Genomic DNA, 52,735 nt, shown 5'->3' with positions numbered 1-52,735 from the left:
CACATGATTGAACACGCTTTAAACCTAAAATATCTATATTAAATCCACATTCTTCGAATATTTTTCGTGGAAATTTTCCATTTTTATTTTCCATAATAAATAATCTTTTAAATTCATCAGTATATGTAATTCCTTTACAACTAACCTTTTTTACAAATTTATTTTCAGATAGTATCGCTATTTCATTTTCAGTAAATATTTTTTTACTCATTACAGTTCTCCTAATATCAATTATTCTTTATTTAATTATACACAAAAGTACCCTACGGGATAGACTTTTTTTAGAGTGTCTATTCTATAGGGTACATTTTAGTTAGCTTAGGTTTTATTTTTATATTCACCTATAACTCTAAATTTATTGTATCTTTTGTTCAAAAGTTCATCTCTGTCTAAATCCATTAAATTATTAAATTCTTTAATTAGGTTATTTTTTATTATATTAGACATAACTTTTACATTCTTACTTGCATCTCTGTCAGGTTCGTATAATATTTTATCTATTAAACTATAACTTTTTAAATCCTCAGATGTTATTTTCATAATATTTGCAGCTTCTTTCGCTTTAGTAGAATCTCTCCATAATATACTAGCAAAACCTTCTGGTGATAAAAGAGAGTATACTGCATTTTCTAGCATCCATATCTTATCACTTACAGAAAGAGCTAGTGCTCCACCACTTCCCCCTTCTCCTATAACTATAGAAATTATAGGAACTTCTAAAGAAATCATATTTATTAGATTTTTAGCTATAGCTTCCCCTTGACCTCTTTGTTCTGCTTCCACGCCGCAGTATGCTCCTGGGGTATCTATAAAGCAAACTATAGGTCTATTAAACTTTTCTGCCTGTTTCATAAGACGCAGTGCTTTTCTGTATCCTTCTGGATTAGGCATACCAAAGTTTCTTTCTATATTTTCATTTAAATCTCTTCCCTTTTGTTGAGCAATTATAGTTACTGGTACACCATCTAAAATCCCTATTCCTCCAACTATACAAGAGTCATTTCCATAATATCTATCTCCATGAAATTCCATAAAGTTTTCAAATATATTATCTATATAATCTAGGGAAGTTGGTCTTTTTTCATTTCTAGCCATACTTAACTTTCCCCATGCATCTAACTTATTTTTTAATGTGTTTACTTTGTTTACTGTAATATCCTTATAAGATTTAAACTCACACTTTTCTCTGTGAAGTTTTAAAATCATTGATAATGTATCTTTTAAATTTTTTCTATTCACAATTTTATCTATAAAACCATGTTTCATTAAAAATTCTGCTGTTTGAAATCCCTTAGGAAGCTTTTTATTTATTGTTTGTTCTATTACTCTTTTTCCTGCAAATCCTATTAAAGCACCAGGTTCTGATAAAATTATATCTCCTAACATGGCAAAACTTGCTGTAACCCCTCCTGTAGTAGGATCTGTAAGAACTGTTATATATAAAAGTCCTGCTTGGGATAGCTTAGATAATGCAGCACTTATTTTAGCCATTTGCATTAACGAAAACATTCCTTCCTGCATACGTGCTCCACCTGACGCTGTAAATATAACCAATGGGAGTCTATTTTCTATAGACTTCTCTATGGATCTAGTAATTTTCTCCCCAACAACTGATCCCATACTCCCCATAAAGAATCTGCTGTCCATAATACATATTACCGTTTTTTCTCCTTTTATACTACCTACTCCTGTAATTACAGCTTCATTTAGATCTGTTTTCTCTTGTGCCTTTTCAATTTTATCATTATATCCTTTAAAATTAAGTGGATTAACAGAACATAAATTTTTATCCATTTCCGCCCAAGTACCTTCATCAATTATCTGTTTTACTCTATCATAGGCAGATATTCTAAAATGATTTTTACAAAAACCACAAATACTATGATTTTTCCTTAAATCTTTGCTATATATAATTTGACCACACTTTTCACATTTACTCCACATACAATCGGGTATAAGAGGTTTTTCTAATGTTGTGTCTTTTTCATTAAGATTATGAGAACTAACAGTTATGTATTTAGTTTTCTTAAATAATCTTTTAAACATATAATCACATCCTATTTATGGCCTCTACCTATAAATCCTGTATCATAATCACCAGATATAAATTTCTCATTATTCAATATACCCATATGGTAATCTATATTGGTTTTTATACCATCTATTAAAAACTCTCCTAAAGCTCTTTTCATTTTATTTATAGCTTCTTGCCTATCTCTACCATGAACTATTAATTTTGCTATCATAGAATCATAAGTAGGTGGAATAGTATATCCATCATATATATTACTATCTACTCTAACTCCTAATCCTCCTGGTACAAATAATCCACTTATCCTACCAGGACAAGGCATAAAATTATTTAAAGTATCTTCTGCATTAATTCTACACTCAATAGAGTGTCCTTGTATTTTTATATCTTTCTGAGAAAAACTTAATTTCATTCCAGCTGCAATTTTTATTTGCTCTTTTATTAAATCTACTCCAGTAATAAACTCTGTTATAGGATGCTCCACCTGAATCCTTGTATTCATTTCCATGAAATAAAAATTATTACTCTTATCCAATAGAAATTCAATGGTTCCAGCATTCTTATATCCTACATACTTAGCTGCTCTTACTGCAGCATCTCCCATTTTTTCTCTTAGTTCCTGTGTTATTACCGTACATGGAGCTTCTTCTAAAATTTTTTGATTTCTTCTTTGTATAGAACAATCCCGTTCTCCTAAATACACTATATTTCCATAGTTATCTCCTAATATTTGTATTTCTACATGCTTTGGACATTCAATATATTTTTCCATATACATACTGTCATCTCCAAAAGCCGAAAGTGCTTCCTTTTTCGCTGTATCTATAGCTTCTATAAGCTCTTCATTCTCTTTAACTATTCGGATTCCCCTTCCTCCTCCACCAGCTGAAGCTTTTATTATAACTGGATATCCTATCTTTTCTGCTAATTCTAAAGCCTCTTCACTTCTCTCTATTGGCTTTTTTGATCCTGACACAACAGCTACTCCTGCTTCCTCCATAATTCTTCTGGCATTAGACTTATTACCCATTTTCTCTATTATTTCTGAGTCAGGTCCTATAAATACTATATTGCATTCTCTACACATATTAGCAAATTTACTATTTTCAGATAGAAACCCAAAGCCTGGATGTATAGCTTCTGCACCAGTTAAAACTGTAGCACTTAATATATTTTTTATATTTAAATAACTATCTTTTGAAGAAGCTGGTCCTATACATATAGCTTCATCTGCCATCTCAACATGAAGACTTTCCCTATCCATTTCAGAATATACAGCTACAGTTTCTATCCCCATTTCTCTACATGCTCTTATAATTCGTACCGCTATTTCTCCTCTATTGGCTATTAATATTTTTTTAAACATTTCCTCATCACCCTATCATAAACATGATTTCTGCTTCTGCTACCACTTTTTCATTCACCTTAGCTATACCTTTGCCTATACCTGCTGAACCTCTTAACTTAATCATTTCCACTTCTAATTTTAAAGTATCCCCTGGGATAACTTTCTTTCTAAATTTAGCTTTATTTATTCCAGCAAAGTATGGTATTTTACCTTTAAATTCGTCTAAACTTAATACTGCTATAGCTCCCGCTTGAGCTAATGCCTCTATAATTAATACTCCTGGCATTACTGGTTCGTGGGGAAAGTGTCCTCTAAAGAATCCTTCATTAAATGTTACATTTTTATATGCTACAATTTTTTTCCCAGGTTCTACTGTTTCTACTTTATCAATTAAAAGCATAGGATATCTATGGGGTAATATTTGTAATATATCTTTTATACATAAATTTTCCATATAGCAACACCTTTCTTAAAATATAACTATATTATTAATTTGAAAATATTTTAAATAGATCCATTCCATACTCTACTAATTGACCATCCTTTGCCAATACTTTTTCTATAGTACCATCTACATCACTTTTTATTTCATTCATAAGCTTCATAGCTTCTATTATGCATAAAACATCACCTTTTTTTACCTTATCACCAACCTTTACAAAAGCCTCTTTATCTGGTGATGGTGATTTATAAAAAGTCCCTACAATAGGAGATGTAACACTAGTAAGGTTCTCATCATAACATTCTTCTTTATCCGTATTTTTATTTTCTATCTCTACTCCATTTTCTTTTCTTATACTGTTATTACATAATTCTGTGTCATTCAAAATTACTTTAGTATCTTCTTTTTCTAACTTTATATATATATCTTTCTCTTTTATTTCTAAAAGCTTTATTGTTGACCCACTCATTATTTTTATTAATTCACCAATATTCTTTAAATCCATAATTAATCACTCCACTTTTTAAATAGGATTATTGCATTATGCCCTCCAAATCCTAAAGAATTAGACATAGCATATTTTATTTCTTGGTATCTACCTTTATTAGGCACATAGTCTAAATCACATTCTTCATCTTTTATCTTGTATCCTATAGTTGGCGGTACAAAACCTTCACATATAGATTTTACAGAAGTAATAGCCTCCACTGCTCCTGCTGCTCCTAATAAATGTCCTGTCATGGATTTTATAGAGCTTATTGGTATATTTATAGCATATTCTCCAAAGACATCTTTAATTGCTTCTGTTTCAAATTTATCGTTATATTCTGTACCTGTACCATGAGCATTTATATAGGATATTTCCCTAGGAGATATCTTTGCTTCATCTATTGCTAACCTAATTGCTCTAGATGCTCCTTCTCCTCCTGGTGCCGGTGATGTTATATGATAAGCATCACAGGTTGCTCCATATCCAACCATTTCAGCATATATTTTAGCTCCTCTTTTTTGAGCATGTTCTAAAGATTCTAAAATTAATATTCCTGATCCTTCTCCCATTACAAATCCATTTCTCTCTTTGTCAAAAGGTATAGATGCTCTTGTAGGATCTTCACTTTTACTTAATGCAGTAAGGGATGTAAATCCAGCCATAGCTAAAGGAGTTATAGATGCTTCCGTTCCTCCAGCAATCATTACATCAGAAGTTCCATTTTGTATCATTCTATAAGCTTCTCCAATAGAGTTTGTTCCTGTAGCACAAGCTGTTACTACTGTTGTGCATATTCCTTTTGCCCCATATCTTATAGCAATATTTCCTGCTGCCATATTACTTATTATCATAGGTATAAATAATGGATGAACTCTATTAGGTCCCTTTTCCATTAAAGTTTTATATTGTTTTTCTATAGTCTCTATGCCACCTATACCTGAACCAACTACTACTCCAAACTTATCTTTATCTATATTATCTAAATTTAAATTAGCATCTTTTATTGCTTCTTCTGCTGCTACTACGGCAAATTGACAATATTTATCCATTCTTTTTAATTCTCTTTTTTCTATTACATCTGAAGGCTCAAAATCTTTTACTTCTGCCGCTAATTTTACTTTAAATCCTTCTGTATTAAAATTCTTTATAAAATCTATACCGCAAGTTCCAAGCTTTATATTATTCCAAAAAGTATTTACATCATTACCTAAAGGTGTTACTGCACCCATGCCTGTAATTACTACTCTTTTCATTTTTAACATACCAACCTTCCTGAATTAATTTAAATAACCATTCCCCCGTCTACATTTATAACTTGCCCTGTAATATAGGATGAACTATCTGATGCTAAAAAAGCTACTAATTCTGCTACATCTTCGGCTTTCCCAACTCTTTTAAGAGGAATATTAGATATAACATTTTCTTTTACCTTGTCTGACAATGCATTTGTCATATCAGTTTCTATAAAACCTGGTGCAATAGCATTTACATTTATAGATCTTGAGGCTAATTCTTTAGCTAAAGATTTAGTAAATCCAATCACTCCTGCTTTAGCTGCGGCATAATTGCATTGACCTACATTTCCTGCTACTCCTACTACAGATGATATGTTTATTATTTTCCCATATCTTCTTTTTATCATTGTTGGAATACAATGTTTTACGCAATTGAAAGTTCCTTTTAAATTTGTTTCTATAACTTTATCAAATTCTTCTTCTTTCATTCTTAGAATAAGATTATCTGCTGTTATTCCAGCATTGTTAACTAAAATATCTATTCCATTAAATTTATCTAATGCTGCTTTTATTATCTTTTCACATTCTTTGTAATTACTTATATCTCCTTGCACTGCAATTACATTTATATTTAAATCTTCTAATTCTCTTATGGTATTTTTCAAAGCATCCGTATTATTTCTATAATTTAAAACTATAGATGCGCCTAACTTACCTAATTTTATAGCTATAGATTTACCGATTCCTCTACTTCCACCTGTAATAATTGCTGTTTTATTTTCTAAAGTCTTATAAGATATCATATTTTCTTCACCCCATATCTAATTTATTTAAGGTTTTATCAAGTGATTTTATATCTTCTATGTTATATGCACTAATTTTTCTATCTATCTTTTTCAAGAAAGTCGTTAATGTTTTTCCTGGCCCTATTTCAATAAAAGTATTCACTCCATCTTTTATCATTTCTCTCATAGATTGTTCCCACTTCACACTATGCATAACTTGACTTTTTAGAGTATCTTTTATTTTATCTAATTCCATAAAATCTGCTGTAACGTTAGTTATAACTGGGATATTACCTTTTTGAAACTGTATATTATTTAACTCTTTTTCCAAATTATCAGCCGCTTTCTTTAATAATGAACTGTGAAAAGGCCCACTAACTTTTAACATTGCAACTTTTAAAGCTCCTTTTTCTTGACACATTTCACAAGCAATCCTTAGAGCATTTATTTCACCAGAAATAACAATTTGTCCTGGACAATTAAAATTTGCTGGTTCTACTATGCCTATATGAGAAACTTCATGACATACTTTATATATTTCTTCTTCCTTTAAGCCTATTATAGCTGCCATTCCTCCTGTACCTTTTGGAACAGCCTCTTCCATAAACTTGCCCCTTTTTCTCACTAATTTAACTCCATCTTCAAAACTTAACATACCACTGTATATAAGAGCTGAGTACTCTCCAAGACTTAATCCTGCTGCTATTTCAGCTTTTATTCCTCTTTTTTTTATTAATTTCGATATAGCTATACTTACAGTTAATATTGCAGGTTGAGTAAACTCTGTTTTATTTAACTTTTCATCTGGTCCTTTAAAACATAGATCCGTTACATTAAAATCTAAGAGTTCTTCTGCTCTATTAAAAATATCTCTACATTCTTTAAAATTATCGTATAATTCCTTACCCATACCTACATATTGAGATCCTTGCCCAGGAAATAAAAAGGCAATTTTATTACTCATAAAAATTCTCCAATCTTTTTATTACTTCTTTAAAATCAAACATCTCTTTAATTATTTCCTTACAACTTTGCTCTTTAGATATTAACCCAGCTATTTGTCCTGCCATTAACGAACCTGTTTGTATATCTCCTTCTTTTACTGCCTTTATTAATGCTCCCTTTGTTATCTTTTCAAATTCCTCCATAGGTGCATTTTCCTTTTCTAAAATTTGATATTTTCTAGTTAATCTATTTCTTAAAACCCTTACAGGATGACCTGTATTTCTGCCAGTAACAACAGTATCAATATCTTTAGCTTTTAATACTTTTTCTTTATAATTTCTGTGTATATTACATTCCTTAGCTACCAAAAATCTAGTTCCTACTTGTACTGCTATAGCCCCTAGTGCAAATGTTGCTAACACACCTCTTTTATCTCCAATGCCACCTGCAGCAATTACAGGTATATTTACAGCATCTACAACTTGTGGAAGTAACGCCATTGTAGTAAGTTCACCTATGTGTCCTCCTGCTTCACATCCTTCAACTATTAAAGCATCTGCTCCAGCTCTTTCCATCCTTTTAGCTAAAGCAACAGATGCTACAACTGGGATAACCTTTACTCCACTTTTTTTCCACATGTCTATATACTTACCTGGATTTCCTGCCCCTGTTGTAACCACTTTTATATTCTCTTCACAAATCAATTTAGCTAATTCCTCTGCATTATCACTTAAAAGCATTATATTTACACCAAAAGGTTTGTTTGTTAGTTCTTTAGTTTTTCTTATTTCTTCCTTAACTATATCCACTGGTTGATTACCAGAAGCAATGATACCTAACCCTCCTGCATTAGACACAGCTGAAGCTAAGGAACTATTTGCAATCCATGCCATAGCTCCTTGGATGATAGGATAATCTAATCCTATCATGTTACAAAAAGCATTTTCTTTCATTCTACTCCTCCTATTTTTCAACTTTTTCTTCTACAAATTTAACTGCATCTCCAATTGTTTTTATAGCTTCAGCATCTTCCATTTGAATATCAAATTCTTCTTCTATTTCTATAACTATTTGAAATAAATCCAAAGAATCTACTCCTAATTCTTCAAAAGATGTCTCTGTACTTAACTCCTCTACATCCATTCCTAATTGTTCTCCTATAATTTGTAATACCTTATCAATAATCATTTTTATTACCTCCTAAAATTTATATCCACTTAATTAATGAAGCTGCCCAAGTTAATCCTGCTCCAAAGCCTACTAAGATAACATTATCTCCCTTTTTTAATAATCCTTTTTCATCTACTTCTGCTAATGCAATAGGAATACTTGCAGCTGATGTGTTTCCATAGTGATTAATATTTATATAAAATTTATTTTCATCTATGCCTAATTTCTTGGCTACATGTTCAATTATTCTCAAATTAGCTTGATGAGGAATTATATAATTTATATCTTTTAATTCTAAATTACTATCCTTTAAAACTTTCTCTATACCTTTTATCATTACTTTTACTGCAAATTTAAAAATTTCCTTACCATCCATTTCTATAAATTTATTTTCTAAATCTTCTTCTTTCGAATTTAACAATTCTTTTAATTCATCACTATTAACAGTTAAACTAGATGACTTGCATTTTAAAAGATCAGCCCCTCTTCCATCAGAACCTAGATACACATTCATTATTCCCTTTTCATTACTTTCTGTGAGTATAGCCGCTCCCGACCCATCTCCAAATAATATGCAAGTATTTCTATCCTTCCAATCTACTAATTTAGATAATGTTTCAACTCCTATAACTAAAACCTTTTTAGCTACTCCATTTCTTATAAATTGAGATGCTATGCTAATTCCATAGGTAAAACCTGAACAAGCTGCTGATATATCAAATGCAAAAGCATTATAAGCTTTAATATTCCTTTGTATAATACAAGCAGTAGAAGGTGTAAAATAATCTGGAGTTATGGTAGCTACTATAATTAAGTCTAATTCCTCAGGAGATATTCCCCCCTTTCTTAGGGCATCTAAAGCTGCTTTAGTTCCTAAATCAGATGTATTTTCTCCTTTTGTAATCCTTCTTTTTTCTATACCTGTTCTAGTTTTTATCCAGTTATCGTTTGTATCTATTATTTTAGATAAATCATGGTTTGATATTGATATTGGTGGTAGATATTTTCCAGTGGATAATATTCTTACCTCTTTATTTTTCATAGCTAATACTCCTTTTAATCTTTTTCAAGATGATACTTCTCTTTAAAAAAGTTATTTAATTTTTCTAAAGAAGCTATAAGTATTTCTTCTTCTTCATCTGTTAAACCAGATATTGTTTCTTTTATCATATCTAAATGAAATTTATCATGAATTCTATATGCAAGTTTTCCTCTTTTAGTAAGTTGTATATAGACAATTCTTCTATCTTTTTCTGATTTACTTCTCTCTACATATCCTTTTTTTACAAGATTATTTATAGCTGTAGTCAATGTACCAACAGTTATATTTAATTTATTTGCTACCTCTGACATAGTTTTTTGTGTGTACATTCCAATAGCTTCTATTGTATGCATTTCTGTAACAGATAAGTCTCTAAACTCTCCAGACTGAAGGGCATTTTGTTCGATTGTAAGTATATCATTAAAAGTATCCACTAATAATTCGTTTAAAACATTCATAGATTTACTCACACTTATTCACCTCCATTATTAGCTCTTTAATTAACTCTTTTACTGGTTTTATTTTATCTATTTTATATCCATTGCTACCTGAAAATATTATTCCTTCCTCAATGTTTCCATTTACTGAATTTATTAATGCTTTTGATATACAGTATTGAGTAGTTTTGGGATTGCATCTTTTTAAACAATTAAAACATTTATGTACTTCTTCTTTAACCTTAGACACATTATTAGAAAACTTATTCTTAATTACTCTTCCTGGAAGTCCTACAGGACTTTTAATAATATCAATATCTTCTTTTTTGCTATTTAAAAAGGCTTGCTTATAGTTTAAGTCTGCATCACATTCATCAGTAGCTATAAATCTTGTTCCCATTTGTACCGCATCTGCTCCTAGTTTTAAATATTTAGTAATATCCTTACCATCATATATTCCACCTGCCACAGCTAAAGATATTTTTTTATTATACTTTTTCTCAAATTCTATTAAGATCTTTTTAACATCTTTATATAAATCTTCTAAGAATATTTTCTTATTTAATTCACTTACCTCAAATCCTAAGTGTCCTCCAGCTTCTGGTCCTTCCACAACTACTAAATCTGGTACATAAGAATATCTTCTTTCCCATAACTTAAATATAACGTTAGCTGCTTTTCCTGAAGATACTATAGGTACAACTTTAGTTGCTTTATTCTTTACAAATTGGGGTAAGTTCGTTGGTAGTCCTGCTCCAGATATAATTAAGTCAACTCCTTCTTCTATTGATGTTCTTACCATTTCCTCATAGTTATTCATAGCTACCATTAAATTTACACCTAAAATACCACCATTACTCATTTCTTTAGCTCTTCTTATTTCTTTTTTTAATGCTCTTAAATTAGCTTCTTTTGTGTTAAATTCAAAGTCACTTTCTTTAAATCCTATTTGAACACCAGACATAACTCCTACTCCACCTTCTCTTGCCACAGCAGAAGCCAACCCCGACAAAGATACTCCTATTCCCATTCCTCCTTGAATAATTGGGATTCTACATTTTAAATTTCCTATTTGTAAAGGAGATATTTTCATATTATTCCTCCCAGATAATTTTTGATAATCAAAGTATATATTCTAAAAAAAAATTTGTCAACAATATACTTATATATTCTTATATTTTCTTTATGCTATAATGTATATGTAACGTAATAAAAATTATAATATATAAGGGAGGTCTAACTTTTGGGTACTTTTTTATTTAAAAATAAAGCTTCTAATTATACTCCCGTTAGCAACATTTTTATAGATAAATATATGCCTAAAGCCCGTGGAGAATTTGTAAAAGTATACCTTTTAGGATTAAAATATTGTGTTTCAGGAGAGCTTGGAGTAAGTTCATCTATTATGGCTAGTGCCCTTCATCTATTAGAAACCGATGTTCTAAATGCATGGAGCTATTGGAATGATGAAGGTATAATAAAAATGATTCCTGTAGATAACATGGGGAACTTTTCTATAGAGTTTATTGATTTGTCAAATTCAGTAAACTCTGATGACCAAAATATTGATTTATTAAAAGAATTAGATAATAATTCTACAAAAGATATGTTATTAGATATAGAAAAACTCATTAGTCGTCCTCTATCCACTAAAGAAGTTACTATGTACATAAGTTGGATAAAGGATTTTAAATTTGAACCTGAAATAATTTTACTTCTTATTCAATATTGTATATCTAAAGGAAAAACAGATTATAGATATATAGAAGCTATCGCTATTTCTTGGCATGATTCCAATATAAGAACTATAGAAGAAGCACAAAATTTTATAAGACATCATGAAGATAAGTGGATTAATATAAGAAAAATATTAAATTATATCGGTATAAAAGATGGAGAAGTAATGAAACCTCAAGAAGAGATGCTTACTAAGTGGTTGAATATATATAACTTTCCTCTAGAAGTTATCTTTAAAGCTTGTGATATATGTTTTCATAGAATAAATAAAGCAGACTTTAAATATATTGATGGTATTCTAAATAGTTGGAATAAAGATGGCATAAAAACTATAAATGACGTATTAGTAAAAGATAATAAGAAATCTATTAAAAAAGCTAACAATTTTAAGGCTAAAATGGATAGTTTCAATAGCTACGAACAAAGGGATTATGACTTTGATGCATTAGAGAAAAAACTATTAGGATGGGATAATAAATGATAAAAAGCTATCAAGAACAAGTTATGAAGACCTATGAGGAAATGCGTGATATGGAAGCTAATTCCTTATCTAAAAGAAAAAATGAAATTTCTAAAAGAGTTCCTCGTATAATGGAAATAGATAATGAAATAGCTAAACTTTCTTTAGAATTGTCATTAAATATATTAAAAAGCAAACAAAATAATTTGGACAATTATATGTCCAATATAAAAAATAGAATTACAGACTTAAGAGTAAAAAAATCTGAACTCTTAGTAGCAAATGGATACACTGCTGATTATTTAGATATGCATTATAATTGCCCTAAATGTCAAGACACTGGTTTTAATAAAACTAGTAGATGCTCTTGCTATAAATCAGTTTTAACTAAAGTATTATATAAAAATTCTGAGCTAAGACATATATTAGAACAAAATAACTTTGATCATTTTAACTTTGATTATTTTTCCAACTATAGAAGTCCTAAAGAACCTCAAAGTCCAAAAGAAAATATACAAAGTATAATGAGTATAGCTTGGAACTTTATTCAGAACTTTGATTCTTCTACTGAAAACTTATTGTTTTTTGGAAACTCAGGTACCGGAAAAAGTTTTTTAGCTCATTGTATAGCCAAAGAACTCATAGATAATGGATATATGGTTGTTTATAAAACTGCTGTAGAGTTAATAAATGAGCTTAGAGAAATTAGATTTAATCCAAATCAGAACTTGGAAAATATACTTATAAACTGTGATCTTCTCATAATAGATGATTTAGGTACAGAACCATTAACTGAATTCTCCAAAGTAGAATTTTTTAATTTACTAAATAGAAAATTATTAAAAAGAAAAAAAATGATAGTTTCTACCAATTTTTCTATAGAAGGATTATTAAAAACTTATTCGGAAAGAATTTCTTCTAGACTTTTAGGAAACTTTACACTATGTAAATTCTTTGGTGAAGATATAAGAGTTAAGATAAACTTAGAAAGAAAAGGAACAACTTAATATTACAAAAAATTCATAGGCTGATAAAATCAGCCTATGAATTTTTCTATTCAGTATTATTTCAGACATAAAAAAAACATACATTTTATGTATGTTTTGATTTACTAATTGGAGCTGGCAATAGGACTTGAACCTACAACCTGCTGATTACAAGTCAGCTGCTCTGCCAATTGAGCCATGCCAGCATATAATTGGCGACCCAGAAGGGACTCGAACCCTCGACCTCCGGCGTGACAGGCCGGCACTCTAAACCAACTGAGCCACTGGGCCAATATTATGGTGGGCACAACAGGGCTCGAACCTGTGACCCCCTGCTTGTAAGGCAGGTGCTCTCCCAGCTGAGCTATGCGCCCATAATATTTTGTGGTGACCCCTACGGGATTCGAACCCATGTTACCACCGTGAAAGGGTGGTGTCTTAACCACTTGACCAAGGGGCCATGTTTTTATTTCTTGTTTCCGATCGGCTTGCCGACCTGACATAAACTATAATACAAGATATTCGATAAAGTGTCAACACTTTTTTTAAACTTTTTTTTATTTTTTATTTAAAACTGCAAAAAAACCAATAAAATCAATGCTTTTGCAGTTTTAAATATTTTAGCTTTCTCTGAATCCATTATACCCTATGGCTTCCATTATTAATAAAGCAGTATCTTCAATAGCCCTATTTGTTACATCTATAATTTTACACCTTAATCTTCTCATTATTTTATCTGCGTATTCTAATTCTTCTAAAACTCTTTCTCCATTTGCATATTGTATCTCAGAAGAAAGCTGATTAAATTTATTCATTCTATGCTTTCTTATTTCTATTAATCTTATAGGATCTATAGTAAGTCCCACTAATTTTGTTCTATCGACTTCAAATAATTCTTCTGGTATTGGAATCTCTGGCATAATAGGAACATTTAATGCTTTGATACCTTTATTAGCTAAATACATACATAATGGTGTTTTAGACGTTCTTGATAGACCTATAAGTATAACATCAGCATGTTTTATCCCATTATAATCTTTACTATCATCATATCTCATAGCAAATTCCATTGCTTCTATCTTTTTATAATATCTATCATCCATATTCCACACTGCCCCTGGCTCGTAGGTTGGAGTGGTCTTTAGAACTCTGGAGGCTGTACTTATACAAGGACCTAAAACATTTACTATCCTTATACCTCTTTCTATACATCTCTCTACTAAAAATTCCCTTATATCTACTAATACTACAGTACTTATAAGCATACTATTTTCAGGATCTTTTATACTATTTATAAAATCATCTACTGCTTCAAAAGTTCTAATATAGGTTACTCTTTTTACATCTACTCTTTCTTTAAACTGTCTAGCTGTTGCCTTAGATACTTGTTCCGCTGTTTCACCTATAGAGTCTGATACAGCATATATAGTTAACACATTAATCTACCTCTTTCTTTTGTAATATGCAATTTCTGTCAAAACACAGCCTCTTATTGCTAAAATATTATTCCCCTTACAAAATTCTAATATATCCTCACTTTCAGCTCCTGGTTGTATTAAAATTTTATTAATGCCATTTTTATATGCCTCTTTAACTATCTCTATACCCGTCTTTGGATTAATACATAAATCTATAACATCTATTTCTTCTTTAATTTCAGATATAGACTTATAAATATTTTCACTCTTACTAGACGGATTTAAAGTGTATACATTGAAATTCTCATTTTTTAACGTTTGTTCTATCCTATATGCATATTTCGACTCATTTTCAACATCTCCTGCTACTAACCAATTTTTATATTCTAATAATTTTTGTGCATTCATAATAAATACCTCCAAATATAAATTTATTTAGTTATATTATTGGCTAATTTATTTTATATTATATATTGTATACTTTTTAATGTATAATAGTTATAGTTTATTTTTATATAAAATAAAAAGGGAGAGATTCATATTGTATCACGATATATTAATCCTTGGTGGAGGTGCCTCTGGTATTATGACTTCTATAATTGCTAAAGACAGAGGCTTAGATGTTGCCATAATAGAAGGAAATAATAGAATAGGCAAAAAGATTTTATCTACAGGAAATGGTAGATGTAATATAACTAATAACAAAATAGAGGATTCACGATATTTTAGTTCAAATAAAAATTTTTACTCAAAAGTTTTAAATGAATTTTCTTATGATAACTTTATAGAGTTTTTATACTCCTTAGGTCTTCCTCTTATAGAGTTAGAGAATGGCAAGTTATACCCTATGTCTTTACAATCCTCTTCTGTATTAGATGTACTTAGATTAGCTTTATCTGAGAGAAATATCCCTATATATTTAGATCAAAAAATAAATAGTGTATACCGTAAAAAAGATAAATTTATATTAAAAGATATTAATAATAATATTTTAAAGTGTAATAAATTAGTTCTAAGTTGTGGAGGTAAATCTGCTGCTAATACTGGCTCAGATGGCTCAGGGTTTTCCTTGGCTAAATCTTTAGGTCACAGTATAATACATCCAACTCCTGGATTAGTTCAATTAAAATTGAAGCATCCACGTCTTAAAGCTTTATCAGGAATTAAATTCAATGGGAACTGTAAATTATACTCAAATAAGTCACTATTGAGAGAAGAATTTGGAGAGATATTATTTACTAACTATGGTATATCTGGTCCTCCTATATTACAGATAAGTAGTTTAGCTTCTAGGTGTTTATGTAATAAAGAAGATGTATCAATAGTTGTTGATATGTTTCCTAATATAGTAAAAAAGGCTCTTCAGGATTTCTTGGAAAACCACATTGGAATGTTTAGTTATAGAAGTATACATGATTCTTTGGTAGGAATATTAAACAAAAAACTAATTCCTATAATTTTAAAGGAGTGCGGAATAGAAGATATACATAAACCTGCTTTTGAATTACAATGGAATGAAAAAAATGATCTATTAAATGTACTTAAAAATTGGGAGTTTGTGGTTTACGATACTAATGGTTTTCCTAATTCTCAAGTAACCTGCGGAGGCGTTGATACACTGCAAGTTAATGATAATACATTAGAATCTAAATTGGTTCCTAATCTATATTTTACAGGTGAAATATTAGATGTACATGGTGATTGTGGAGGTTTTAATTTACAATGGGCTTGGAGTAGCGGATATGCTGTTGGCAAAAATATATAAAATAAAGAAGCTGATTAATTTTCAGCTTCTTTATTTTTTTGCCAAGTAGTTTCTGCTATATTTAACTCATTATTATTTTTATCCGCTATACTGTGTCTACATATTGCCATATCATCTTTATTTTCTATTTCACATAAAACTCTAACCATATCTCCATAAACTGTTTCTTTTTTATAAGTCATATTTAAATTCTTCAAACTATAATTTAATACTATTTCTAAAGGTACTGTTTCTATTATCCAAGATATATACTTTGAATTATTTACATGACCATTTGTATCTATATCACTATATCTTACATTAAATATTTTCTCATTATCTACTTTTTTAAGCTCATTTATTTTAGATATTTCTATATCTTCACATTCTACATCTTCTACACCATAAAATTTAAAAAGTTCTAGAGGTATTTTCTTTAATCTTCTTTTATCTGTATCTATTAATAACCATTGAGATAAAGCCTCAATTATTTTTTCTCCTTTGCTGTTTATTACTTCAAAATCTCTATATGCATAAAACTTTTTAAAACATTTTGGACTAGTTTTTATTTTTACAATATCACCGTATACTGGGAATTCCTTTATATTTATATCCCATTTATATATTACCCAGGCTATTTTATTTTCTTCCATATATTTAAGTCCCACATTCATATCTTCTGATTGCTTTGTTGCAATATCTCCAAGATAATTTATTATACTAGTTATTAACGCTCTCTTTTTATAATCTACTTCATAATAATGTATTTCATAATCTTTTTCCATCTTACTCAAATTAACATCCCCTTATGTAAATAATTAAACACTTTAAATATTATTATGATTTAATTTGAAAGTTTTTTCAATAATAAAAAACCTGTAAGATTTGACTCCTACAGGTTTTGAAATTATTTATTTAAAGCTTCTATAAGTTTATCTAAATCTAATCCATGAACCATAGCTGCTTGTTCTACTGTTTCTGATTGAGCTGATGGACAAAACACACATCCCATACCAAAGTTTGCAAGTATTTCTGCTGCTTCTGGTTTAGATTTTATTATTTCGCCAATAGTCATATCTTTAGTAATCATATATAATCCTACCCTTCTCATTAGTTTTTCTAATGTTTATTAATTTAGTGTAATTTATTAATTTAATTATAATTAATACCAATTCATATTTCAAGTATATATTTATATTTAATATGTGCATCTTAAATTTAAAATATTCTTCATAATTTTGTATCTATATCTCTAGCAACAACTACTCCTGTTACCGATGCTTGCATTAATCCTCTAGTTATTCCTGCTCCATCACCTATTGTGTAAAGATTTTTTATACTAGTTTCAAATTTATCATTTGTATGGAATTTACTAGAATAAAATTTAACTTCTACTCCATATAATAATGTGTTTTTACTATATAAACCTGGTGCTATTTTATCAAATGCTTCTAAAGCTTCCACAATGGAAACCAGGTGTCTATCTGGTAATACAAAACTTAAATCTCCTGGTACTGCTGACTTTAATGTAGGTATGGTAGTAGACTTTTCTAACCTGGAATAATCTGTTCTCCTACCATTTAAAAGATCTCCTAATCTTTGTACCATAATTCCTCCACCAGTTAACATATTTCCTAGTTTAGCTATATATTTTCCGTAATCTATAGGTTGATTAAATGGTTCTGTAAAGGTAGTAGATACTAGCACTGCAAAGTTAGTATTATCTGTTCTTAAACTTTTATCTGAATAGCTATGTCCATTTACAACTGCTATATCTCCATCGTAATGCTCTTCTGACACAACTCCTCCTGGATTCATACAAAAAGTCCTTACTTTATTTTCAAAGGTATCTGAATAATAAACTAACTTTGCTTCATATAAGTCTTTTGTTAAATGATCCATTATTGAATTTGGTACTTCTACCCTTACTCCTATATCAACAGCATTATTTGTTGTTTTTAATTCTAAGCTTTTAGCCTCTTCTGAAAGCCATTCAGCTCCTCCTCTACCAGGAGCTGCTATTACATAATCTGACTTTATAATTTTTTTCCCTTCATTTTGACTGTTAATCTTAACACCTTTTACTTTTCCTTTTTCAACTAATATATTTTTTACTTCCGTTAATTCACTAAATTCTGTATTAGTTTTATCTATTAAATAATGATACATGTCTTTTAAAACTCTATAAGCTGATTCTGTACCTAAATGTCTTACTGGACATTCTATAAGTCTTATATTATGCCTACTAGCTTCATATTTTATTTTATCAACTTTTTCATTATTTAATCCATAAACTGTTTCATTGGCTCGAAATTTTAAATAAATATTATCACAATAATCAATGAATTCTCTACATATTTCTTCTGGGTAGTATTCTAATATTCTACCTCCTACTTCTGGACTTAAGGATAGCTTTCCATCTGAAAATGCTCCTGCTCCAGACCACCCAAAGGTTATTCCACATGGGTTGCAATTTACACATTTTCCAGTAGTCCTTGCAGGACAATTTCTCTTTTCTATACTTCTCCCTTTATCTAATATTAAAACACTAATTTCTGGTCTTAATTTACTAATTTCAAAAGCTGTAAAAATACCTGCTGGCCCTGCCCCAATTATAATTACATCATATTTATTTTTCACTTAATCTCCTCCAATAATATCTTATTAAATGGTTATATATCGGTTAATACTTTTTTTAAAACCATATGTATAAATTATTTATTGATTGCATTTATCTCCAGCCTTTTACTTTGTATATAACTTATGCTATTATTAATTATAAATTTGTTTAATTTAAAAACTTATTATAAATTATATATATTTTTGTAGGAGAGATACTTATGAACATACCTAATATGTTAACATTATTTAGAATGTTTCTAATCCCCATATTTATAATTATATTTTTTTCAAATGCTGAAAATAACCTATTTTATTCTATATGTGTATTTTTATTAGCAGGAATTACAGATATACTGGATGGATATATGGCTCGAAAATATAATCTAATTACCAAATGGGGGATTGTACTAGACCCTTTAGCAGATAAACTTATGCTGTTAACTGTTTTATTCTGCTTAAGTAAAGCTAATATAATTCCTATGTGGGTATTAATAATTATCTCTTTAAAAGAATTGCTTATGATTATAGTCGGTGGAATTCTATATAATAAAAACTTTGTAATTCCATCTAATAAATTTGGAAAAGTATCTACTCTTATGTTCTATATATCAATATTCTTACTTATCTTTAGTAAAAAATTAGGTAGATATTTGCTTAATTTATCTGTTATTATGGCTATAATTACTTTCTTAAATTATTTATTAATATACATAAAAAAGAAGAGTAATATTAAAGAGCACGGTATCTAATAATACTATGCTCTTTTTTCTATTAATCTTCCCATAAATCCTTAGTAAGTTCTTCTATTTCCTTCTTTAGTTTTTCAGTTTTATTATAATCTATGGATATATCTAATTTTATTAAAAGTGCATCTCCTTCTTTAGCCTCTTTAGGCACTTCTAATTTAGGTAAATTTAGCATAGATCCATCCTCTAATTCAACTACTGCATATTCTTCTTCAAATCTATCTATTACCCCATTTAACATACTACATAACCTCCTTATTGTAAACTCTAATCCATAGCTATTAAATCAAGTTTTATAACATTATCCATTGCAGATATTTCTTCTAATAATCTATTAAATTCTATATTTAGTTGCGAAATATCAAAAGTTATATTTACATTAGCTGTATTATGTATTGGTATTTCTTGATTTATAGTTAATATATTTCCTTTATATAATGCTATTTTATCTAAGATTTTAGATAAAGTACCTGGTCTATGATTTAAGGTTACTGAAATAATTACCTTTTGGTTGCTTGAAAGCTCCGATACATTGAAAACATAATCTTTATATTTATAGTATGTACTCCTACTAATTCCTACTACTTTTACTGCTTCAGTAATTTCTTTTATTTTACCAGCCTTCATAAGTTCTTTAGCTTCTATAACTTTTTCAAATACATCTGGTAATACACTAGTATTTATCATTAAATACTTGTCTTTCATAAAATCACTCCCTATGTACATTATTCTAGTACATGTGTATTTATATGCTATACTAATATATGATTATAATACATATATCATATTTTTTAAATACATTTTTCAAAATTCCTTTTTAATCTTTTACAAATAATAAAAAGAGACTCTTTAAAATTCTAAGAGTCCCTATTATAATCTTATTGAATTACTACTAATGTATTTCTTGGAATATTATTATACATCCATTTTATATCCTCATCCTTAAGTCGTACACATCCATGAGAAGCTTGTGTTCCTAATTTATTATATTCACTTTGTATAATACTTCCATCTAAATTATGAAGTACACTATGGAATAAATAATCATAATTAAATCTTATGAAATTATAGCAAATATATCCATGTTCTTGTCCAAAACTTGCTCCTCTTCCTCCTATTAAAAATCTACCTTTAATAGTAGGTGTACCTCTCATTCCTGTAGAACAAATAAAAGATTTTATAAGCCTATTATTTTCATATATATATACTTTTTGATTAGCTAGACTTACTAATATACTATATGTATTATTAGGAATAACTTTCTTAACATAATTTGATTTTATATACCCATTAATTGTATTTAAGCTATCATAATCCGTAGCTTGTACCTTATAGAAATCTCCACTTCTACCTAATACCTTAATTTCTTGAGTACTTCCATATATATGACCAGCTATATCAGTATTAAGGCTTGGACCTTTTCTCACCCTAATTTTAGTAATCTCACTATCATTACCAACATATAAAGGTTCTATCTTAGGTGCTGGAGGATATTTAGAGCTAGGCTGTGTTGGTTTCTTAGGAGGAGTTGGTTTTTTTAGTACGCTGAATTCTATTACTTCTGAAGTATCATAATCTCCTAAATTATCAGATTTACTTCCTTTATCCCATGCCTTTTTTACTCTAACAGCTATTTTATAGTTTCCTGCTGATAACTTTCCTGTATTTATTTTATAAGTATCTTCAGATTTTAATTCATCTGTATATCCTTTGCTTAAATCTGTCCATCTTCCATTATTTGAAGAATGCATTAATACCTTGTATTGAACTAATCCATGATATGAATTTGTCTTAACTGAGATATCTTTAGATGCTCCTTCATACATTTTTGTTTTATTATCAAAAGATATAGATACATCTGGTTCACCATTCTTTAAACATGTAAATTCCTTTGACTTATAATCATCATATGCTATTTCATAGTCTCCCATTTGTGCCTTATATTTTCCTTCTGAAGCGGGGGTTTTAGCAAATATAACTAATTCGTAGTCGCCTACCTCAACATTAAATAAATTTACCTGAAAAACTTCATTTCCATTTCTATTTAAAGTATATCCTGATGTTACATCTTGCCATGAATCTTTGTCCTTAGAGTGTAGCAATGCTCTATAATTTAGTTTATTATTGTAATTTGAATTAACTTCAAATTGTACAATTCTATTATTATATATAGGATTGTAATTAGATTTTATTTCTACACTATTTAATAAGGTGCTTTTATCTAAGGGAAATTTTTCTTCTTTTTTATCAGAAGTATTCTCTACTTTATTTATTTCGTTTGTGTTATTTACATCTTTAATAGTTTCAGCATTTACCTTGCAATTGCTGTTAAATAAAAATGTGAATAGCATTAAAGAAATATATAATACTTTTTTAAAATTAATTGATTTAGTCATCTGTCCACCTCTCACTTTTATTAATTATATATTTATAGATGGTACGAATATGTAATATTTTACCATACTACTATAAGAACATTATAACATAAAGTCAGTGAATTAATCCACTGACTTTATATTATTCTTGGTGTATAATATCCAATCTTGCAAATTTGCTATATTGTCCTAACCAGGCTAATTTAACTGTTCCTGTAGGACCATTTCTTTGTTTAGATATTATACATTCAGCTACGTTTTTTTCTTCAGTTTCTTTATTGTAGTATTCATCCCTATATAAAAACATTACTAAATCTGCATCTTGCTCAATGGATCCTGACTCTCTTAAGTCAGATAACATAGGTCTATGATCTGTTCTTTGTTCTGGTGCACGGGATAACTGTGATAGAGCGATAACAGGACATTCCATTTCCTTTGCTAAAGCTTTAATAGATCTGGATATTTCAGATACTTCCTGCTGTCTACTTTCACTTGATCTACTTCCAGCCATAAGTTGAAGATAGTCTATTACTATCATGTCTATTCCTCTTTCCATTTTTAGCCTTCTACATTTTGATCGCATTTCCATTACAGTTATACCTGGTGTATCGTCTATGTATATTTTTGCTAAAGATAATGGTCCTGATGCTTTAGCTATATTTTCCCAATCTTTATCTTCTAAATTACCTGTTCTTAACTTTAACATATCAACATTGGCTTCTGAACATAAAAGTTTATAGGCCAGCTGTTCTTTAGACATCTCTAAAGAGAATACTGCTATACTCTTTCCTTCTCTCAACGCTGCATATTGTGCTAAGTTCAATGCGAAAGTTGTTTTTCCCATAGAAGGTCTTGCTGCTATTAGAATCATGTCTCCCTTTTGAAAACCTGATGTTTTGCTATCTAGTTCTGGAAATCCTGATGGTACACCTGTTACTCCACCTTTATTGTTAAATATTTTCTCAATTTCTAAAAATCCTCTTTCTAGTACTGTATTCATAGCCTCAAAATCACTAGCATTTCTGTTAATACCTATATTGAATATTTTCTTTTCTGCTGAATCTACCACATTAACTACATCATCTTGCTTATTATAACTATCGTTAATTATTTCTGTTGATGCTCTTATAAGCTTTCTTAATGTAGATTTATCTTTAACTATATCAATATAGGATTGCAAATTAGCAGTAGATATAACGGAAGTACCAACTTCACTTATATAAGTTACTCCACCAACTAATTCTAGTTTTTCTTTTGATTGAAGATTTTCAGTTATAGTAACCATATCCACTGCAACATCTTTTTTATATAAATCTAAAATTGCCTCATATATTGTTTGATGAGCTTCTTTGTAAAAATCTTCTTTATTTAAGACTTCTAAAGCTTGTGCTATGGAAGTCTTATCTATTATCATAGCTCCTAGTACAGATTGTTCTGCATCAATATTTTGAGGCATACTTCTTAATGGTGCGTCCATTACTCATCTCTCCTTATAGCATTAAGTTTGTACAAATATAATTAATTTAAACAACTTAAAATACTATATCTAATAATTCTTCTATATTATCTACAGCTTTTATTTGAATATCATCTAATCCTTGTGGAGCTTCTCTTAAATTTTCCTTTGGTATAACAACGGTTTTTATTCTCTTTCTTCTTGCACCATATATTTTCTCAAAAATGCCCCCTACAGGCTTTACTTTTCCCTTTAATGATATTTCTCCTGTAATAGCTATATCTTGCTTTATAGGCTTATCTAATAGTGCACTAATTATACAAACTGTTATAGCTGCTCCAGCAGAAGGACCATCTATTCTTCCTCCCCCTATAACATTAACATGTATATCATAGTCCCTTAAATCTTTTTTAGTAATTTTTCTAATAACAGATGCTGCATTGAATACTGAATCCTTTGCCATACTTCCAGCTGTATCGTTAAATCTTACTTGTCCTTTACCTTTTCCTTGAGCTTCAAATACTGCTGCTTCAATCTCTATAGTAGAACCTATATATCCACTTACACCTAAACCATATACATGTCCAACTTCAGGCTTGTTCTCTTTTTCTAGCTTTTCATAAGGTATTAATCTATTAATAGATATTACCTCTTTTAAATCATCCATTCCTATCTTTACCTTATCTTCTGTTATTAAAATACCTTTATTATAAAGCACATATCCATATACATCTGCTAAGATATTAATGGCTTTTCTTCCCTCTATTGTATACCTACTTATGGCTTCTGAAACACCTTCGCCTAATTCTACATTTATTTTTTCTGCAGCATTTAAAACTATTTTTTCTATATCATTTGGTGTTAATGGTTGAAAATACACTTCTGTACATCTAGATCTTAAAGCAGGATTTATTTCTGATGGTTCTCTAGTGGTTGCCCCTATTAGTATAAAATCTGCTGGTGCTCCCTTATCGAATAAATATTTAATATATTTAGGTATATTCTCATCATCTGGATCATAATAAGATGATGAAAATTCAACTCTCTTATCCTCTAGGACTTTTAGTAATTTATTTTGTAGTATATAATCTAATTCACCTATTTCATCTATAAATAGAACTCCACCATGTGCTTCTGTAACAAGTCCCGGCTTAGGCTCAGGTATTCCAACCTCAGCTAAGTCTCTTTTACTCCCTTGATATATAGGATCATGTACAGATCCAAGCAATGGGTTTGTTATCTCTCTAGGATCCCATCTTAAAGTAGTTCCATCAACTTCTATAAACTTTGCATCTTCTTCAAAAGGTGTATTATTAAGCCTTTTTCCTTCCTCTAATGCCAACCTAGCAGCAGTAGTTTTTCCTACCCCAGGTGGTCCATATAGAATTATATGTTGTGGATATGGAGAAGCTACTTTTGACAATAAAGACTTAATAGCTATTTCTTGGCCCACAATTTCTGGAAACTCTTCTGGTCTTAATAATGATTGAATGCTTTTAGTAAGTTTCTTCTTATCTAGCATTTCTAAACGATTATACTTTTTTAATGTACTACTATTTTCTGATCCTTTTTGATTTTTTATTATGCCAAGACGTATCTCATCCATATATTTATTTTGTTTCTCTATTAAATTCTTTTCTACTTGTTTTTCTATATTATTTTGTATATATCTTTTTGCTAGTATATCTGCAATGTGTTTATTTGTATCTTCTAGTATATCAAATGCATCTTTATGGTTGGGAACTATTTCTACACCTTTCCCATCTGTAACTATTTTATTTAAAGCATACAATCTTTTATATACATCATCACTATTAATATAATCTTGTAATTTATATTTTATAGTTCTTTTTCTAATTATTTTTTCATTTAACATTTTCTTGACCATCTCATATAGCACATTAATTTGTACTTCTAAAGATATAGCGTTTTGTTCTAATTCATACTGTTGATTCTGTTCCAATTTTAAAATCGTTCCTCCTTATATATCTTCAATCTTAACTTTAATTTTTGTTGAAACTTCTGGATATAATTTAATTTCTACATCGTATACCCCTAATTGTCTTATATTCTCTACATTTATTTTTCTTCTATCAATGTCTAATTTAAACTTCTTTTTAAGTTCATCAGATATATCTTTTCCTGTTATAGAACCAAATAATTTTCCATTATCTCCTGATTTAACTTTTAAAATAAGTTCTTGATTTTTTAATTCCTCTGCTAGCTTTTGAGCTTCCTCCAGTTCTGCTAACTTCTGCTTTCTTTCTGCTTCCTTTTTATTGTTTAATAAATTTAAATTTGATTCCTTAGCTTCTAAAGCTAATTTCCTAGGAAATAAGAAATTCCTAGCATATCCATCGGATACATTAACTACATCGTCTTTCTTTCCTAATTTTTTTACATCCTTTAATAATATAACTTTCATTTTTCATCACCTTCACTTAAGTATTTATCTATTGAATTTTGAAGCTCTTTTAAAGCTTCTTCTATAGTCATATCTTTTAATTTTGCCCCAGCCATAGTCATATGTCCTCCCCCTCCCAAGGATTCAAGTATTAATTGAACATTAATATCTCCTAAAGATCTGCCACTTATATAAATATCATTTTCCACCTTCACAAGTACAAATGAGGTATAAATACCAATAATATTTATTAATTCATCCGCTACTTGAGCCGCTAATAATGTATCTTGTATATCTTGAGGACAAATGGCTACAGCTATATTATTTTTTACTTCTACCGTTTTAATAATTTCATATTTTTTTAAATGAGTATTTAAATCGTCTGAAAGCAACTTTTTAACATCAATAGTATCTGCTCCTAAACGCTTTAAAAAAGACGCTGCTTCAAAGGTTCTAACACCGGTTTTAAAATAAAAATTCTTGGTATCAACGCATATACCTGCCAATAATGCTTCTGCTTCAATTGCTCTTAATGCAGGTTTTTCAACCATATATTGAATAAGTTCTGTAACTAACTCAGAAGTAGATGACGCATATGGTTCTGTATAACTTAACAATGCACCTTCAATGTAATCCGTAGATTTTCTATGATGGTCTATAATGACCAATTTTTTAGACTTCTCTACAACCTTCATGTTTTCAACATGACCTTTGCTGTGAACATCTACTATTATAAGTAAACTGTTCTCATCTATTTTTTCTATAGCTTTATTACTATTAATAAAAATACTATTATATACCTGTTCCTCTTTTATCTTATCCATCAAGGTTCTTATGCTAGTATTTATGTCCTCTAATATTATATAACACTCTTTTTCTAAAGAATTAATTATACTATATAGTCCTAAGGCTGAACCTAAACAATCTATATCTGGATTTATATGTCCCATTATAAATACTTTATTACTCTCTTTTATTAAATCTAAAAGTACATATGAAACCACTCTAGCTTTTACCTTTGTTCTTTTTTCTAATTCTTTGGTTTTCCCTCCATAAAAATCCAGATTTTCTCCACTTTTTACTACTACTTGATCACCACCACGTCCAAGTGCTAATTCCTTTGCTGATGTAGCAAATTTGCCATCTTCAAGAGGATTTTCTCCATTTCTACCTACTCCAATACTAAGTGTAACCATTAATTTATTACCTATATTTATATCCTTTACTACATCTAATATTTCAAATTTTTTCTCCATTTCTTTTTCTATATACTGATTTTCAATACATAGTATATACTTATTGTAATCATATTTCTTTAACATTGCACTTAAATTCTGAGCATAACTATTTATTGCTCTTTCTATTTCTGCAATGAGTAAAGGTTTTTTATCCTCTTCAGTACTTTTTATTACATCATCTAAGTTATCTACTTCTATAAGCATTATAACTTCTTTACTATTGTTTATATATTCTAGTTGTCTATTGACTTCTGTTACATCAGATAAATAAAGAAGAATAAGTTTTTGCCCTTCTTTAGATAAAGTAGAGTTTGTTTCAAGAGTATTAGCATAAATATTATAATATCCATTAAATATTTTGATATTTTCTAATTTAGACATTTCATTATCATTAATTTTATTAATATCAAATTCATTTATTATATTTTCTATACTCATTTCCAATACATCTTTACCATCTAGTATTTTAGAAAAGCTATAATTATACCAAATTATATTTCCATTATTATTCAATATAAGCATAGGTAAAGGAAGATTAAGCAATGTATTCCTAGTTGCACTATCCAAATTATATGAAAAATTTTCTATAAACTCTTTCCATTGGTCTTTCCTTATTTTATTACTTTTAATATTATGAATCAAAAGTAATATATATATTATTAGAAAAAAAACTCCTATTAAAACATTTTGATACATTATTATCATTATTAGCACTGCACTTATAACTATATATCCTTTAGTGGGAGTTATTAACTTTTTATATTTACTACCCATAAAAACCTCCCATTATTTAATTCTCATCCTTCTATTAGGATCTAACTTTCTAAAATCAACTATTAAATCCATAAATCCCAGTACAAAATATATCATACCTAATTTTGAAAATATGGTGAATATCATTATAACTATTATTAATCCTTTTGACATGTTAAATTTATTTTTAAGATAAAAAATAGCTACAGATATACCCTCTATTAAAAACATATACTGAAGTATTAATTGAGTAGAAATCAAAATATAGTCACTATGTTTTATATTTTGTCTAACTAAAATTACTCCTATTAGTAAAAAAATAGCAACTATAGTAGCTACTTTTATACTAATTTGTATTTTACTAATGGGTGTAATTTCCATAATATCATTATATCTTAATTTCTTTAATATGGACTTTGATATAATAAAAGTTAAATATGAAAATAAAACTGCTGAGATTATAAGGAAAGCTGGCATCATTTTCAATAGTAAACCAGACTTAGCCGCTTCTAATGAATCCAAAATAGGTTTTAATTGTTGTTCAGGCATTCCTAAATTTTTGTACATAGTTATTGTTTCATCAAATACTTCAATTAATTGATTTATAAATTGGTTTATAAATTCAGATAAACTAGTGTTATTTATTAGTTTTGCATATACAGTAAAATCTAACAAAGTTCCTAATATAAAGGCTAAAGATAAAATAGATAATGTAAATCCAAAACTTTTTTTATTTTTTATTGAATATCCTAATACTATACCTATAAGTCCGAACATAATAGTACTAGTTAGACTATATATCGGATTATACATAATTCCTGTAATAATACCAGTTACCACTAAAGATATAATTGTATTCTTTAAATTATGTCTCATATACAATATTACAACTGGTATTGGTAGTATAAACTTTCCTGCTACAGAAAATATGGGTATATAAAAACTCAGTAAAATTAAGATTATTAGTATTGCAGTTAATAATCCAGCCTCTACTAATGACTTAGTATTGTATTTATTACTCATATTATACCTCCAACTACTGTCTTTCTTTTAAGTGAGTATATAATCTACTTAAATCTTTTCCTTCTACCTCTACTTCATCATTTTCTATTATTCCCATTTTTAATTTTTTCTTAATATTTTCGTCTACTGCGGTGTGAGAATATCCTAATCTGTCGGCTAATATATAGAGTATAGTTATTGCTCCAGATATACAATCCAACAAAGCACCTTGTGCAACATTGCTACCTTTTGTTAATAGCTTATAAAAATCACCTATTATACAAATTAGCTCAGCTTTTAGACTTTCTACAATTTGAATATTTCTCATTATATTTAAACCATTTTTTTTCATTACAACATCCCCTTTTAAAATTCCTTATTAAGAAAATTAATTATTATAATAAGGATATCATAATAATACATACTTTAATTATATGGGTAGTGCATCTTTTTTACAATAATAATTATAAATATTAAATATATATTAAAATAAAGAAGGAAAAGTTTTAATAAACTTTTCCTTCTTTATGTAACTTTATTATTCTGTTGTATATGGTAGTAAAGCTATATTTCTAGCTTTTTTAATAGCTATAGTAAGCTTTCTTTGATGTTTTGCACAGTTACCTGAAATTCTTCTTGGAAGAATTTTTCCTCTTTCAGTTACATATTTTCTTAATTTATTTATATCTTTGTAGTCGATTGTATCAACTTTATCTGCACAGAAAATACAAACTTTCTTTTTAGATCTTCTAACTCTACCAGAATTTCTTCTAGCGCCATTATCTCTTGCTCCTTCTCTGCTCATCCATTTCCCCTCCTTACCTATTAAAATGGAACTTCTCCTTCGTCCACAGGAGTTATATCATCATTGTAATTATCTTCATTATTATAACTTAGTGGATCTGATTCAAAATTATTAAAGCCTTGAGAACCTGATGACTGTTTATTTCCCCATTCTAGGAATTTAACCTCATCTGCTACAACTTCTGTAACATATCTTCTAGTGCCATCTTTAGCCTCATAACTTCTAGTTTGAATTCTTCCACTAATTCCAATAAGTTTACCCTTACTCATATAATTAGCTGTTGATTCTGCCTGTTTTCCCCATACTACTACAGGGATAAAGTCAGCTTCATTTTTTCCATCTTTGGAAAACCTTCTATCTACAGCTAAAACAAAAGTAGTTACAGCTGTTCCTGTTCCCGGAGTAAACTTTAATTCAGGATCTTTTGTAAGCCTTCCAATTAAGACTACACGATTCATTTAATACACCACCTATTAGTTTTCCTTTACTATTATATGTCTTATTACTGAATCGTTTATTCTGAATATTCTATCTAATTCTTTAGGTAAGTCTGTATCTGCTGTGAAATTTACTAATGTATAATAACCTTCAGTAACTTTTTCTATTTCGTAAGCAAGTTTTCTTTTACCCCATAAATCAACGTTCTCTATAGTTCCTCCACCATTTTCAATGATACCTTTAAATTTTTCAATATTTTCTTTAACGGCTTCCTCATCTAATGATGGATGTAATATGAATATTGTTTCATATTTTCTCATCCTTAATTCACCTCCTCCCCCTGGACTAACGGCTGTGCTTTACACAGCAGGGATTACCCATAGATTTTATCACTATATAATATAAAAATCAATACCTTTATTCTTTATCTTCGTTATTTCTTATAATTTTTTTAATTGATTTTTCAAATTTACTTCTTGGTAGCATTATAATTCTTTCACATCCACAACATTTTATCTTTATATCTGCTCCCATTCTTATGATTTGCCAATTCTTACTTCCACAAGGATGACCTTTTTTCATTTCTACTATATCCCCTAAGTCAAAAACTTTATTCATTTTTTATACTCACCTCATTTTCTTTTAATATTTTAATTTTAGAATATGGTCTTTTTATTCCTTCTTTATCTAATAAATTATTTATAAGTTTTCTAAGGTCCATTTCCACATTCCAATGTGTTAAAGGCTTAGCTTTTCCCACTATCCTTATAGTCACACTTGTTTCATCTAACTTAGTTATACCAACTATATCTGGACCTTCTATCATATTTTCGTTTTTAGCCTTATATTCATTACACACTTTTCCTAATAATTCATTTACTTTATCTATATTTTCATCATTTGATATATTTATCTCAACCAATGCTCTAGAAAATCCAGTTGAGTGGTTTGTAACTTCTCCAATAGCTCCATTAGGTATTATATATAAATCCCCATTAAAATCTCTTATTCTAGTAACTCTTAACTCTATACTCTCTACTATCCCTTGCCTTCCATTTACACTAATAAGATCACCTACAACATACTGTTCTTCAAATAATATGAAAAATCCATTAATAACATCCTTTACTAAGTTTTGAGCTCCAAATCCTAATGCTACTCCCCCAATACCAGCTAATGTAATTCCTTTAATCCCAAAAGTCATCTCTGCTATGGTAAATATACCCAAAAAATAAACACTGTACTTTAAAATACTTTTTAAAACCGCACCTATAGTTTTAGATTTTTTATCATTTAGTGAAAACCTTGTTTTTCTTTGTCTTGTAACAGACTTATCAATTAATCTATTTCCCACTTTTATCATTATGAACATAATAAATAATACTATAACTATCTTTATAATCATAAAAATAATATCTTGTATATTTTCTTTTTTTATAATTTTAAATACCCACATAAAAAAATTATTAAAATTTAAACTTTTGCTATCTTTCATATAGTTAACGGCACCTTCCTTTATATTAAGGCAAAATTTCTATTTATATAATATATTATAAAATTATATCAGATTTACAATAAAAGTATATGATGGAGTTTTAAACTTTTTATGTTATGATAATACTTTAAGCAAACATATTTATTTTTACTAAATAAAAATTATAATACAACAGGTAATAATAAATTTTCAATGGTCTCTATTAGACTATAAAATAATTAAAAGGATGTGATATTATGAATGATTTATTAGAAAAGATTGATAAAATGATTATATTTTTCATAATATATACAATTTTTGTATTAATATTCTTTAAAACTTTAAAATATTCATTACCCTTTGTTTTAGCTTTCATTTTTTCTTTAATATTAAAAAAGCCTACTGAGTTTTTAACTAAAAAATTTAGTATAAAAAATTCTCTTTCTTCTTTCATAACAACATTAATTTTTTTTACTATAATCATATTTTTACTTTACTTCTCTGTAACTTCTATTGTTAAAGAAGGTATTGATCTTGGTAAAAATACTCAAATTTATCTTTCAAATAACTCTGAAAACATAAAGACCTTTTTAAAAAATCTAGAAAAATACTATTATAATCTTGATCCAGATATTTTAAAAACTATATCAAATAATCTTTTGACTATGCTATCTAAACTTTCTAATTATACGGTAGTAATTACTACGAAGTTAGTTCAAATAACAATATCATTATTATCTTATATTCCTTATATATTTATGTTAATTTTCTTTACTTTAATTTCAACTTACTTTTTTACAAAAGATCTATCTTCTGCCAAGAATAAACTTTTTAGTATAATTCCCAATGATAAATCTGATAAGATATCCAATATTTTTAACGAATCTAAAAAATTATTAGTTAATTACGCACTTTCTTATTTAATTATAATATTAATAACTTTTGTAGAAACTTTGATAGGATTTTTGGTTTTGAGGGTTAATTATGCAATTATCTTAAGTATTATTGCAGCAATTTTTGATATACTCCCTATCCTTGGAATAGGTTCAGTCTATATTCCTTTGGCTTTAGTTAATTTATTTATTAAAAAAGACTACTTCACTGCCATAGGCGTACTTATCTGGTATCTAGTAGTTACTATTATAAGACAAATATTAGAACCTAAAATTGTATCCTCCTCCTTAGGTATGCATCCTATTTCTATATTAGCAGCTATTTTTATAGGCTTAAAAGCTGCTGGAATCACTGGAATGTTTTTCTGTATATTTCTTGTAGTATTTTATAAAGTATTTACTAATGTGAATATATTATAATGCTTGTATAAAAAACCTCATTTTTGTAAATAATTACATATAGGAGGTTTTTTATATGTCAAGCAAAATTATTATTAATTCTAATTCCAAAAGTGCTATTATCACTTTAAGAGATACGTTATGTGGCTACATAACTCCTGTTTTAGCATCTGGAAAACATATAATTTTATTATGCATTGGTTCCGATAGATCTACTGGTGATAGTTTAGGTCCTTTAGTAGGACATAATTTAAAGTTTTTATCTAGGAATAATTTTCATGTATTTGGTAACTTAGAAATGCCTGTTCATGCTAAAAATTTGCATCAAATTCTAAAATATATAAATAAAAAATTCGATGACCCTTATATAATTGCAGTAGATGCCTGCCTAGGACATATTCAAAACATTGGAAAAGTTTTCGTGGAAGACAAACCTTTAAAACCTGGATCTGCTGTTAATAAAGACCTTCCACCTGTAGGTAATTTAAGTATAACTGGTATAGTAAATATTTCTGGCACCTTAGAATTTATGGTTTTACAAAATACGAGATTATTTACTGTTATGCAATTAGCTGAATTAATATCTAATGGAATATATCATTCTGTACTAAAATCTATCGGCGGTAAAAAAACTAGTAGAAACTTAAAATAGAGAGACATTTTTAACGTCTCTCTATTTGCTCATGGCTTCTTTTAATACATGATTCTCTTCTTCTGAAAGTTCATATCTAGATATTCCTTTATCTATAGGCTTTGCATAGGTAGTACTTTCATTTCTACCATATATTCCTGTTATTATAATTCCACTATCTTTATAATCTAATAGTGCCACTGAAAAGCTCAAGTCACTACCAACATCCTCAAAAGCTCTATATCTTATAATTGCTATCTTTTGAACGCATATATTTAATCTATCCTCTAAAGATTTATATAATTCCTTTGCATATTGACATTCTTCTGAAGCTTTATCAACTTTATCTAAGTATGTATTTATTAACTCTTCTAAATTTTTATTATCTACACCTCTCATAAATTTTCTGTACCTTTTTTCTAATCTATTTATAGCTTTTGCTTGTACAACAACTATAAAAAATAATATAATTGTAGCTATTATTAAACCTAGAACTATAAAAACACTATAATTTTGAAAAATTTGTATAAATTCTTGCATCCTATTACTCCTTCCGTTGCTGTTTCACGTGAAACAATTTTATTCTAAATTTAATATATCTATTATCCTTTGTAAATCTTCTTCAGAATAATATTCTATTTCTATTTTCCCTTTATTATTTTTATTATCTATCTTAACTTTCGTTTGAAAAAAATCTTCTAATCTATTTTTTATATCTTCATAGTATGGATTGTTCTTAGAAACAATGCTATCTTTAGTTTCTTCTTTTTTATTTAAAGATTTTACTACCCTTTCTGTTTCCCTCACACTTAGTTTATTTATAATAATTTTTTGTGCTATTTCAAATTGAATATTTATATCTTTTATAGCCAATAATGCTCTTCCATGTCCCTCGGTTATGAGTTCACGAATTAACATTTCCTGTACTCTTGCATCTAAATTTAGGAGTCTTAACGAATTTGTAATGGTAACTCTAGATTTGCCTAGTTTCTTACTTAAATCTCCCTGAGTTAAATTGAAGCTATTTAATAACTCTTGATAAGCTTTTGATTCTTCTATGGGATTTAAATCTTCTCTTTGTATATTTTCTATTAGGGATATTTCCAATACCTCCCTATTAGAAAGTTCTTTTATAATAACAGGTACTTCTTCTAGTCCAGCTAATTTTGCAGCCCTCCATCTTCTTTCTCCAGCTACTATTTCGTATTTAGTTCCGTTAGCTATTTTTTTTACTATTATGGGCTGTATTATTCCAAATTCTTTAATTGATTGAGATAATTCACTTATTTTTTCCTCGTCAAAACTTCGCCTTGGTTGATTATCATTTGACTTTATAGACTCTATAGGCAATGTATTTTTTCTTTCTATTTCTTTTTCCTGAATTTCATCGGGTATTAAAGCTCCCAGTCCCTTTCCTAAAACAGATTTTTTACTCATTTTTTATATCTTTTTTCCTCCTTAAGAACTCTTTAGTTAAATTTTTATATGCTTCCGCTCCTTTACATTTATCATCATAAAGTGCAATTGGAAGACCAAAACTTGGAGCCTCTGCTAATTTCACATTTCTTGGTATAGTTACATCAAAAACTTTATCTTTAAAGTATTTTTTTATTTCTGAAAAGACTTCTGATGAAAGTTTTGTTCTGCCGTCAAACATATTCACAATAACTCCTTCTAATTCTAAATGTTGATTTAAAGATTTCTTAACAAGTTGTACTGTATTTATAAGTTGTCCAACTCCTTCTAAGGCGTAATATTCACACTGCATAGGTACAAGAACACTATGAGATGCTACCAACGCATTAAGAGTTAAAAAACCTAAAGACGGTGGACAGTCTATAAAGACGAAATCAAATTCATCTTTTATTTTTTCTATCTTATTTTTTAGTATGCTTTCTCTATGTTTTAAATTTATTATTTCTACTTCTGCTCCTGCTAGATCTAAATTAGATGGAATTAAATATAAATTATTTAATAACTCACAGGTAATAATAGTTTCTCTAATATCTATATCGGATGTTAACAAATCGTACATAGATGTAGCTAAGCTATTTTTGTCAATTCCTAATCCACTAGTGGTATTTCCTTGAGGGTCAACATCTATTGCAAGTACTTTATAGCCCTCCATGCACAAATAAGAACACAAATTAATATTTGTAGTAGTTTTCCCAACTCCTCCTTTTTGATTAAATACAGATATAACTTTCATAATATTCACCACCAATATTCTCTTCTATTACCTATTATATATTCACTATGTAAATAATAAAAGTCTTATTTAATAAAAATGATGTGTTTCACGTGAAACACATCATTTTTTAGGAATTGTTATAGTTATTTCTATTTTATCATCATAGTCTTTTGATTTATACTTAGCACTCACACCATATTTATCAAAAACTTGTTTTACAGTGTTTATGTATATTTTTGATCCAAATATACCTTTAATTCTTTTCTTGCCATCTTTACCTATGTCTTTATTATCTAATTTTAATAATTCTTTATCTATAGCCTCTTCTGTATTCTTTACATTTAGACCTTTTTTTATAATTAAATCAATTATACTATTTTGTAATTCCTCTGAAGGAAGTCTTAGCATTGCTCGAGCATGTCTTTCTGTTAAATTATTTTCTATTAATTTTAATCTTATATTTTGAGGTAATTTTAATAATCTTATTTTATTTGCTATAGTTGATTGTTTTTTTCCTATAACGCTGGCTAATTGTTCTTGTGTATAATTATGTTCTGTAATTAAATTTTGATATGCTTCAGCTTCTTCTAAAAAATTTAAATCTTCTCTTTGAATATTTTCCAATAATGCTATAGCTGCAGATTCTCGATCTGTTACATCTATTACTATAACTGGTACTTTTTCTAATCCTATTTTTTTAGCTGCTCTTAATCTTCTTTCACCTGCAATAAGTTCATAATTATCATCACTTAACTTCCTAACAGATAACGGTTGAATTATTCCATAACTATTAATAGATTTAGCTAGTTCATCTATACTCTCTTCATCAAAAACCTTTCTAGGTTGATATAAGTTAGGACATATAAGCTCTGTGCTTACATAGTTTATATTATCTTTCATAACAACCATCCCTCTTAATTTCCCTTTAATTAACATTTCTCTATATTTCTTTTATTTCCTTCTTATAATGCTTAACTTTTTTATTACATTTTAATACATAATAATACTAAAATTTTATTTCAACGGTTTTTTGGTCACCATTCCAGCTTTTCTTGGATATTTATTAGGAGTATTTTTTATCTTTTCTATAATAACTAAATTATGTTTTAAATCACTTTCTTCCACTTCTACTTGTATTATTTCTTGTAATTTACCTCCTAATAACTCTATAGCCTTTTTACCTTCATCTATTTCCTCACTTACATTTGGGCCTTTCATTGCAATAAAATATCCTCCTACCCTTATGTAAGGTAAACAGAACTCACTTAAAACACTTATATTAGCAACTGCTCTAGAAACCACACCATCAAATTGCTCTCTAAATTCTTCTTTTTGAGCATAGTCTTCTGCTCTGCCATGTAAATTTTTTATATTTTCTAATTTTAATTCTTTAGAAACTTCATCTAAAAATTTTATTCTCTTATTTAATGAATCTAACAGAATCACTTCTTTTTCTTCCTCTAATATTTTTATTGGAATTCCTGGAAATCCTGCACCTGTACCTACATCCATTATTTTATTTAATTTCTTAAATTTATCAAATTTATATATTTTAATACAGTCTATAAAATGCTTTTTTATTATATCTTCATCTTCTGTTATAGCTGTTAAATTTATTTTCTTGTTCCATTCTTGAATCATTGATTTATATTTAATAAATGCATTATATTTATTTTCATCAAACCCTATTCCTACATCATTACATGCAGAATTTAATATATCATAATATTTCATTTTCTCCTCCTAAGTATATAGCTATTTATATTTATGTTCTAAATATATAAGTAACACAGATATATCTGCGGGAGATACACCAGATATTCTGGATGCTTGACCTATATTCATTGGTCTTATTTTACTTAATTTTTGGACTGATTCTATTCTAAGACCATAAACTTTGCTATAATCTATGTCGTTAGGTAATAATTTATTTTCAAACTTCTTAAATTGATTAACTTGTTCTAACTGTTTTTCTATATATCCTTCATATTTTGCAGTAGTATTAACCTCTTCTTGAACATCTTCTGGTAGATTTATTCTGCCTTTATCTAATTGTTCTACTTTATAATAATCTAATTCAGGTCTTTTAATGAGCTCATATAGACTTATTGGTTTTTTAAGTTCTGATGAATTTAATGATAGCAAAAATTCATTTACTTCTTTCTTATTAGTTATTTGTACATTCTTTATTCTTTCTATTTCACTTTTTATAGATTCTCTTCTGTTTATATATCTTTTATATCTTTCCTCTGACACAAGACCTACGTCATATCCTTTTTGTGTTAGTCTCAAATCTGCATTTCCTTGTCTTAATAAAAGCCTATATTCAGAACGTGATGTCATCATTCTATATGGTTCATTGGTTCCTTTAGTAACTAAATCATCTATTAGAACTCCTATATATCCATCAGATCTTGTTAAAAGTAACGGATCTTTTTCCTTTACTTTCATAGCTGCATTTATTCCTGCAATTAATCCTTGTGCTGCTGCTTCCTCATATCCAGAACTACCATTTATTTGTCCCCCACTAAATAACCCTTCTATGTTCTTAGATTCTAGAGACAATTTTAACTCTTGAGGGTCTATGCAATCATATTCTATAGCATATGCTGTTCTCAAAAATTCAACATTTTCAAGTCCTGGTACTGTTCTATACATAGCTACTTGAATCTCTTCTGGTAAGGAACTAGATAGTCCTGAAACATACATCTCATTTGTATATTCACCTTCTGGTTCTATAAATACCTGATGTTTATTTTTATCTGGGAATCTATTTACTTTATCCTCTATTGATGGACAATATCTAGCACCAACACCTTCAATAGATCCATTAAACATTGGTGAACGATGAAGATTCTTCCTAATAACTTCATGGGTATTCTCATTAGTATAAGTTAAATAGCAAGAAACTTGCTCTCTTTCCAACTTATCTGTTAAAAATGAAAATGGAACTATTTTTTCATCTCCTGGTTGTTCTATCATTTTAGAAAAGTCTATTGTTTTTTTATTTACTCTAGCAGGTGTACCTGTTTTAAATCTTCTTATGCTAATTCCTAAGTCCATTAAATTTTTAGTTAACTCCTTAGCTGGAAATAATCCATTAGGACCTCCACTATAAGCTACTTCTCCTATTATAATTCTTGCATTTAAATAAGTTCCTGTTGCCAATACTACTGTTTTTGCATTATAGTAAGCCCCATTTTTCGTCAATATTCCTTTTACTTTACCATTTTCTATATCAATAGAAATTACTTCTATTTGCTTTAAAGTAACATTTTCTTCATTTTCTAAAATATATTTCATTCTATTAGAATATCTGCTTTTATCCGCCTGAGCTCTTAATGAATGAACAGCAGGTCCTTTTGAAGTATTAAGCATTCTAGATTGAATAAATGTGTTATCTATATTAACACCCATTTCTCCTCCCAATGCATCAATTTCTCTTACTAAATGACCTTTTGCTGTACCTCCTATATTAGGGTTACATGGCATTAATGCAACACTATCTAAGCTTATAGTGCATATTAAAACTTTACATCCTATTCTAGCTGCAGCTAGTGCTGCTTCACAACCAGCATGCCCTGCTCCTACAACAACTACATCATAATCTCCTGCATAATATTTCATCTTTTATCCCTACTTTCCTAAACAGAATTCTGAAAAAATTTTATCTATAATGTCCTCTTCTAAAGTATCACCAGTTATTTCTCCAAGGCTAAGCCAAGCATTTTTTATATCTATTGATGCCAAATCTATAGCTAATGTATTTTCTAATGCTTTTAATGCTGTATTACAACTTTCCTTTGCTCTAATCAAAGCTTCTTTATGCCTTGTATTGGTTATTATTATACTATCTGTTTGTATATCTCCTTTAAAGAACAAATCTTTTATGTATTCTTTTAAATCTTCAAGTCCAAATCCCATTTTCGCTGATATCTCAATTATATTATATAACTTCAAATCTTCTAAATCACTTTTATTTATCTTAGATTCTAAATCACTTTTATTCAAAAGTGTTATATATTTTTTGTCTTTTATATACTCTATTATTTCATAATCTTCATCATTTAATTTATTACTTGAATCCAATACTAAAATGACTAAATCTGCTTCATTTATTTTTTCTTTTGATCTTTCTACTCCTATTTTTTCCACTAAATCTTCTGTTTCTCTTATCCCCGCAGTATCTATTATTTTTATAGGAATTCCATCTAAATTAATATATTCCTCAATAACATCTCTTGTAGTTCCAGGTATTTCTGTTACTATTGCTCTCTTTTCTGATAAAAGTGCATTTAATAATGAGGACTTTCCTACATTAGGTTTTCCAACTATAACTACATCTAATCCTTCTCTTATTATTTTTCCTTCTTCTGATGTATCTAAAAGTCTTTCTAGTTCTTCTATTATCTTTTCAATCTTTTCTTGAACTTGTGATGATGTAATTTCTTCTAAATCCTCTTCTGGATAATCTACAGTTGCCTCTATATGTGCTATAGTTTCTATAAGATTTTCTCTTAAAACATTTATTTCTTCAGAAACTTTTCCAATGGATTGAGATACAGCTGATTTCATAGAAAGTTCAGTTTTTGATCTTATTATATCTATTACCGCTTCTGCTTGTGTTAAATCTATTCTTCCATTTAAAAATGCTCTCTTAGTAAACTCACCCGGTTCCGCAACTCTTACTCCAGCTTTTATAACTTCTTGAAAAATTTTTTTAGTTGGAGTTACTCCTCCATGACAATTTATCTCCACAGTATCTTCTGCTGTAAAACTTCTAGGCGCTTTCATATAACTTATTAATACTTCATCCAATATATTCTTTGTATCCTGCTCAATAATATGACCATATTTCATGGTATATGGTTTCATATCTAATATATCCTTGCCATTTTTAGCTTTAAATAATTTATTAACTATTGCTAAACTTTTGTCTCCTGAAATTCTAATTATAGAAATTCCACCTTCTCCTAAAACTGTAGAAATAGCTGCTATTGTATCAAAATCTTTCATTTTTCTACACCTCTTAATTAATTTTTTTAAAAGTTAAAAAGAAAGCCTTATCATTTAGGCTTTCTTTAAATCTACAACAACTCTTCTGTACGGCTCTTCTCCTTCACTATAGGTTTCAACATCTGGACTATTTTGTAAAACAGAGTGAATTATTCTTCTTTCATATGGATTCATTGGCTCTAATTTTACAACCCTACCAGTTTTTATAGCTTTATTAGCTATTTTTATAGCTAATCTTTTAATAGTCTCTTCTCTTTTCTTTCTATAGTTTTCCGTGTCCAGTATAACTCTTTTATAATCATCATTATGATCTTTATTTATAGTTAAACTAATTAAGTATTGAAGAGCATCTAGGGTCTCACCTCTATATCCAATAAGTATTCCCATATCAGGACCATTCATATGTATTTTTAGTGTATTTTCTTCTTCTTTTATTCTTATTTCTGCTTTTATCCCCATATTATCTAGAATATCTTTTAAAAAGGATTTAGCTTCATATGCACAGTCCCTTTTAACAGTTACTCTAACTTTAGCTGGTCTCGAACCAATTAAATTAAATAATCCTTTACTACCTTCATCTAAAACTTCTATGTCTACTTTATCTTCGGTTATATTTAATTCATTTAATGCATTTTTAACGGCATCATCCACTGTTTTTCCCGTCATATCAATTGTCTTCAACCGTAAGCACCCCCTAGGCATCCTTATTAGCAGAATGTTTTTGCTCTAACTTTTTAGTAAGAATTGTTTGACCCATTTGTATTAAGTTACCTGTTACCCAATATATAACTAAAGCCGCTTTTAGCCTTGAACTTATAAAAATCATCATTATTGACATTGAAAGATTCATATTACTTGCAGTTTTAGCTTGAGTATTATCCCCTTTAGGATTCATTAAAAGACCTGAATAATACTGAGTAGCTCCTGCAAGAACTGCTAAAACTATATCAGGTGAAGCTAAATCTTTAACCCATAAAAAGCTAACACCACTTATTCCTTGGATATTATTAAAAACATAATAAAGGGCAATTAAAATAGGCCATTGTAGTAAAAGTGGTAGACAACTCCCAAAAGGATTTATATTATATTCTTTATAAAGTTTCATTTGCTCTTGTTGTAATCTTTGAGGATCATTTTTATACTTCTTTTGTATTTTTTGAATTTCTGGTTGTATTTCATTTATTCTTATAGTTGATCTCATAGATTTTATGTTTAGAGGTAAAAGTATCAATTTTATTATTAGTGTAACAAATATGATAGCTACCCCATATGAATAATTAGGATTTGTTATTATACTAGAAATAAACTTGTGAATAATAACAAAAAATTCGACTAATGCATTATTTAAATGACTCATTCCTAACCTCCAAAATGTTATTTAACAGGGTCATAACCACCTTTACTAAAAGGATTGCATCTTAAAATCCTTTTAAAAGACATGAACCCTCCTTTTAAAGCACCATACTTGGAAATAGCATCTATAGCATATTGTGAACATGTTGGATAGTATTTACAACATGGCTTTTTAAGAGGTGATAAATATTTTCTATATAACTCAATTAATTTAATAAATATTGCTTTCAATTTACATATAATCCTGCCTTTTTTACTAAATTCATCAAGGAATTTTCTATAGATGTATGATTTTTATCGCTAGATGAAGTTCTAGCTATAACAATTAGGTCGTATCCTTTTTTTATTTTATGACAATTTAATCTATAGCTCTCTTTTATTAATCTTTTTACTCTATTTCTGACTACACTCTTTCCAACTTTTTTACTAACTGAAATTCCAAGTCTACTATAATCATTCTTTGTTTTATATAGATACAATACTAACAGCTCATTAGAATAGGATTTTCCTCTCCTGTAAACTACTCTAAACTCCTGATTTTGAGTTAATTTAAATTTTTTCATTGCTTACTGCTCCTTTTTTTTCTGCAATTGCAGAAAAAGGCCACAGAATCGCGGCCTTATGCTGTCAATCTTTTTCTACCTTTTTGTCTTCTTCTCTTAAGAACTTTTCTTCCTGATGGAGATTGCATTCTCTTTCTAAAACCATGCTCTTTCTTTCTTTGTCTCTTCTTTGGTTGATATGTCATAAACATACAGACTACACCCCCTTTTACTATTTTAGTCTATAGCAATTATCTTACTATCACTATCATTATATAATATTGTAGTTTTACTATTAAATTATATATTCCCCTATGTTTAATGTCAAGAAAAACACTATTGTTAATATTTTTAAATGTTTTTTGTGGATAACTCCTTGAATGAACCTATACATTTTGGTATTATTAATGAAGAACTGTTGATAATTTTAAAAAACAATTTACTTATCCACAACTGTTGATAAGTATGTGGATAATCTGTTAAACTATTCTTATTCAGATAATATCATCACTGTTTTATCTTACATATAGCCCATTTAATAGTGTTAATTACTTTTTTATTTTTTTGTATATTAATAGATTTTTAAATATTTATCCAGTATTTTATAAACATGTGAATATTTTTTTCAACAACTGTCAAGTAATTTAATAATCTGTTTATACCATTGTAGATTTAATGTTAATTATTTTTTGAACTGGAGGATATAAAATGAGTACCAATATAAAAGAAATATGGGACAAAACCTTGAATATCATAAAAGGTGAGCTTACAGAGGTTAGCTTTAATACATGGATTAAAAGCATTGAACCTATAAAAATTGAACATGATACTGTATTTTTATCTGTTCCAAATGACTTTACTCGAGGTATTCTAGATAGTAGATATAAAGACTTAATAATAAATGCTTTAAAATTAATTACTTCAAAAAAATATAATATAGAATTTTTTATAACCTCTGAAGAATCTGCATTTACTACTATTAAAGAAAATCCTAATTTAAAAATACATAATAATGAAATAAATAATATCGTTACCAGTGATGGAATGTCCGCTATGCTTAATCCAAAATACACATTTGATTCTTTTGTAATCGGAAATAGTAATAGATTTGCTCATGCAGCTTCATTAGCTGTTGCAGAAGCTCCAGCTAAAGCATATAACCCTTTATTTATATATGGAGGTGTTGGTCTTGGGAAAACACATCTTATGCATGCTATAGGACATTACATATTACAAAATAATTCTAATGTAAAGGTTGTTTACGTTTCATCAGAAAAATTTACTAATGAATTAATTAATTCAATCAAAGATGATAAAAATGAGGAGTTTAGAAATAAATATCGAAATGTAGATGTTCTTTTAATTGATGATATACAATTTATAGCTGGAAAAGAGCGTACTCAAGAAGAATTTTTCCATACATTTAATGCTCTTCATGAAGCAAATAAACAAATAATTTTATCTAGTGATAGACCTCCAAAAGAGATTCCTACACTAGAAGATAGACTTCGTTCAAGATTTGAATGGGGCCTTATTGCTGATATACAAGCACCTGACTTCGAAACTAGGATGGCTATTCTTAAAAAGAAAGCTGATGTAGAACATTTAAACATTCCAAATGAAGTTATGGTTTATATAGCAACTAAAATAAAATCTAATATTAGAGAATTAGAAGGTGCTTTAATACGAATAGTTGCATTTTCTTCATTAACAAATAAAGAAATTAGTGTAGATTTAGCATCTGAGGCTTTAAAGGATATTATATCAAGTAAAGAGTCTAATCAAGTAACTATTGAATTAATCCAAGACATAGTTTCAAGTTATTTCAATCTAAGGGTTGAGGACTTTAAATCTTCTAGAAGAACTAGAAACGTAGCATTTCCAAGACAAATCGCTATGTATCTTTGTAGAAAACTAACAGATAATTCTTTACCCAAGATAGGTGAAGAATTTGGTGGAAGAGATCACACCACTGTAATTCATGGTTATGAAAAAATATCAACTGCATTAAAAAAAGATGACTCTTTACAAAAAACAGTAAATGAATTAACAAGCAAGATTAATCAAAAATAATTAACATGTGTTGATTATTTTATCAAAAATACATGTGGATAACATAAGTTTATTTTTTTTTCTTTAAAACTGTGGATAAGGTTAAATTTTATTTCATACTTATCCACACTTATTTTTTTATGTAACTCATTGATTTTTAAGAGTTACAAAGGTTATTAACAAATCAACAGCCCCTACTACTATTACTACTAATTATATTCTTAATATATCTATTCTATATATATATACATTACTGTGTATTATTTAAGGAGGTTAAAACAATGAAAATATTTTGTAACAAAAGTATTTTACAAGAAAGTATATCAATTGCTCAAAAAGCAGTCACAGGAAAATCAACGATGCCTATTCTTCAAGGTATTTTTATAAAAGCTGAAAATAATAGTCTTACATTAATAGGTTCAGATATAGATTTAAGTATTGAAACTATAATGGATGCAGAAGTTATAGAAGAAGGTTCTATTGTAATAGATTCAAAGATATTTGGAGAGATAATAAGAAAATTACCAAATGATGTAATAGAAATTACTAGTAAGGACAATAATATAATAGAGATAAAATGTCAAAAGTCTAAGTTTAATTTAGTACATATGAGTGCAGATGAATTCCCTGAATTGCCAAAAATAAACGAAAATATTATTTTCTCTATTCCAGAAGCGTTATTAAAAAATATGGTAAGGGGTACTATATTTGCTACATCTCAAGAAGAAACCAGACCAATTCTTACTGGTCTACTTTTTGAAATAAAAGATAAAATTTTAAATTTAGTAGCTTTAGATGGTTATAGATTGGCTGTAAAATCAGAAATCATAGATAGTGAAAATTCTATAAGCGCAGTTATTCCAGGAAAAACTTTAAATGAAGTTTCAAAGATCTTATCTGAGAATGATGAAAAAGTAAATATAACCTTTACACCTAATCATATACTATTTAGTATAGGAAAAACAAAAATAATATCTAGATTACTAGAAGGAGATTTTATAAATTATAAATCTATAATTCCTAAAGAATATAATTTAAAAGTTATAGCAAAACGAATAAAATTTTTAGAATGCATAGAAAGAGCATCTCTTATGGGTAAGGACGGTAATACAAGTCTTATAAAACTCAATATAACAGATGATAGTATAGTCATAACTTCTAATTCTCAATTAGGAATGGTTAGAGAAGAAATGGGAATAATTTTGCAAGGAGAGGATTTAGAAATTGCATTCAATTCCAAATATCTAATTGATGTTCTAAAAGTTATGGAAGAAGATGAAATAATTTTGGAACTTTCAAGTTCTATTAGTCCGTGTGTTATAAAAAATAAAGAAGCTAATGACTGTACTTATTTAGTATTACCTGTAAGATTAGCTGGTAACTAAGGAGAGTTTTAAAGTGGAAAAAATAAAGATAGATACAGATTTTATAAAACTAGATTCATTTTTAAAATGGGCTGCTATAGCTAATATGGGATCTGAAGCTAAGTTTTTAATAAAAGAGGGAATGATAAAAGTAAATTCAGAGGTTGAAACTAGAAGAGGTAAAAAGCTTTATAAAGGTGATAAGGTTGAATTTGATAATAAAATTTATATTATAGAATAAGAGATAGATAGATATAGCACAATGCATGATTAATCACTTTATATTAATTGCATTGTGCTAAATAATTTATTGTACTTTAAGATTATGATATAATTATAAACAGGTGTTTGATATGTATGTTAAATATTTAAAACTTATAAATTTTAGAAACTATAAAGAATTGAATATAGAATTAGACAAAAATATCAATGTCTTTATAGGAAATAATGCTCAAGGCAAGACTAATGTATTAGAAAGTATATACTATGCAAGTATTGGAAGGTCACATAGAACAAGCAAAGATAAAGAACTTATAAAGTGGCAAGAAAGTAACTCATATATAAAAATTTATGTGGCTAAAGAAAGATTGGATAAAACAATAGAAATTAGAGTTTTAAAAGAAGGGAAAAAAGCCATAAATGTTAACTCAATTAATATAAATAAGCTATCAGAGTTATTTGGAATTTTGAATGTTGTTATATTTTCACCAGAAGACTTAAGTATAGTAAAAGAATCTCCATCATTTAGAAGAAAATTTTTAGATATTGAATTGAGTAAACTTAGTAAGCAGTATTACTATAACTTAGTTCAGTATCAAAAGGTTTTGAATGAAAGAAACATGTTGTTAAAAAAAGGCGGAGATGAAGTACCAAATATAATAGGGGTATATGATGAACAGCTAGCTAGATTTGGTTCTAATATTATAAGAGAAAGAGAAAAATATTTAAAAAAGTTAAATGATATAGGGAAGAAGATTCATTTAGAAATAACCTCCGATAAAGAAGAAATTAGCTTTACATACTTATCCTCTATAAAAAATAAAAATATGGATGATGGAAAAATAGAAGAAGTATTTTTACAAGAAATAATAAAAAACAGAAATTCAGATATCGAAAAAAGGTATACTTCTGTTGGACCACATAGAGATGATTTTTTAATAAATATAAACAATGTTAATACAAGAAGTTATGGTTCTCAAGGACAACAAAGAACAGCAACTTTAACTATTAAATTTGCATCTTTAGATATAATAAAAGATGAAATAGGAGAATATCCTGTACTGCTCTTAGACGATGTACTATCAGAATTAGATTCTAGCAGACAAAAGTATATATTAAGTTCTATTAGGGATATACAAACTATAATAACTTGTACAGGGATTGAAAATATAAAAAAATATTTAAAAAATGATGCAAAAATATTTAAAGTGGAAAATGGTGAATGTATAGAAAACTAAAAAATTGGTGTATCCAAAGGAGGAATATGTGTGTTTTTGCACTTAGGTGAAAATGTGGTAGTACCGTTAAAAGATGTAATAGGAATATATGATATTGAAACTAGTATGTATAGTTCAGATACAAGTCAATTTTTGAGAATGGCTGAAGAAGATGGCTTTGTGGAAAGAATAACTAAAGAAAAACCAAAATCATTTATTATAGCTGAGGTAGATAAGAAGAGTAAGATATATATGTCACCTATATCATCTTCAACTTTAATAAAAAGATCAGAGAGTGTATATTATGAACCATAACATTGAGGAGGATTAAAACATGGAACAGGATAAGAAGCAGAAATATGATGAAAGCCAAATACAAGTATTAGAAGGCTTAGAAGCTGTTAGAAAGAGACCTGGAATGTATATAGGTAGCACAGGTGCAAGAGGGCTTCATCACTTAGTATATGAAATTGTTGACAATAGTATAGACGAAGCTTTAGCTGGATACTGCGATAAAATAGATATTTATATAAATGAAGATAACTCTATTACTATAGAGGATAATGGTAGAGGTATGCCAGTAGGTCTTCATCCTAAAATGAATAAGCCAACAGTAGAAGTTATTATGACTATTTTACATGCTGGAGGTAAGTTTGGAGGGGGAGGATATAAAGTATCTGGTGGATTGCATGGTGTAGGAGCCTCTGTTGTTAATGCACTTTCATCAGAATGTAGGGTTGAAGTAAAAAGAGATGGATATGTTTGGAGACAGGTTTATGAAAAAGGTATAGCTGTAACAGGATTAGAAAAGATTGGGGAAACATCTCAACATGGAACTAAGACTTACTTTAAACCAGATCCTACAATTTTTGATGAACTTGAGTTTGAATATGATGTATTGGTACAAAGATTAAGAGAAATGGCTTTTTTAAATAAAGGCATAAATATAACAATAGAAGATAAGAGAGTAGATAAGAAAGAGGATTTCCATTATGAAGGCGGAATTAAATCTTTTGTTTTGTATTTAAATAGGACAAAAGAAGTACTGCATAAAGAACCAATATACATAGAGGGTATGAAAGATGAACATATGGTTGAAATATCTATACAGTACAATGATGGATATGCTGAAAATATATTTTCCTTTGCAAATAATATAAGTACCATAGAGGGGGGAACTCATTTAGCTGGATTTAAGAGTGCAGTTACTAGAGCCTTTAACGACTACGCTAGAAGATATGGTTTTCTAAAAGAAAACGATAAAAATTTAGCAGGAGAAGACATTAGAGAAGGTATAACAGCAATTATATCAGTAAAACTTATAGATCCTCAATTTGAAGGTCAAACCAAAACAAAACTAGGTAATAGTGAAGTAAGAGGAATTGTAGATACTATAGTTGGAGAAGGAGTAGGAAACTTTTTAGAAGAGAATCCACAAATAGCAAAGTCTATTATAGATAAAACTCTTATGGCTGCTAGAGCAAGAGAAGCAGCGAGAAAGGCTAGAGACTTAACACGTAGAAAATCTGTATTAGAAAGTACATCATTGCCTGGGAAATTAGCAGATTGTTCATCAAAAGATCCAAAGGAATGTGAAATTTATATAGTTGAGGGAGACTCAGCAGGTGGATCTGCTAAACAAGGAAGAAACAGAAGATTTCAAGCTATATTACCTTTAAGAGGTAAAATAATGAATGTTGAAAAACAAAGATTAGATAAAATTTTAAATTCTGATACTATAAAGTCTATGATAACAGCTTTTGGAGCAGGAATAGGAAAAGATTTTGATGTTGAAAAAATAAGATATAATAGAATAATAATTATGACTGACGCAGATGTTGATGGAGCACATATTAGAACTTTATTACTTACATTTTTCTATAGATACATGAAAGAATTAGTTGAAAATGGTCATGTTTATATAGCTCAACCACCACTATATAAGGTGTCAAAAGATAGAAAAGAACATTATGTTTATACAGATAGAGAATTAGAAGAAATATTAGACGAAATAGGTGGAAGAGATAATAAAACTCAAATACAAAGATATAAAGGTCTTGGTGAAATGAATGCAGAACAATTATGGGATACTACTATGAATCCAGATAAAAGGATTCTTTTAAGAGCTACTATTGAAGATGCTATGGCAGCGGACGAGATTTTTACTATTCTTATGGGTGATAAAGTTGATTTAAGAAGAGAGTTTATACAAGAAAATGCTAAGACTGTAGTAAATCTTGATGTATAAATGCGGAGGATGTGAATTATATGAATAACAATGAGGGTAAAGTTTTAGAAGTTGATATAAAACAGGAAATGAAAAAATGTTATATAGATTATGCAATGAGCGTTATTGTAGGAAGGGCTCTTCCAGATGTAAGGGATGGATTAAAGCCTGTTCATAGAAGAATATTATATTCCATGTATGAGTTGGGATTAAGTCCGGAAAAATCATATAGAAAATGTGCTAGAATAGTAGGGGATGTTTTAGGTAAGTATCACCCACATGGGGATTCTTCAGTTTATGATGCTCTTGTTAGAATGGCTCAGGACTTTTCTATAAGATATACACTTGTAGATGGACACGGCAACTTTGGTTCGGTTGATGGAGACTCTGCTGCTGCTATGAGGTATACGGAAGCTAAGATGGGTAAGATTACCATTGAGATGCTAAGAGATATAAATAAAAATACTGTGGACTTTACACCTAACTTCGATGGCTCTGAGAAAGAGCCGTCAGTTATACCATCTAGATTCCCTAATTTACTTGTAAATGGCTCATCAGGCATAGCAGTAGGTATGGCTACTAATATACCACCTCATAATTTGTGTGAAGTTATAGATGGTATAAATATGCTTATAGAAGATCCAGATACAACTATTTTAGAATTAATGTCTAAAATAAAAGGACCAGACTTTCCAACAGCGGGAATTATCATGGGTAAATCAGGAATAAGAAGTGCTTATGAAACTGGTAGAGGAAAAGTTATTATGAGAGCTAAAGCTGAAATTGAAGAGGAAAAGGGTAGATATAGAATAATAGTAACGGAATTACCTTACCAAGTAAATAAAGCAAAGCTTATAGAAAATATGGCAGAGTTAGTTAAAGACAAGAGAATAGACGGTATATCAGATATAAGAGATGAATCTGATAGAGAAGGTATGAGAATAGTAGTAGAAATAAAGAGGGATTCAAATCCTAATGTGGTTTTAAACCAGTTATATAAGCATACAAAGATGCAAGATACTTTTGGAGTCATAATGATTGCTTTAGTTGATAATGAGCCAAAAGTTTTAAATCTAAAGGAAATATTGGTTAATTATATAGAGTTCCAAAAAGAAATCATAAGAAGAAGAACTAAGTTTGATTTAGATAAAGCATTAGCAAGAGCACATATACTAGAAGGGTTAAGAATAGCTTTAGACCATATAGATGAAGTTATAAGTTTAATAAGATCATCTAAGAACGCTGATGAGGCTAGAAATGGATTAATGACAAAATTTTCCCTTACAGAAAAGCAAGCACAAGCAATACTAGATATGAGACTCCAAAGATTAACTGGATTAGAAAGAGATAAAATAGAAGAAGAATATAATCAACTTATGGAAACTATAAAATATTTAAGAGATATTTTAAATAATGAAGATCTTGTTTTAAAAATAATTAAGGAAGAACTTCACGAAATAAAGAATAAATATGGTGATGAGAGAAAAACAGAAATAGAATTAAATATAAATGAAATAAGTATAGAAGATCTTATTGAGGAAGAAGAAGTTGTAGTTACACTTACAAACTCTGGATATATAAAAAGAATATCTTCTGATGCATACTCATCTCAAAAGAGAGGTGGTAAAGGCATTCAAGCTATGACAACAAAAGAGGATGACTTTGTTGAAAGAGTATTTATAACCTCAACACATAGTGATTTATTATTCTTTACTAATATTGGGAAAGTGTATAAATTAAAAGCTTATGAAATACCAGAAGCGGGTAGAACTGCTAAAGGAACTAATATAGTAAACTTACTTCCAGTTGATGCTAATGAGCATGTAAGAGAAGTAATTGCTTTAAAAAAAGATCTAGAAGAAGGATACTTAATAATAGGAACTAAGCAAGGGCTAATTAAAAAAACATCATTAAATCAATTCAAAAATATAAGGAAGAATGGAATAATTGCAATAAATTTAAAGGATGAAGATGAGTTATTGAAAGTAAAGGTAACTAGGGGAGACGCTGAAATAATAATAGTTACTCAAAATGGTTATGCCATAAGATTTAGTGAAAAAGATGTAAGACCTATGGGAAGAAACTCCACGGGAGTTAAAGCTATAAGTTTAAGAAAAGATGATGTAGCAGTAAGTATGGATATAGTAGTTGAAGATGAGTATGTTTTAACAGTTACTGAAAATGGATTTGGTAAAAGGACATTGGCTTCAGAGTATACTTTACAAAATAGAAATGGTAAGGGACTCATAACTCATAGGGTGACAGATAAGACAGGAAAAATAGTTTCAGCTAGAGTTGCAAAAGATAGTGATGAATTAATGCTTATAAACAGCAGTAATACTGCTATAAGAATTTGTGTATCAGATGTAAGTATTACAAATAGAAGTGCTATGGGAGTTACTTTAATGAGAACTTACGAAGAAGAAAAAATATTAGCTATTGCTAAGATAAGTTCAGATGAAGATTCTGAATAACCATATAAAATATAAAAAGAGTCCTTAGAAAGCTAAGGACTCTTTTTATATAGTAAAATAAGTATCAACTAATTCTGGTGTATCATTATATATAAAAGTGAGAAAAAGTGATTAAACAGGAGGAAATAAAAAATAATTTTACATTAAGGTATAAAAAAAGATATATATGATATAATAAATTTGATACAATAACACATGTCGTCGAGAGATGGCGAGAAGGTAAACAACACAATTTAAAAATAAATTTTAAAAAAGTGTTGACAAGTTTAAAAAAAACTTGTATACTGTAAAAGTCGCTTGAGTGCGACAGACAAATAGGTCTTTGAAAATTAAACAGAGAAATAAGCCAGTCGATTCTTATTGAGAATCAAAAAATAGTAATTGAGCAAGGTTTTATCGATTATATATAGTTGATAAAGACTAAACTTTTAAATTGAGAGTTTGATCCTGGCTCAGGACGAACGCTGGCGGCGTGCTTAACACATGCAAGTCGAGCGATGAAGCTTCCTTCGGGAAGTGGATTAGCGGCGGACGGGTGAGTAACACGTGGGCAACCTGCCTCAAAGAGGGGAA

Annotated in this window: 57 protein-coding genes, 4 tRNA genes and 1 rRNA gene; 14 read left to right on the top strand and 48 right to left on the bottom strand. The window is 28.7% G+C overall.

The window, feature by feature from the left end:
- The 13 genes from B5D21_RS12100 to B5D21_RS12040 form a co-directional block, all read right to left on the bottom strand.
- A partial coding sequence (locus B5D21_RS12100) for an HTH domain-containing protein (RefSeq protein ID WP_078688116.1) occupies positions 1–211 on the bottom strand: 211 nt, incomplete at its 3' end.
- Positions 212–318: 107 nt separating this feature from the next.
- Positions 319–2,046 (bottom strand): acetyl-CoA carboxylase carboxyltransferase subunit alpha, encoded by a 1,728-nt coding sequence (locus B5D21_RS12095; protein ID WP_011098459.1) that lies wholly within the window; start codon positions 2,044–2,046, stop codon positions 319–321.
- An 11-nt stretch (positions 2,047–2,057) separates the two neighbouring features.
- Complete coding sequence (locus tag B5D21_RS12090) at positions 2,058–3,398, bottom strand: acetyl-CoA carboxylase biotin carboxylase subunit (RefSeq protein WP_011098458.1); 1,341 nt, start codon at positions 3,396–3,398, stop codon at positions 2,058–2,060.
- Positions 3,399–3,405: 7 nt separating this feature from the next.
- Positions 3,406–3,834, bottom strand: a complete 429-nt coding sequence (gene fabZ, locus B5D21_RS12085) for a 3-hydroxyacyl-ACP dehydratase FabZ (protein WP_011098457.1) — start codon at positions 3,832–3,834, stop codon at positions 3,406–3,408.
- A 34-nt stretch (positions 3,835–3,868) separates the two neighbouring features.
- Complete coding sequence (gene accB, locus B5D21_RS12080) at positions 3,869–4,327, bottom strand: acetyl-CoA carboxylase biotin carboxyl carrier protein (protein WP_011098456.1); 459 nt, start codon at positions 4,325–4,327, stop codon at positions 3,869–3,871.
- Between the two features lie 2 nt (positions 4,328–4,329).
- The gene (gene fabF, locus B5D21_RS12075; RefSeq protein WP_011098455.1) at positions 4,330–5,574 is read right to left on the bottom strand and encodes a beta-ketoacyl-ACP synthase II; all 1,245 of its coding nucleotides are present in this window, start codon (positions 5,572–5,574) and stop codon (positions 4,330–4,332) included.
- Between the two features lie 20 nt (positions 5,575–5,594).
- Complete coding sequence (gene fabG, locus B5D21_RS12070; protein WP_011098454.1) at positions 5,595–6,350, bottom strand: 3-oxoacyl-[acyl-carrier-protein] reductase; 756 nt, start codon at positions 6,348–6,350, stop codon at positions 5,595–5,597.
- A gap of 7 nt (positions 6,351–6,357) precedes the next feature.
- Positions 6,358–7,296 (bottom strand): ACP S-malonyltransferase, encoded by a 939-nt coding sequence (gene fabD / locus B5D21_RS12065; RefSeq protein ID WP_011098453.1) that lies wholly within the window; start codon positions 7,294–7,296, stop codon positions 6,358–6,360.
- A complete protein-coding gene (gene fabK / locus B5D21_RS12060) occupies positions 7,289–8,230 on the bottom strand; it encodes an enoyl-[acyl-carrier-protein] reductase FabK (protein ID WP_035110684.1) in 942 nt (313 codons plus the stop codon). The genes fabD and fabK overlap by 8 nt, the downstream gene beginning before the upstream one ends.
- Before the next feature lie 10 nt (positions 8,231–8,240).
- Positions 8,241–8,465, bottom strand: a complete 225-nt coding sequence (locus tag B5D21_RS12055; RefSeq protein WP_035110686.1) for an acyl carrier protein — start codon at positions 8,463–8,465, stop codon at positions 8,241–8,243.
- Between the two features lie 19 nt (positions 8,466–8,484).
- Positions 8,485–9,489, bottom strand: coding sequence for a beta-ketoacyl-ACP synthase III (locus tag B5D21_RS12050; protein WP_011098451.1), 1,005 nt, complete (start codon positions 9,487–9,489; stop codon positions 8,485–8,487).
- A 14-nt stretch (positions 9,490–9,503) separates the two neighbouring features.
- Positions 9,504–9,959 (bottom strand): MarR family winged helix-turn-helix transcriptional regulator, encoded by a 456-nt coding sequence (locus tag B5D21_RS12045; protein WP_011098450.1) that lies wholly within the window; start codon positions 9,957–9,959, stop codon positions 9,504–9,506.
- Positions 9,952–11,019, bottom strand: a complete 1,068-nt coding sequence (locus B5D21_RS12040; protein WP_011098449.1) for an NAD(P)H-dependent flavin oxidoreductase — start codon at positions 11,017–11,019, stop codon at positions 9,952–9,954. Before B5D21_RS12040 ends, B5D21_RS12045 begins: the two co-directional genes overlap by 8 nt.
- Before the next feature lie 150 nt (positions 11,020–11,169).
- On the opposite strand from B5D21_RS12040, the gene B5D21_RS12035 reads away from it, so the two are divergent.
- A complete protein-coding gene (locus tag B5D21_RS12035; RefSeq protein WP_011098448.1) occupies positions 11,170–12,144 on the top strand; it encodes a DnaD domain protein in 975 nt (324 codons plus the stop codon).
- Positions 12,141–13,130, top strand: coding sequence for an ATP-binding protein (locus B5D21_RS12030; RefSeq protein ID WP_011098447.1), 990 nt, complete (start codon positions 12,141–12,143; stop codon positions 13,128–13,130). The genes B5D21_RS12035 and B5D21_RS12030 overlap by 4 nt, the downstream gene beginning before the upstream one ends.
- Positions 13,131–13,239: 109 nt before the next feature.
- On the opposite strand, the gene B5D21_RS12025 is transcribed toward B5D21_RS12030, so the two are convergent.
- The 6 genes from B5D21_RS12025 to B5D21_RS12000 all read right to left on the bottom strand — a co-directional run bounded on the left by B5D21_RS12025 (position 13,240) and on the right by B5D21_RS12000 (position 14,935).
- Positions 13,240–13,315 (bottom strand) — tRNA-Thr (locus B5D21_RS12025).
- A 7-nt stretch (positions 13,316–13,322) separates the two neighbouring features.
- A tRNA-Asp gene (locus B5D21_RS12020) sits at positions 13,323–13,400 on the bottom strand.
- 7 nt (positions 13,401–13,407) lie between these two features.
- Positions 13,408–13,483, bottom strand: a tRNA-Val gene (locus B5D21_RS12015).
- A gap of 11 nt (positions 13,484–13,494) precedes the next feature.
- A tRNA-Glu gene (locus tag B5D21_RS12010) sits at positions 13,495–13,569 on the bottom strand.
- 160 nt (positions 13,570–13,729) lie between these two features.
- Complete coding sequence (locus tag B5D21_RS12005; RefSeq protein WP_011098446.1) at positions 13,730–14,545, bottom strand: pyruvate, water dikinase regulatory protein; 816 nt, start codon at positions 14,543–14,545, stop codon at positions 13,730–13,732.
- A 6-nt stretch (positions 14,546–14,551) separates the two neighbouring features.
- Positions 14,552–14,935, bottom strand: a complete 384-nt coding sequence (locus tag B5D21_RS12000) for a CoA-binding protein (RefSeq protein WP_035110688.1) — start codon at positions 14,933–14,935, stop codon at positions 14,552–14,554.
- Positions 14,936–15,068: 133 nt separating this feature from the next.
- Between B5D21_RS12000 and B5D21_RS11995 the strand changes: the two genes are divergently transcribed.
- Positions 15,069–16,292, top strand: coding sequence for a BaiN/RdsA family NAD(P)/FAD-dependent oxidoreductase (locus tag B5D21_RS11995; RefSeq protein ID WP_035124337.1), 1,224 nt, complete (start codon positions 15,069–15,071; stop codon positions 16,290–16,292).
- 14 nt (positions 16,293–16,306) lie between these two features.
- Here B5D21_RS11995 and B5D21_RS11990 read toward each other — a convergent pair whose 3' ends face one another.
- From B5D21_RS11990 to B5D21_RS11980, 3 genes are all read right to left on the bottom strand, one after another.
- Entirely contained in the window at positions 16,307–17,056 is a 750-nt protein-coding gene (locus B5D21_RS11990; RefSeq protein WP_035110720.1) for an acyl-[acyl-carrier-protein] thioesterase, read from the bottom strand.
- Between the two features lie 122 nt (positions 17,057–17,178).
- Positions 17,179–17,361, bottom strand: coding sequence for a DUF1858 domain-containing protein (locus tag B5D21_RS11985; protein WP_023436930.1), 183 nt, complete (start codon positions 17,359–17,361; stop codon positions 17,179–17,181).
- Positions 17,362–17,501: 140 nt separating this feature from the next.
- Complete coding sequence (locus tag B5D21_RS11980) at positions 17,502–18,911, bottom strand: NAD(P)/FAD-dependent oxidoreductase (RefSeq protein ID WP_011098442.1); 1,410 nt, start codon at positions 18,909–18,911, stop codon at positions 17,502–17,504.
- Between the two features lie 200 nt (positions 18,912–19,111).
- Between B5D21_RS11980 and pgsA the strand changes: the two genes are divergently transcribed.
- On the top strand, positions 19,112–19,642 hold the full coding sequence (gene pgsA / locus B5D21_RS11975) for a CDP-diacylglycerol--glycerol-3-phosphate 3-phosphatidyltransferase (protein ID WP_011098441.1): 531 nt from the start codon (positions 19,112–19,114) through the stop codon (positions 19,640–19,642).
- Between the two features lie 22 nt (positions 19,643–19,664).
- Here pgsA and B5D21_RS11970 read toward each other — a convergent pair whose 3' ends face one another.
- The 14 genes from B5D21_RS11970 to B5D21_RS11905 all read right to left on the bottom strand — a co-directional run bounded on the left by B5D21_RS11970 (position 19,665) and on the right by B5D21_RS11905 (position 31,605).
- Entirely contained in the window at positions 19,665–19,880 is a 216-nt protein-coding gene (locus tag B5D21_RS11970; RefSeq protein ID WP_035110692.1) for a DUF3006 domain-containing protein, read from the bottom strand.
- A gap of 26 nt (positions 19,881–19,906) precedes the next feature.
- Positions 19,907–20,344, bottom strand: coding sequence for an ACT domain-containing protein (locus B5D21_RS11965; RefSeq protein WP_035110693.1), 438 nt, complete (start codon positions 20,342–20,344; stop codon positions 19,907–19,909).
- Between the two features lie 173 nt (positions 20,345–20,517).
- Complete coding sequence (locus B5D21_RS11960) at positions 20,518–22,035, bottom strand: L,D-transpeptidase family protein (protein WP_052042358.1); 1,518 nt, start codon at positions 22,033–22,035, stop codon at positions 20,518–20,520.
- A 121-nt stretch (positions 22,036–22,156) separates the two neighbouring features.
- Complete coding sequence (locus B5D21_RS11955; RefSeq protein WP_011098438.1) at positions 22,157–23,491, bottom strand: replicative DNA helicase; 1,335 nt, start codon at positions 23,489–23,491, stop codon at positions 22,157–22,159.
- Positions 23,492–23,546: 55 nt separating this feature from the next.
- Positions 23,547–25,433: a Lon family ATP-dependent protease gene (gene lonC / locus B5D21_RS11950; protein WP_011098437.1), complete on the bottom strand. Its 1,887-nt coding sequence runs from the start codon at positions 25,431–25,433 to the stop codon at positions 23,547–23,549.
- Positions 25,434–25,451: 18 nt separating this feature from the next.
- Positions 25,452–25,895 (bottom strand): 50S ribosomal protein L9, encoded by a 444-nt coding sequence (gene rplI, locus B5D21_RS11945; protein WP_011098436.1) that lies wholly within the window; start codon positions 25,893–25,895, stop codon positions 25,452–25,454.
- Positions 25,892–27,886, bottom strand: coding sequence for a DHH family phosphoesterase (locus B5D21_RS11940; protein WP_011098435.1), 1,995 nt, complete (start codon positions 27,884–27,886; stop codon positions 25,892–25,894). The genes rplI and B5D21_RS11940 overlap by 4 nt, the downstream gene beginning before the upstream one ends.
- A 12-nt stretch (positions 27,887–27,898) precedes the next feature.
- A complete protein-coding gene (locus B5D21_RS11935) occupies positions 27,899–28,888 on the bottom strand; it encodes a YybS family protein (protein ID WP_011098434.1) in 990 nt (329 codons plus the stop codon).
- Positions 28,889–28,901: 13 nt separating this feature from the next.
- Positions 28,902–29,219 carry a MazG-like family protein gene (locus B5D21_RS11930; RefSeq protein WP_011098433.1) on the bottom strand — a complete coding sequence of 106 codons (318 nt, stop codon included), beginning with the start codon at positions 29,217–29,219 and terminating at the stop codon, positions 28,902–28,904.
- Positions 29,220–29,405: 186 nt separating this feature from the next.
- Positions 29,406–29,672, bottom strand: a complete 267-nt coding sequence (gene rpsR, locus B5D21_RS11925; protein WP_023436916.1) for a 30S ribosomal protein S18 — start codon at positions 29,670–29,672, stop codon at positions 29,406–29,408.
- Between the two features lie 20 nt (positions 29,673–29,692).
- Positions 29,693–30,130 carry a single-stranded DNA-binding protein gene (locus tag B5D21_RS11920; protein ID WP_011098432.1) on the bottom strand — a complete coding sequence of 146 codons (438 nt, stop codon included), beginning with the start codon at positions 30,128–30,130 and terminating at the stop codon, positions 29,693–29,695.
- A gap of 15 nt (positions 30,131–30,145) precedes the next feature.
- Positions 30,146–30,430 (bottom strand): 30S ribosomal protein S6, encoded by a 285-nt coding sequence (rpsF, locus tag B5D21_RS11915; RefSeq protein WP_023436913.1) that lies wholly within the window; start codon positions 30,428–30,430, stop codon positions 30,146–30,148.
- Positions 30,431–30,527: 97 nt separating this feature from the next.
- Positions 30,528–30,728 (bottom strand): DUF951 domain-containing protein, encoded by a 201-nt coding sequence (locus B5D21_RS11910; RefSeq protein WP_035110697.1) that lies wholly within the window; start codon positions 30,726–30,728, stop codon positions 30,528–30,530.
- Positions 30,721–31,605, bottom strand: coding sequence for a mechanosensitive ion channel family protein (locus tag B5D21_RS11905; protein WP_011098431.1), 885 nt, complete (start codon positions 31,603–31,605; stop codon positions 30,721–30,723). The genes B5D21_RS11910 and B5D21_RS11905 overlap by 8 nt, the downstream gene beginning before the upstream one ends.
- A gap of 236 nt (positions 31,606–31,841) precedes the next feature.
- On the opposite strand from B5D21_RS11905, the gene ytvI reads away from it, so the two are divergent.
- Positions 31,842–32,897, top strand: coding sequence for a sporulation integral membrane protein YtvI (gene ytvI / locus B5D21_RS11900; RefSeq protein WP_011098430.1), 1,056 nt, complete (start codon positions 31,842–31,844; stop codon positions 32,895–32,897).
- A 55-nt stretch (positions 32,898–32,952) separates the two neighbouring features.
- Positions 32,953–33,528 (top strand): spore protease YyaC, encoded by a 576-nt coding sequence (gene yyaC / locus B5D21_RS11895; RefSeq protein WP_011098429.1) that lies wholly within the window; start codon positions 32,953–32,955, stop codon positions 33,526–33,528.
- Between the two features lie 21 nt (positions 33,529–33,549).
- Here the strand turns inward: yyaC and B5D21_RS11890 are convergent, their stop codons facing one another.
- From B5D21_RS11890 to rpmH, 12 genes are all read right to left on the bottom strand, one after another.
- Positions 33,550–34,047 (bottom strand): DUF4446 family protein, encoded by a 498-nt coding sequence (locus B5D21_RS11890; protein WP_011098428.1) that lies wholly within the window; start codon positions 34,045–34,047, stop codon positions 33,550–33,552.
- A 39-nt stretch (positions 34,048–34,086) separates the two neighbouring features.
- Positions 34,087–34,944: a ParB/RepB/Spo0J family partition protein gene (locus B5D21_RS11885; protein WP_011098427.1), complete on the bottom strand. Its 858-nt coding sequence runs from the start codon at positions 34,942–34,944 to the stop codon at positions 34,087–34,089.
- The gene (locus B5D21_RS11880; RefSeq protein ID WP_035110700.1) at positions 34,937–35,716 is read right to left on the bottom strand and encodes a ParA family protein; all 780 of its coding nucleotides are present in this window, start codon (positions 35,714–35,716) and stop codon (positions 34,937–34,939) included. Before B5D21_RS11880 ends, B5D21_RS11885 begins: the two co-directional genes overlap by 8 nt.
- 102 nt (positions 35,717–35,818) lie before the next feature.
- Positions 35,819–36,598 (bottom strand): nucleoid occlusion protein, encoded by a 780-nt coding sequence (gene noc / locus B5D21_RS11875; RefSeq protein WP_035110701.1) that lies wholly within the window; start codon positions 36,596–36,598, stop codon positions 35,819–35,821.
- Between the two features lie 114 nt (positions 36,599–36,712).
- Positions 36,713–37,432 carry a 16S rRNA (guanine(527)-N(7))-methyltransferase RsmG gene (rsmG, locus tag B5D21_RS11870; RefSeq protein WP_011098424.1) on the bottom strand — a complete coding sequence of 240 codons (720 nt, stop codon included), beginning with the start codon at positions 37,430–37,432 and terminating at the stop codon, positions 36,713–36,715.
- A gap of 21 nt (positions 37,433–37,453) precedes the next feature.
- The gene (gene mnmG / locus B5D21_RS11865) at positions 37,454–39,325 is read right to left on the bottom strand and encodes a tRNA uridine-5-carboxymethylaminomethyl(34) synthesis enzyme MnmG (RefSeq protein ID WP_011098423.1); all 1,872 of its coding nucleotides are present in this window, start codon (positions 39,323–39,325) and stop codon (positions 37,454–37,456) included.
- 9 nt (positions 39,326–39,334) lie between these two features.
- Positions 39,335–40,714 carry a tRNA uridine-5-carboxymethylaminomethyl(34) synthesis GTPase MnmE gene (gene mnmE, locus B5D21_RS11860; RefSeq protein ID WP_011098422.1) on the bottom strand — a complete coding sequence of 460 codons (1,380 nt, stop codon included), beginning with the start codon at positions 40,712–40,714 and terminating at the stop codon, positions 39,335–39,337.
- 54 nt (positions 40,715–40,768) lie between these two features.
- Positions 40,769–41,395 carry an RNA-binding cell elongation regulator Jag/EloR gene (gene jag, locus B5D21_RS11855; RefSeq protein WP_035110703.1) on the bottom strand — a complete coding sequence of 209 codons (627 nt, stop codon included), beginning with the start codon at positions 41,393–41,395 and terminating at the stop codon, positions 40,769–40,771.
- 13 nt (positions 41,396–41,408) lie between these two features.
- A complete protein-coding gene (locus tag B5D21_RS11850) occupies positions 41,409–42,071 on the bottom strand; it encodes a membrane protein insertase YidC (protein ID WP_011098420.1) in 663 nt (220 codons plus the stop codon).
- 17 nt (positions 42,072–42,088) lie between these two features.
- A complete protein-coding gene (gene yidD, locus B5D21_RS11845) occupies positions 42,089–42,298 on the bottom strand; it encodes a membrane protein insertion efficiency factor YidD (RefSeq protein WP_035110705.1) in 210 nt (69 codons plus the stop codon).
- Complete coding sequence (gene rnpA / locus B5D21_RS11840; RefSeq protein ID WP_035110706.1) at positions 42,295–42,630, bottom strand: ribonuclease P protein component; 336 nt, start codon at positions 42,628–42,630, stop codon at positions 42,295–42,297. Before rnpA ends, yidD begins: the two co-directional genes overlap by 4 nt.
- Before the next feature lie 56 nt (positions 42,631–42,686).
- Positions 42,687–42,821 carry a 50S ribosomal protein L34 gene (gene rpmH / locus B5D21_RS11835; RefSeq protein WP_023436897.1) on the bottom strand — a complete coding sequence of 45 codons (135 nt, stop codon included), beginning with the start codon at positions 42,819–42,821 and terminating at the stop codon, positions 42,687–42,689.
- Between the two features lie 496 nt (positions 42,822–43,317).
- Between rpmH and dnaA the strand changes: the two genes are divergently transcribed.
- From dnaA to B5D21_RS11795, 8 genes are all read left to right on the top strand, one after another.
- Positions 43,318–44,682: a chromosomal replication initiator protein DnaA gene (dnaA, locus tag B5D21_RS11830; RefSeq protein ID WP_011098419.1), complete on the top strand. Its 1,365-nt coding sequence runs from the start codon at positions 43,318–43,320 to the stop codon at positions 44,680–44,682.
- A 260-nt stretch (positions 44,683–44,942) separates the two neighbouring features.
- Positions 44,943–46,046 (top strand): DNA polymerase III subunit beta, encoded by a 1,104-nt coding sequence (dnaN, locus tag B5D21_RS11825; RefSeq protein ID WP_011098418.1) that lies wholly within the window; start codon positions 44,943–44,945, stop codon positions 46,044–46,046.
- Positions 46,047–46,059: 13 nt separating this feature from the next.
- Entirely contained in the window at positions 46,060–46,266 is a 207-nt protein-coding gene (gene yaaA / locus B5D21_RS11820) for a S4 domain-containing protein YaaA (RefSeq protein WP_023436894.1), read from the top strand.
- 112 nt (positions 46,267–46,378) lie between these two features.
- Positions 46,379–47,482 (top strand): DNA replication/repair protein RecF, encoded by a 1,104-nt coding sequence (gene recF, locus B5D21_RS11815; protein ID WP_035110708.1) that lies wholly within the window; start codon positions 46,379–46,381, stop codon positions 47,480–47,482.
- Positions 47,483–47,512: 30 nt separating this feature from the next.
- On the top strand, positions 47,513–47,776 hold the full coding sequence (remB, locus tag B5D21_RS11810; protein ID WP_035110709.1) for an extracellular matrix regulator RemB: 264 nt from the start codon (positions 47,513–47,515) through the stop codon (positions 47,774–47,776).
- 19 nt (positions 47,777–47,795) lie between these two features.
- Positions 47,796–49,709, top strand: a complete 1,914-nt coding sequence (gene gyrB / locus B5D21_RS11805; RefSeq protein ID WP_011098416.1) for a DNA topoisomerase (ATP-hydrolyzing) subunit B — start codon at positions 47,796–47,798, stop codon at positions 49,707–49,709.
- A gap of 20 nt (positions 49,710–49,729) precedes the next feature.
- Positions 49,730–52,162, top strand: a complete 2,433-nt coding sequence (gyrA, locus tag B5D21_RS11800; protein WP_035110712.1) for a DNA gyrase subunit A — start codon at positions 49,730–49,732, stop codon at positions 52,160–52,162.
- Between the two features lie 429 nt (positions 52,163–52,591).
- Positions 52,592–52,735 (top strand): 16S ribosomal RNA (locus tag B5D21_RS11795); the annotation flags it as partial.

Origin of the sequence: Clostridium tetani, from assembly GCF_900167265.1 — a bacterium.
In the GTDB taxonomy this organism is placed as follows: domain Bacteria; phylum Bacillota; class Clostridia; order Clostridiales; family Clostridiaceae; genus Clostridium_G; species Clostridium_G tetani.
This window is presented reverse-complemented; position numbering and strand designations above follow the sequence as displayed.

What these genes read in the sequence shown, in the direction of transcription:
- mnmG (WP_011098423.1), bottom strand. Translation starts at nt 39,325, where the DNA reads ATGAAATATTATGCAGGAGATTATGATGTAGTTGTTGTAGGAGCAGGG.
- B5D21_RS11955 (WP_011098438.1), bottom strand. Translation starts at nt 23,491, where the DNA reads ATGGACGCACCATTAAGAAGTATGCCTCAAAATATTGATGCAGAACAA.
- rpsF (WP_023436913.1), bottom strand. Translation starts at nt 30,430, where the DNA reads ATGAGAAAATATGAAACAATATTCATATTACATCCATCATTAGATGAG.
- B5D21_RS11960 (WP_052042358.1), bottom strand. Translation starts at nt 22,035, where the DNA reads ATGACTAAATCAATTAATTTTAAAAAAGTATTATATATTTCTTTAATG.
- B5D21_RS11910 (WP_035110697.1), bottom strand. Translation starts at nt 30,728, where the DNA reads ATGAATAAAGTTTTTGACTTAGGGGATATAGTAGAAATGAAAAAAGGT.
- ytvI (WP_011098430.1), top strand. Translation starts at nt 31,842, where the DNA reads ATGAATGATTTATTAGAAAAGATTGATAAAATGATTATATTTTTCATA.
- B5D21_RS11850 (WP_011098420.1), bottom strand. Translation starts at nt 42,071, where the DNA reads ATGAGTCATTTAAATAATGCATTAGTCGAATTTTTTGTTATTATTCAC.
- accB (WP_011098456.1), bottom strand. Translation starts at nt 4,327, where the DNA reads ATGGATTTAAAGAATATTGGTGAATTAATAAAAATAATGAGTGGGTCA.
- B5D21_RS12050 (WP_011098451.1), bottom strand. Translation starts at nt 9,489, where the DNA reads ATGAAAAATAAAGAGGTAAGAATATTATCCACTGGAAAATATCTACCA.
- B5D21_RS12030 (WP_011098447.1), top strand. Translation starts at nt 12,141, where the DNA reads ATGATAAAAAGCTATCAAGAACAAGTTATGAAGACCTATGAGGAAATG.
- B5D21_RS11930 (WP_011098433.1), bottom strand. Translation starts at nt 29,219, where the DNA reads ATGAAAAAAAATGGTTTAAATATAATGAGAAATATTCAAATTGTAGAA.
- fabF (WP_011098455.1), bottom strand. Translation starts at nt 5,574, where the DNA reads ATGTTAAAAATGAAAAGAGTAGTAATTACAGGCATGGGTGCAGTAACA.
- fabZ (WP_011098457.1), bottom strand. Translation starts at nt 3,834, where the DNA reads ATGGAAAATTTATGTATAAAAGATATATTACAAATATTACCCCATAGA.
- gyrA (WP_035110712.1), top strand. Translation starts at nt 49,730, where the DNA reads ATGAATAACAATGAGGGTAAAGTTTTAGAAGTTGATATAAAACAGGAA.
- B5D21_RS12095 (WP_011098459.1), bottom strand. Translation starts at nt 2,046, where the DNA reads ATGTTTAAAAGATTATTTAAGAAAACTAAATACATAACTGTTAGTTCT.
- rsmG (WP_011098424.1), bottom strand. Translation starts at nt 37,432, where the DNA reads ATGAAATATTATGATATATTAAATTCTGCATGTAATGATGTAGGAATA.
- B5D21_RS11905 (WP_011098431.1), bottom strand. Translation starts at nt 31,605, where the DNA reads ATGAAAGATAGCAAAAGTTTAAATTTTAATAATTTTTTTATGTGGGTA.
- rplI (WP_011098436.1), bottom strand. Translation starts at nt 25,895, where the DNA reads ATGAAAGTTATATTATTAAAGGATGTAAAAAAATTAGGAAAGAAAGAC.
- B5D21_RS11920 (WP_011098432.1), bottom strand. Translation starts at nt 30,130, where the DNA reads ATGAATCGTGTAGTCTTAATTGGAAGGCTTACAAAAGATCCTGAATTA.
- B5D21_RS11985 (WP_023436930.1), bottom strand. Translation starts at nt 17,361, where the DNA reads ATGATTACTAAAGATATGACTATTGGCGAAATAATAAAATCTAAACCA.
- dnaN (WP_011098418.1), top strand. Translation starts at nt 44,943, where the DNA reads ATGAAAATATTTTGTAACAAAAGTATTTTACAAGAAAGTATATCAATT.
- rpsR (WP_023436916.1), bottom strand. Translation starts at nt 29,672, where the DNA reads ATGAGCAGAGAAGGAGCAAGAGATAATGGCGCTAGAAGAAATTCTGGT.
- B5D21_RS11935 (WP_011098434.1), bottom strand. Translation starts at nt 28,888, where the DNA reads ATGAGTAATAAATACAATACTAAGTCATTAGTAGAGGCTGGATTATTA.
- mnmE (WP_011098422.1), bottom strand. Translation starts at nt 40,714, where the DNA reads ATGAAAGATTTTGATACAATAGCAGCTATTTCTACAGTTTTAGGAGAA.
- fabD (WP_011098453.1), bottom strand. Translation starts at nt 7,296, where the DNA reads ATGAGTAATAAAATTGCCTTTTTATTTCCTGGGCAAGGATCTCAATAT.
- B5D21_RS12090 (WP_011098458.1), bottom strand. Translation starts at nt 3,398, where the DNA reads ATGTTTAAAAAAATATTAATAGCCAATAGAGGAGAAATAGCGGTACGA.
- B5D21_RS11970 (WP_035110692.1), bottom strand. Translation starts at nt 19,880, where the DNA reads ATGTTAAATGGGGTAATAGATAGATTTGAAGAAGAATATGCAGTAGTT.
- B5D21_RS11885 (WP_011098427.1), bottom strand. Translation starts at nt 34,944, where the DNA reads ATGAGTAAAAAATCTGTTTTAGGAAAGGGACTGGGAGCTTTAATACCC.
- rpmH (WP_023436897.1), bottom strand. Translation starts at nt 42,821, where the DNA reads ATGTTTATGACATATCAACCAAAGAAGAGACAAAGAAAGAAAGAGCAT.
- dnaA (WP_011098419.1), top strand. Translation starts at nt 43,318, where the DNA reads ATGAGTACCAATATAAAAGAAATATGGGACAAAACCTTGAATATCATA.
- yyaC (WP_011098429.1), top strand. Translation starts at nt 32,953, where the DNA reads ATGTCAAGCAAAATTATTATTAATTCTAATTCCAAAAGTGCTATTATC.
- B5D21_RS11880 (WP_035110700.1), bottom strand. Translation starts at nt 35,716, where the DNA reads ATGAAAGTTATATCTGTATTTAATCAAAAAGGAGGAGTTGGGAAAACT.
- recF (WP_035110708.1), top strand. Translation starts at nt 46,379, where the DNA reads ATGTATGTTAAATATTTAAAACTTATAAATTTTAGAAACTATAAAGAA.
- B5D21_RS11990 (WP_035110720.1), bottom strand. Translation starts at nt 17,056, where the DNA reads ATGGAAAAAGATTATGAAATACATTATTATGAAGTAGATTATAAAAAG.
- fabK (WP_035110684.1), bottom strand. Translation starts at nt 8,230, where the DNA reads ATGAAAGAAAATGCTTTTTGTAACATGATAGGATTAGATTATCCTATC.
- fabG (WP_011098454.1), bottom strand. Translation starts at nt 6,350, where the DNA reads ATGATATCTTATAAGACTTTAGAAAATAAAACAGCAATTATTACAGGT.
- pgsA (WP_011098441.1), top strand. Translation starts at nt 19,112, where the DNA reads ATGAACATACCTAATATGTTAACATTATTTAGAATGTTTCTAATCCCC.
- B5D21_RS12055 (WP_035110686.1), bottom strand. Translation starts at nt 8,465, where the DNA reads ATGATTATTGATAAGGTATTACAAATTATAGGAGAACAATTAGGAATG.
- noc (WP_035110701.1), bottom strand. Translation starts at nt 36,598, where the DNA reads ATGAAAGATAATATAAACTATGTAAGCACAGAGCTTATATGTCCTAAC.
- rnpA (WP_035110706.1), bottom strand. Translation starts at nt 42,630, where the DNA reads ATGAAAAAATTTAAATTAACTCAAAATCAGGAGTTTAGAGTAGTTTAC.
- B5D21_RS11965 (WP_035110693.1), bottom strand. Translation starts at nt 20,344, where the DNA reads ATGAAAGACAAGTATTTAATGATAAATACTAGTGTATTACCAGATGTA.
- B5D21_RS11890 (WP_011098428.1), bottom strand. Translation starts at nt 34,047, where the DNA reads ATGCAAGAATTTATACAAATTTTTCAAAATTATAGTGTTTTTATAGTT.
- B5D21_RS12040 (WP_011098449.1), bottom strand. Translation starts at nt 11,019, where the DNA reads ATGAAAATATCTCCTTTACAAATAGGAAATTTAAAATGTAGAATCCCA.
- B5D21_RS11940 (WP_011098435.1), bottom strand. Translation starts at nt 27,886, where the DNA reads ATGGGTAGTAAATATAAAAAGTTAATAACTCCCACTAAAGGATATATA.
- gyrB (WP_011098416.1), top strand. Translation starts at nt 47,796, where the DNA reads ATGGAACAGGATAAGAAGCAGAAATATGATGAAAGCCAAATACAAGTA.
- B5D21_RS12000 (WP_035110688.1), bottom strand. Translation starts at nt 14,935, where the DNA reads ATGAATGCACAAAAATTATTAGAATATAAAAATTGGTTAGTAGCAGGA.